At 50.8% G+C, this 57,671-nt stretch carries 51 protein-coding genes, 1 tRNA gene, 1 pseudogene and 2 riboswitches (2 of these 55 only partly in view); of the genes and pseudogenes, 24 read left to right on the plus strand and 29 right to left on the minus strand.

The window, feature by feature from the left end; all coding sequences use genetic code 11:
- Window positions 1-876: the 5' portion of an efflux RND transporter permease subunit gene (locus tag FN808_RS03265; protein WP_142713122.1), read on the minus strand. The gene continues 1,635 nt to the left of window position 1, outside the view; only the first 876 of its 2,511 coding nucleotides appear in the window; its start codon is at window positions 874-876; its stop codon lies off the left edge, out of view.
- A 58-nt stretch (window positions 877-934) separates the two neighbouring features.
- Window positions 935-1,729, minus strand: a complete 795-nt coding sequence (locus tag FN808_RS03270; RefSeq protein WP_142713123.1) for a DUF3047 domain-containing protein — start codon at window positions 1,727-1,729, stop codon at window positions 935-937.
- A 395-nt stretch (window positions 1,730-2,124) separates the two neighbouring features.
- Between FN808_RS03270 and FN808_RS03275 the strand changes: the two genes are divergently transcribed.
- From FN808_RS03275 to FN808_RS03290, 4 genes are all read left to right on the plus strand, one after another.
- Window positions 2,125-2,595 (plus strand): hypothetical protein, encoded by a 471-nt coding sequence (locus FN808_RS03275; RefSeq protein ID WP_142713124.1) that lies wholly within the window; start codon window positions 2,125-2,127, stop codon window positions 2,593-2,595.
- A gap of 5 nt (window positions 2,596-2,600) precedes the next feature.
- Window positions 2,601-3,494, plus strand: coding sequence for a hypothetical protein (locus FN808_RS03280; RefSeq protein ID WP_142713125.1), 894 nt, complete (start codon window positions 2,601-2,603; stop codon window positions 3,492-3,494).
- Window positions 3,495-3,620: 126 nt separating this feature from the next.
- Window positions 3,621-4,430: a glycosyltransferase family 2 protein gene (locus FN808_RS03285; protein WP_221929890.1), complete on the plus strand. Its 810-nt coding sequence runs from the start codon at window positions 3,621-3,623 to the stop codon at window positions 4,428-4,430.
- 4 nt (window positions 4,431-4,434) lie between these two features.
- Complete coding sequence (locus tag FN808_RS03290; RefSeq protein ID WP_142713126.1) at window positions 4,435-5,292, plus strand: sulfotransferase family protein; 858 nt, start codon at window positions 4,435-4,437, stop codon at window positions 5,290-5,292.
- 27 nt (window positions 5,293-5,319) lie between these two features.
- On the opposite strand, the gene FN808_RS03295 is transcribed toward FN808_RS03290, so the two are convergent.
- The 17 genes and pseudogenes from FN808_RS03295 to FN808_RS03375 all read right to left on the minus strand — a co-directional run.
- The gene (locus FN808_RS03295; protein WP_142713127.1) at window positions 5,320-6,282 is read right to left on the minus strand and encodes a hypothetical protein; all 963 of its coding nucleotides are present in this window, start codon (window positions 6,280-6,282) and stop codon (window positions 5,320-5,322) included.
- 109 nt (window positions 6,283-6,391) lie between these two features.
- The gene (locus tag FN808_RS03300; protein ID WP_185958229.1) at window positions 6,392-7,831 is read right to left on the minus strand and encodes a capsule assembly Wzi family protein; all 1,440 of its coding nucleotides are present in this window, start codon (window positions 7,829-7,831) and stop codon (window positions 6,392-6,394) included.
- 11 nt (window positions 7,832-7,842) lie between these two features.
- Entirely contained in the window at window positions 7,843-8,865 is a 1,023-nt protein-coding gene (locus FN808_RS03305; RefSeq protein ID WP_142713129.1) for a glycosyltransferase family protein, read from the minus strand.
- Window positions 8,866-8,927: 62 nt separating this feature from the next.
- Window positions 8,928-9,536 carry an MlaC/ttg2D family ABC transporter substrate-binding protein gene (locus FN808_RS03310; protein ID WP_142713130.1) on the minus strand — a complete coding sequence of 203 codons (609 nt, stop codon included), beginning with the start codon at window positions 9,534-9,536 and terminating at the stop codon, window positions 8,928-8,930.
- A gap of 1 nt (window position 9,537) precedes the next feature.
- Window positions 9,538-10,926, minus strand: coding sequence for a TolC family protein (locus FN808_RS03315; RefSeq protein WP_142713131.1), 1,389 nt, complete (start codon window positions 10,924-10,926; stop codon window positions 9,538-9,540).
- A 104-nt stretch (window positions 10,927-11,030) separates the two neighbouring features.
- Window positions 11,031-11,117 (minus strand) — tRNA-Ser (locus FN808_RS03320).
- 25 nt (window positions 11,118-11,142) lie between these two features.
- Window positions 11,143-12,033 (minus strand): ATP synthase F1 subunit gamma, encoded by an 891-nt coding sequence (gene atpG, locus FN808_RS03325; protein ID WP_142713132.1) that lies wholly within the window; start codon window positions 12,031-12,033, stop codon window positions 11,143-11,145.
- Window positions 12,034-12,036: 3 nt separating this feature from the next.
- Entirely contained in the window at window positions 12,037-13,653 is a 1,617-nt protein-coding gene (atpA, locus tag FN808_RS03330; RefSeq protein ID WP_142713133.1) for a F0F1 ATP synthase subunit alpha, read from the minus strand.
- Window positions 13,654-13,687: 34 nt separating this feature from the next.
- Complete coding sequence (atpH, locus tag FN808_RS03335) at window positions 13,688-14,236, minus strand: ATP synthase F1 subunit delta (protein ID WP_142713134.1); 549 nt, start codon at window positions 14,234-14,236, stop codon at window positions 13,688-13,690.
- Window positions 14,237-14,241: 5 nt separating this feature from the next.
- The gene (gene atpF, locus FN808_RS03340) at window positions 14,242-14,757 is read right to left on the minus strand and encodes a F0F1 ATP synthase subunit B (RefSeq protein WP_142713135.1); all 516 of its coding nucleotides are present in this window, start codon (window positions 14,755-14,757) and stop codon (window positions 14,242-14,244) included.
- A 25-nt stretch (window positions 14,758-14,782) separates the two neighbouring features.
- Window positions 14,783-14,998 carry an ATP synthase F0 subunit C gene (gene atpE / locus FN808_RS03345; RefSeq protein WP_142713136.1) on the minus strand — a complete coding sequence of 72 codons (216 nt, stop codon included), beginning with the start codon at window positions 14,996-14,998 and terminating at the stop codon, window positions 14,783-14,785.
- 63 nt (window positions 14,999-15,061) lie between these two features.
- On the minus strand, window positions 15,062-16,096 hold the full coding sequence (gene atpB, locus FN808_RS03350) for a F0F1 ATP synthase subunit A (protein ID WP_142713137.1): 1,035 nt from the start codon (window positions 16,094-16,096) through the stop codon (window positions 15,062-15,064).
- A 398-nt stretch (window positions 16,097-16,494) separates the two neighbouring features.
- Window positions 16,495-16,668: an AtpZ/AtpI family protein gene (locus tag FN808_RS03355; RefSeq protein WP_142713138.1), complete on the minus strand. Its 174-nt coding sequence runs from the start codon at window positions 16,666-16,668 to the stop codon at window positions 16,495-16,497.
- A gap of 35 nt (window positions 16,669-16,703) precedes the next feature.
- Window positions 16,704-17,156, minus strand: coding sequence for a bactofilin family protein (locus FN808_RS03360; protein WP_142713139.1), 453 nt, complete (start codon window positions 17,154-17,156; stop codon window positions 16,704-16,706).
- A gap of 54 nt (window positions 17,157-17,210) precedes the next feature.
- Window positions 17,211-18,074: a M23 family metallopeptidase gene (locus tag FN808_RS03365; protein ID WP_185958230.1), complete on the minus strand. Its 864-nt coding sequence runs from the start codon at window positions 18,072-18,074 to the stop codon at window positions 17,211-17,213.
- Window positions 18,075-18,089: 15 nt separating this feature from the next.
- Window positions 18,090-18,410: a DUF3467 domain-containing protein gene (locus FN808_RS03370; RefSeq protein ID WP_142713141.1), complete on the minus strand. Its 321-nt coding sequence runs from the start codon at window positions 18,408-18,410 to the stop codon at window positions 18,090-18,092.
- 48 nt (window positions 18,411-18,458) lie between these two features.
- Window positions 18,459-19,439: pseudogene (locus tag FN808_RS03375) on the minus strand (PLP-dependent cysteine synthase family protein); the annotation flags it as partial.
- A 225-nt stretch (window positions 19,440-19,664) separates the two neighbouring features.
- Between FN808_RS03375 and FN808_RS03380 the strand changes: the two are divergent.
- The 5 genes from FN808_RS03380 to FN808_RS03400 all read left to right on the plus strand — a co-directional run bounded on the left by FN808_RS03380 (window position 19,665) and on the right by FN808_RS03400 (window position 24,934).
- Window positions 19,665-19,940: a DUF4290 domain-containing protein gene (locus tag FN808_RS03380; protein ID WP_142713143.1), complete on the plus strand. Its 276-nt coding sequence runs from the start codon at window positions 19,665-19,667 to the stop codon at window positions 19,938-19,940.
- A gap of 186 nt (window positions 19,941-20,126) precedes the next feature.
- The gene (locus FN808_RS03385; RefSeq protein ID WP_142713144.1) at window positions 20,127-21,587 is read left to right on the plus strand and encodes an isochorismate synthase; all 1,461 of its coding nucleotides are present in this window, start codon (window positions 20,127-20,129) and stop codon (window positions 21,585-21,587) included.
- Entirely contained in the window at window positions 21,580-23,283 is a 1,704-nt protein-coding gene (gene menD, locus FN808_RS03390) for a 2-succinyl-5-enolpyruvyl-6-hydroxy-3-cyclohexene-1-carboxylic-acid synthase (RefSeq protein WP_142713145.1), read from the plus strand. Before FN808_RS03385 ends, menD begins: the two co-directional genes overlap by 8 nt.
- A complete protein-coding gene (locus tag FN808_RS03395) occupies window positions 23,280-24,104 on the plus strand; it encodes an alpha/beta fold hydrolase (protein WP_185958232.1) in 825 nt (274 codons plus the stop codon). Before menD ends, FN808_RS03395 begins: the two co-directional genes overlap by 4 nt.
- Entirely contained in the window at window positions 24,101-24,934 is an 834-nt protein-coding gene (locus tag FN808_RS03400) for a 1,4-dihydroxy-2-naphthoyl-CoA synthase (RefSeq protein WP_142713147.1), read from the plus strand. The genes FN808_RS03395 and FN808_RS03400 overlap by 4 nt, the downstream gene beginning before the upstream one ends.
- Window positions 24,935-25,230: 296 nt before the next feature.
- Here FN808_RS03400 and FN808_RS03405 read toward each other — a convergent pair whose 3' ends face one another.
- The 4 genes from FN808_RS03405 to FN808_RS03420 all read right to left on the minus strand — a co-directional run bounded on the left by FN808_RS03405 (window position 25,231) and on the right by FN808_RS03420 (window position 32,491).
- On the minus strand, window positions 25,231-25,419 hold the full coding sequence (locus FN808_RS03405) for a hypothetical protein (protein ID WP_142713148.1): 189 nt from the start codon (window positions 25,417-25,419) through the stop codon (window positions 25,231-25,233).
- A gap of 102 nt (window positions 25,420-25,521) precedes the next feature.
- Entirely contained in the window at window positions 25,522-29,136 is a 3,615-nt protein-coding gene (locus tag FN808_RS03410) for a vitamin B12-dependent ribonucleotide reductase (protein ID WP_142713149.1), read from the minus strand.
- A 364-nt stretch (window positions 29,137-29,500) separates the two neighbouring features.
- Window positions 29,501-30,556, minus strand: a complete 1,056-nt coding sequence (locus FN808_RS03415) for a YncE family protein (RefSeq protein ID WP_142713150.1) — start codon at window positions 30,554-30,556, stop codon at window positions 29,501-29,503.
- A 9-nt stretch (window positions 30,557-30,565) separates the two neighbouring features.
- A complete protein-coding gene (locus tag FN808_RS03420; protein WP_142713151.1) occupies window positions 30,566-32,491 on the minus strand; it encodes a TonB-dependent receptor plug domain-containing protein in 1,926 nt (641 codons plus the stop codon).
- Window positions 32,492-32,532: 41 nt separating this feature from the next.
- Window positions 32,533-32,768, minus strand: a riboswitch (cobalamin riboswitch).
- A gap of 261 nt (window positions 32,769-33,029) precedes the next feature.
- Here FN808_RS03420 and FN808_RS03425 point away from each other — a divergent pair.
- The 4 genes from FN808_RS03425 (at window position 33,030) to FN808_RS03440 (ending at window position 36,334) form a co-directional block, all read left to right on the plus strand.
- Window positions 33,030-33,407: a hypothetical protein gene (locus tag FN808_RS03425; protein WP_142713152.1), complete on the plus strand. Its 378-nt coding sequence runs from the start codon at window positions 33,030-33,032 to the stop codon at window positions 33,405-33,407.
- A 217-nt stretch (window positions 33,408-33,624) separates the two neighbouring features.
- Window positions 33,625-33,849 (plus strand): hypothetical protein, encoded by a 225-nt coding sequence (locus tag FN808_RS03430; protein WP_142713153.1) that lies wholly within the window; start codon window positions 33,625-33,627, stop codon window positions 33,847-33,849.
- Window positions 33,850-33,933: 84 nt separating this feature from the next.
- On the plus strand, window positions 33,934-34,485 hold the full coding sequence (locus FN808_RS03435; protein WP_142713154.1) for a peroxiredoxin family protein: 552 nt from the start codon (window positions 33,934-33,936) through the stop codon (window positions 34,483-34,485).
- Between the two features lie 25 nt (window positions 34,486-34,510).
- Window positions 34,511-36,334 carry a protein-disulfide reductase DsbD family protein gene (locus tag FN808_RS03440; RefSeq protein WP_142713155.1) on the plus strand — a complete coding sequence of 608 codons (1,824 nt, stop codon included), beginning with the start codon at window positions 34,511-34,513 and terminating at the stop codon, window positions 36,332-36,334.
- 303 nt (window positions 36,335-36,637) lie between these two features.
- Here the strand turns inward: FN808_RS03440 and FN808_RS03445 are convergent, their stop codons facing one another.
- From FN808_RS03445 to FN808_RS03455, 3 genes are read right to left on the minus strand one after another with little or no spacing between them, the layout of a single operon-like run.
- Window positions 36,638-37,684, minus strand: a complete 1,047-nt coding sequence (locus FN808_RS03445) for an ABC transporter ATP-binding protein (RefSeq protein WP_221929891.1) — start codon at window positions 37,682-37,684, stop codon at window positions 36,638-36,640.
- Window positions 37,684-38,760 carry an iron ABC transporter permease gene (locus tag FN808_RS03450; RefSeq protein WP_350354183.1) on the minus strand — a complete coding sequence of 359 codons (1,077 nt, stop codon included), beginning with the start codon at window positions 38,758-38,760 and terminating at the stop codon, window positions 37,684-37,686. The genes FN808_RS03445 and FN808_RS03450 overlap by 1 nt, the downstream gene beginning before the upstream one ends.
- Window positions 38,760-39,950, minus strand: a complete 1,191-nt coding sequence (locus FN808_RS03455) for an ABC transporter substrate-binding protein (protein ID WP_142713158.1) — start codon at window positions 39,948-39,950, stop codon at window positions 38,760-38,762. The genes FN808_RS03450 and FN808_RS03455 overlap by 1 nt, the downstream gene beginning before the upstream one ends.
- A gap of 25 nt (window positions 39,951-39,975) precedes the next feature.
- Window positions 39,976-40,200, minus strand: a riboswitch (cobalamin riboswitch).
- Window positions 40,201-40,457: 257 nt separating this feature from the next.
- Between FN808_RS03455 and FN808_RS03460 the strand changes: the two genes are divergently transcribed.
- From FN808_RS03460 to FN808_RS03480, 5 genes are all read left to right on the plus strand, one after another.
- Window positions 40,458-42,341, plus strand: coding sequence for an ABC-F family ATP-binding cassette domain-containing protein (locus FN808_RS03460; protein ID WP_142713159.1), 1,884 nt, complete (start codon window positions 40,458-40,460; stop codon window positions 42,339-42,341).
- Entirely contained in the window at window positions 42,319-42,600 is a 282-nt protein-coding gene (locus FN808_RS03465; protein ID WP_142713160.1) for a Smr/MutS family protein, read from the plus strand. Before FN808_RS03460 ends, FN808_RS03465 begins: the two co-directional genes overlap by 23 nt.
- 154 nt (window positions 42,601-42,754) lie before the next feature.
- Complete coding sequence (locus tag FN808_RS03470) at window positions 42,755-44,587, plus strand: MutS family DNA mismatch repair protein (protein WP_142713161.1); 1,833 nt, start codon at window positions 42,755-42,757, stop codon at window positions 44,585-44,587.
- A gap of 293 nt (window positions 44,588-44,880) precedes the next feature.
- Complete coding sequence (locus FN808_RS03475) at window positions 44,881-45,837, plus strand: threonine/serine dehydratase (RefSeq protein WP_142713162.1); 957 nt, start codon at window positions 44,881-44,883, stop codon at window positions 45,835-45,837.
- A 39-nt stretch (window positions 45,838-45,876) separates the two neighbouring features.
- On the plus strand, window positions 45,877-46,557 hold the full coding sequence (locus tag FN808_RS03480) for an SIMPL domain-containing protein (protein WP_142713163.1): 681 nt from the start codon (window positions 45,877-45,879) through the stop codon (window positions 46,555-46,557).
- Between the two features lie 105 nt (window positions 46,558-46,662).
- On the opposite strand, the gene FN808_RS03485 is transcribed toward FN808_RS03480, so the two are convergent.
- The gene (locus FN808_RS03485) at window positions 46,663-47,298 is read right to left on the minus strand and encodes an arylesterase (RefSeq protein ID WP_142713164.1); all 636 of its coding nucleotides are present in this window, start codon (window positions 47,296-47,298) and stop codon (window positions 46,663-46,665) included.
- A gap of 242 nt (window positions 47,299-47,540) precedes the next feature.
- Here FN808_RS03485 and FN808_RS03490 point away from each other — a divergent pair, with 242 nt between their 5' ends.
- From FN808_RS03490 to FN808_RS03515, 6 genes are all read left to right on the plus strand, one after another.
- Window positions 47,541-48,263, plus strand: coding sequence for an ABC transporter ATP-binding protein (locus tag FN808_RS03490; protein ID WP_142713165.1), 723 nt, complete (start codon window positions 47,541-47,543; stop codon window positions 48,261-48,263).
- Between the two features lie 12 nt (window positions 48,264-48,275).
- Entirely contained in the window at window positions 48,276-50,825 is a 2,550-nt protein-coding gene (locus FN808_RS03495; protein ID WP_142713166.1) for an ABC transporter permease, read from the plus strand.
- Between the two features lie 619 nt (window positions 50,826-51,444).
- Entirely contained in the window at window positions 51,445-52,131 is a 687-nt protein-coding gene (locus FN808_RS03500) for a YiaD family glycine zipper/OmpA-like lipoprotein (RefSeq protein ID WP_142713167.1), read from the plus strand.
- A 133-nt stretch (window positions 52,132-52,264) separates the two neighbouring features.
- Complete coding sequence (gene corA / locus FN808_RS03505; protein ID WP_142713168.1) at window positions 52,265-53,371, plus strand: magnesium/cobalt transporter CorA; 1,107 nt, start codon at window positions 52,265-52,267, stop codon at window positions 53,369-53,371.
- Window positions 53,372-53,417: 46 nt separating this feature from the next.
- On the plus strand, window positions 53,418-54,302 hold the full coding sequence (locus FN808_RS03510; protein WP_142713169.1) for a universal stress protein: 885 nt from the start codon (window positions 53,418-53,420) through the stop codon (window positions 54,300-54,302).
- Window positions 54,303-54,313: 11 nt separating this feature from the next.
- On the plus strand, window positions 54,314-55,309 hold the full coding sequence (locus tag FN808_RS03515; protein WP_185958233.1) for an endonuclease/exonuclease/phosphatase family protein: 996 nt from the start codon (window positions 54,314-54,316) through the stop codon (window positions 55,307-55,309).
- 91 nt (window positions 55,310-55,400) lie between these two features.
- Here FN808_RS03515 and FN808_RS03520 read toward each other — a convergent pair whose 3' ends face one another.
- On the minus strand, window positions 55,401-56,879 hold the full coding sequence (locus tag FN808_RS03520; RefSeq protein WP_142713171.1) for an OmpP1/FadL family transporter: 1,479 nt from the start codon (window positions 56,877-56,879) through the stop codon (window positions 55,401-55,403).
- A gap of 60 nt (window positions 56,880-56,939) precedes the next feature.
- Window positions 56,940-57,671, minus strand: partial view of a DUF3300 domain-containing protein gene (locus tag FN808_RS03525; protein WP_142713172.1) — the 3' portion only. Its footprint extends 540 nt past the window's final position; only the last 732 of its 1,272 coding nucleotides appear in the window; its start codon lies off the right edge, out of view — the gene reads right to left on this strand; its stop codon occupies window positions 56,940-56,942.

The following is a 57,671-nucleotide window of genomic DNA, read 5'->3' on the forward strand; positions in this document are numbered from 1 at the left end:
CTTCTCTTCCTCACTGCCACGCCGATAGTTGAGATATTTCTTTGTAAAAAAATACAGCATCACCAATATAATAACACTGGATATGCCCGAAGCGAAGCTGCTGAATACATCATTCATGATCGATTCGATCTCCGACAAGTGACGCTTCAGCCGCCCTCCGTATCGCACTTCCATTTCACTGTTGTACGACTGTGGGTTGACGGAGGCCAGCAGTTCGTCGTAGGAGTCAAACATGCGGCGCAGATAATCCAGGTCACTTTTTGAACCGGTCGGGAACAGCTTTAATACCATGACCGTACTATCCGGACTTACCGGGTACTCCGAGGGAATTAACGCTTCATAACTTTTTTCAAAAGCCTCCAGCTCTTCATCGGACTCCTCCTCTTCCTCTTCTTCCCCAAAATCGATCAAAAAAGGATTCGCCCCTTCCTTGGCAGACTGTATTTCATCCTGCAGATAGGTTTTTATGTCTTCCAGTTCTCCGGGGGTGGCAAAATACAGGGCGTTATTCCTGAGAAAAGAGGTCTCTTTACGAAACTCAAACCGCTCAAAAAACGGCCGGTCACTCTGTTCATCATAGAGCTCCAGGCTTTCATCGATCAAGTCCCTGGCCAGTCGCCTGTTGTCTTCAAAACTGGGCGATTTGATTGCTACTTCCATCGCACTCTCCCCGCCTACTGTTTCCTGCAGCTCATTCAAGGCCAGCACATGGGGATTCTTTTTGGGCAACAGATTAGCCAGGTCGGTATCTATTTTGAGCTGTACTGCAAAGTTACCCAATATAATCGCCAGCAAAATTGTAATACCCAACACCCAGTACGGATGATGATAGTTGTATTTGATTAACGGGCGAAAGAAACGTAGAATTTTTTTCATTACCTCCAGATCAAAGTGGCGGTTAAATCAGCGCAGAAGTTAACCATTTTAGCAGAACTTATTTAACTTCTATTGCTTTTTGCTCTTTTTGGGGCTTCAGCATAATGTCGTCGTAGTCAGCCTTCACCCAGGAACCGGTGCTGTTGCCATCACTCATTACCAGAATAGCCATGGGCGTCCTCGGCGGATCATCCCCGAACAAACGGCGGTAGTCCTGTACCAGATTGCGCTCAAAAGTGATCCACTTCCCGGTATCCTCATTTCCAGACTTGACCACCTTGATCTGCTGGTTGCCAAATAGCTTTGATGCGGTACTCCCCTCCTCAAGGGTAGAACTCCATGTATAGCGTATGGTCTTGGGCACTTTCTTGAAAAAAGCCACGCGTCCCATATCAAACACCACATAGACACTTGCTACTGAATCGTTGTAGTCGTCATCATCTTCCCGGGCATTATGCGGAAGTTTATGGGCACGCACTTTCCACGAGAGGATCGGTGTTTCAAAGATATTTATGTTATAAATATTATCTTTGTCCTTATTAATCAGAGGCAGGTTGATATGCTTGGCCCGGGAACCCTTGTACCGCAGGAATTTGTTATCTCCTTCTTCATCCACCTTATACAGGTAATTTTTAGAAAAGGACTCATCATGATTGATGAGCTTCTTGTTGCCATCCCGGTCGTACCACTTGTGCGGCAATTTGCCGGTGGTATCATGCTCAAAATTCTCAAGCAGCACCGTACCACTATCCATATGCACCGGCTGCTGGGCACCGGCTGATTCGGTGTTCCCGGCACTTATCAAAGCAATCAATAATAAATAATGAAGGACTCTTGTATCTAATCGTTTCATATAAAATTATGCTGTTGATTCGATAACGTTAGGGAGATCACGGCGCTGCAGTCTCCTTTCTGAAATAGCTTCTAAAATAATAATACAAAATCTGTTCTGGTAACGTTTGGCACTTCTTTTTATTGGAATACAGCTGATTGAGATGCCATTTCAAAAGGAAAAACGCTTTTACATAGCTTAAATGCAAGATATAGTCTGTTGAAATGAAAATTCATAATTAATTGTTAAGCAAATAATAACACGGATCATTTCAAATACTATTGAAGCAATGCCGGTACTACGGCCCCGGGGGATCTAATAAATTATAAAGCATCTACTATTTGTGATAGAAAACAGCTAACTTTCTTTGATTATTTGTTTGGATATTTTCGAAGAGCATTTCTACCGGTGACCTGATGGATACGTATAAACGAATCATAGCAGTTGTTCTACTCCTCAATATACTTTTGGTAGCCACCCATGAAGGTGAGTTCTGGCCGTTCAGCATCTTCCCCATGTTTTCGCAGGCCGGCCAGCCATGGTCGCGCGGGGTTGTTGAAAACGTACAGGATACAACACGGGCCGACCTGTGGCAGACCAAGCCCATCGAAGAAATAAGTAACCGGATTCTTCCGCTGGAGGACTACGGGATCCACGAGATCGATTTCGCAAACTACATTTCGAAAACCCGGAACTGGGACCGGCCCAAGATCAACGGACTTCGCAGCACCTTCCAAATTGATGAGTATCCGGGTGAGCAGTGGATGCCAACACGCGTTGTCGGTGCTATCAACGATGAAGGAAGCGTCGTCATCAGGGCCATTCCCATGTTCCTGTTTACTGCCGACACCACCTATAAAAATCCCAACTTATTCTCCAGTCAATAGCCAACATGGACCGCTTGTTCGACAACCTGTTCAATTTAGAGGTACCCGAATCGACCGGCACGAAAATACAACTTCGTGCTTTCGAGTTATTTACGGTAGTCTATACCCTTATATACACCTGGGAATGGGCTTTTTATGTCCCTCGTCTCAGTGATATTGTGCTTCCGCTGGGATTGGCCAATTATATAGATGTCAAGATCTTTTTCGGGGAACTCGCCACTATTAATGCCATCGTCATCACTCTTGCCTGTCTGATTCCCTTCTTTTTCAAGCGCCAGCGCTGGTTGTACTTCCTCGCTTTTATCCTTTTTCACATACAGTATGTCAGCCGTTTCTCACAGGGAGAAATTCCCCACAGTGCCAATTTTGTGGGCTTCAGCCTGATGGGACTGGGAATTGCGGCCCTCTTTATCCGGGATATAAAAAAATCTCTGCCTTTTGCCTTTGGCTTTACCCTGTTTTTTATCGGGCTCGGCTATACCTCAGCGGCCATAAGCAAGCTGGTTGCCACGGGTATCACCTGGGTCGACGGCCAGCACTTATGGCTGTGGATCGGTGAAAAAAGTATCGATATTCTTTCCAAAACCGGGGAATTTCAACTCAACTGGCTCCAGGAGCTGGCCATCAGCAGCCGGATGATTGCCACGCTGATCCTAACATTTGGACTCGTTACCGAGTTCATGGGATTCTGCATCTGGTACAGACGCTGGCGACCCTATATCACGTTGGCACTTATCGGCATGCATATCGGCATTGACCTGACCATGAATATCTTTTTCAAGACATTCACCATCCAGCTGATCATCATGGGCTTTCCGTGGAACCGATACATCAATGCACTCATCCACAGGCGGATCTCCTTTTCCGGCAAGCCCCTGAGGCGATATCTACTGTACTGATCTGAAGGACGTTACTATTATCCAATGCGAGCAAAATCCTTTTTAACACCATCCGCAATCGTTGGGAGGTTCTCCAATATTTCCTTAATATTAGCCTCCTTTTAAACAATCATATATCTACCGTTTATGTCTGAATCGCCCGAACCAATGCCCACTGATGGTCTTCCCAAAGTCAGTTGTCTAACGGTTACCGCTGATCGAAAGCACCTCATGCAACGGGCCATCCGATGTTTCCGGAACCAGACCTATCCCAATAAAGAACTGATTATCGTAGATGACGGAAAAGAAAATCTGGATGATATTCTTGCCGACCTGCCTTCAGATCAGGTAACTTATCTGAAACTGGAGAAGAAGCCCGGTAATACGCTGGGGAAACTGCGGAACCGCTCGCTCGAAGAAGCCAATGGAGACTTTCTTGTTCAATGGGATGATGATGACTGGTACCACCCCGAACGCATTGCCATCCAGGCACAGACACTTATCGACGGTCATGATGCCTGCTGTCTCTCCGGAGCACTCATGCATCTTGATGAAGAACCCTACATGCAGTATCCCTATGTGGGCTATCTGCCCGACGGCATTCCCGGAAGCATCATGCATCGTTCCGACCCATCTATCCAATATCCTCATACGAGGCGAGCCGAAGACACCGTCTACCTGAAAGAGTGGATGAAAAAAAGATATCTTCAACTGCCGGATAACTATTCCCACCTTTTTATACGCTGTTACCACGGCGATAATACCTGGGAGAAAGAGCATTTCCTGCGGCGCATACGAAACAACCCCAAAGACGCAGTCTTTTATTTTTGGCATAAAATCATAAAAGGGAAGCTTTTTGATCACCCGAAGTTTCAGCTCACGGAAGCCCAGCGCCAAGCATTCCGGATGTATCTAAGCGACTCCCGGGAGTTAAACCTGCTTCCCGAAGAACAGTAAAACAGTGAATACCCAACGCACTTTTTTGGTCGGATGTCCGCGATCGGGCACCACCCTGCTCCAAAGTATGGTGGCCAGCCATCCGAAGGTCCTCTCTTTCCCGGAGACCCACTTTTTTTCGGATACCCTGCCTATCAACCCCCTCCTCCGTCGACTTATGCTACACGGCCGCCGAAGCCGCCGTGTAGTCTTGCGGTTCTTAGAGGAAAATGGGTATGGCGAACTCCAGCCGTTCAGAGGCCGCTCCCCCTTCAAGTTCTACACCTACCGGGGCTGGTGCCGCACCCTAATCGATATTATCGACCGGATGATTGTCCGGGAAGCCCGGAAAAATAGGATGAATGGAACCATCTGGGGATTGGAAAAGACGCCCCGGCATCTGCATTATATTTCTTCTATTGAAGAAACCGGCCCCGCCAGCAAGTTCCTGCACATACTCCGCAGCGGCCCCGATGTAGTGGCAAGCCTCTACCTGGCAACCAACCAATACCCGGAGCAGTGGGGAGGCAAACGTTCCATTAAAAAATGCATCCGCTGGTGGAACGACAGTCTACGCGAGTCGCTTAAATACCGCCGGAAATCCAATCATATCCTTGTTACCTATGAACAGCTTATTGAAGATCCTGAAACGGTTTTAAGAGCGATCTGCGGCTTCCTGGAACTCGACTTCAGCAAAGAAATGCTTCAGCGCTATCACACCACCGCAGACGCATTAACACGGGAAGAAGAGAAGTGGAAAGACCAGAACCGGTCGAAGTCGCTGAACAAGAGCCAAAAACTGAATGCTCATTTCGACCCGGATACCGTCCGCTATATCAGGGAGCAGGTCCTGCCTGTCAACCTGAAGGATTTCTATCACTAGCGAGACCAGGTGCCCGGCCTGTCAGCCTCACTCCTCCTCTGCTGATTCCATGGTATCAAGGTCGTCCATCTTTACCGCTTCCGGATTGACGGGTAGCTGGGTCTGCGTAAAGGAAGTTACAATAAAAGAGATGGCCCCTATCATTTTCTTCAGTATCAGGTTGGCCGTCAGGACCCCCACCAGCTGTGTCTCGGGGACATTCAACATCACCGACATTTCAATAGCCACACTCACATACAGTACACTTCGACTTGGCAGAAACGGGATGCGCGTAGACATGATCTGTACCGCCATCAGGCTAAACCACACGGCCCAGGGAACGGTCGGCTCGGCAATTTTATACTGAATGATCTGTATCAGGTTGGTCAGAATGAGACGGCCGGTATAAATGCCAGATATTTTTAGGCCTTCATCCAGGCTGACACTGAGAATGTAATTCCGGAACTGATATCCTATGACCGCCACAACCCCCAGGCCGAGGGCAATCCAGAGATACACGAGGTTATTCTCAACTTGGGGGATATACTCCCCAATATCAATGTACCCCTGCGTCAGGAAAAAAATAAGCAATACCACTGAGATAAAAGTGGAGGAAAGAGAAGAGAGAATATTGTTATCCTTAATAAATTTCATCGCCTCAACCGCCGGAATCCCGATTTTTTCCCGGGCCCAGTAAAACAGGTAAAACTCCCCGGAGTATCCCAGCACGTCGGTATTGAGTACTTTTTTCTGTACAAAAATCAGGAAGGCCCGGTACCCCCTGAAGTTCCACTTGACCCCGTAAATAAAAATTTCAGAGACAGGAAGTGAAAAATAGATCAGGAAGAACAGGAGATAAAACAGCGGATTCAGTGGCAGTGAATCAATAACACGGTCGAGACCGATATCATAGAGCTTATAGGCCAGATATCCTATAATGCCGGCCTGCAGCAGATACCGTATTCCCTTTTTGAGATTCGTCTTCCATTTTTTTTCCTGTTGCTGCTTCATTATCTGTCTGTATAAAGACCTTTCTATTCCGTGGCATTGTATGCGCGATCCCCGAGCCTGATACTCCGAGCAAGGCCGGGACACTCACCGGTGACTATAATAAAGAATTTCACTGCGTCTTTCCCTCCCAGGCTACCCCTACCTGGAATCCCAGCCGGCGGCCCTCATAAAGCGCCCCCAGATCCAAAGCCAGGGAGCCAATAAGACTCACCCCATAGCCGCGGCTTGCCCGGTACTTCAACCTCAAAAGCGAGGAATATTCATCCACGCGGAGCTCATCCAGGGGCGTATAGGGCCGTTCCCCCTGGTCCACATTCGTGCCGTAATTCCGGGAATAGGTCAGCAAGGCTTTATAGAACAGGCGATCCCCGGGCCGCCCCTGGATGCCGACGTGATGGGCGATAATGATATTGTTGGAAATAGGATACGTCCCGCCGTCAAAATCGGACACGGGGCCGTTTATGATCAATGGGTTGCCCAGTACGCGACCTTCATGCGACCACCCGGAGCGATAGACGCCGTTATTGTAATAATTCGTCCGGCCCCAGGGGGTATTGATCCATGCGTTCTGTCGCTTCGTATTCAGATGCTCCCATAATACCTTGGTAACCCACCCTTCTGAATCATCAAAGGTAACACCTGCCCCCCACATGCCATCCCAGGGACTTCGAAAACTGAGTGCCACCTTATCCTCCAGATAGAACAGGCGGTAGGCCTGCAGTCGAAAATGATTAAAATTAACGCCCACTTTGGCCTCATAGGCCGCCACGGAGTTACCCACCGAGTTGCTGATCTCATTCCAGGGAACATTATTCCCCGAAGCCGACTGTCCCAATACCACGTCTAAATAATCAGAAAAAGAGGAAGGCAGTTCATACGGTGCTTGATTCCCCACCCCGGGATGTATGCCGCCCCACACCGTATTGTGAGCAGCCCCCGCTGTCAGATCAAAGCGCCTGTGCTTATATCGCAGATAGAAAAACTTCTGGTGCAGATAGGGATTTTCAATATAGCGTTCGTCGGTAAACCAGCCATGGGATATCATGGCTTTGAACTGAAGATGGTCACCGCTCCGTGGCACACTCACAAAGTTGCTGGTACCAACCCGTATTTTGGGAACCGGAATAGCGTTCCGACTAACCAGCATGGATCCCATCGACAAATCGCGGTCATGCAGGCCCATCGGATCATAAAACCGTCCCCCCCTGATGGTTAATCCGCCATAACGCAGATCGGCAAAAAGCTCCGTAAACACCAGCGTATCATAGTCAGAAAGGCGGGCAAAAGCATCAAATCCTCCGGCAAAATCCAGTCCGTCCGAGGAATCCTGTTCCGAGAAATAGGTGTAAAAGCGATTAATGAAGTTACTGCCGGAGGGCTCAACCATTCCGTCGGTATTGGCATAGAGCCAGAATGGCAGCTGATCCTCTTCTGCGGCATAAACCGAGGAGGAGACTCCGTAACGAAGCTGAGCCATCGACTCAGCTGGAGGCAGCAGAAGAAAAGTAACGATGCCTATCCCCAATATAAGGTAATATCGCTCAGGCATATCGGGGATCATTATATATTCTCAGCTAATCGGTTTTTGCTGTCCAGCAGCTGATTGAATTTTTCTTTTTTCAGGGCATTCCAGGTGCGCTCTGAGAACTCGTAAAATGGTTGTTTTTGATGATACCATCCAAAATGAAGGCAATAGGGCGTTGTTTTAAGGTAGTCTCCCTTTCCCGGTATCAGTGACAACAGCTTGATGAGTACCTTCCGCAGCCATTTACTTTTCAAACCGCGCAGGTTGTACACAAACTGGTCGCAGTAGTATTTGCATACCACATATTCAAAATCAGCATCGTGGGAAGTCAACGCTGCAATATAGTCCAGCTGTGGACTGGTATGCCCCTGCAGCCAGGGATAAACCGGCAGGTCCAGTTTGGACATCGCCATCGCCATGCTCCACTCGCACGATTCTTCACTGCGCCCGTGTTCCAGCGTACGACTTCGGAAGTGTGTTTTATCCTTCCGTTCAAGCATCTTCTGTGAAAATTCACAAACTTTTTTCGTCAGACTGTAATCCTGAGCATACATCATACCCGTCTGCACCCGGCTCAGGTAGGAAAGTCCAAAATGATTCAGCGTTTGCTGCCGGCGCCGCAAAAGGATATCGCTGACGATACCGATGTTCTTCGGTCCCCCAAAAAAATTATCCGATACCTGGGTGCCGGTAATCGTAAAGGGGTAGGGTTCAAAAGATTTCCATAGATTATCCGGATCTTTGCACCAGATGATATCACTGTCAAGAAAAATGTTTTTCTCAAAAAAAAGATATTCATGAATATTGTGCTTGAAACCCACAATAGAGGCCCGGTCCGGGGCCATCACATGAATAACATCAAAGATGTTGCTTAAATTGAATTCCTCGAGAATCTGTTTATGCTTCTCCTCGCATACCAGGGCCACCGGGCGATCTTTGTCATATCTTCGCAATGACACCACCGAGGCCACAGCATGTTTCAGGTACTTCGGATGGCCGTAGGTGGTGTAAATATATCCCTCTGGTGCTAATTTCTTCTGTTGAACAGATCGCAGCATATACAGTATATAAGATTAATTTGATGCCAATATACAGCTATTAAAACAGTTTAATAAACCCTTTATCGGGCCGCTCTTTTGCGAAGTGTTTCCAGCAGAGAATCGTATCCCTTTTGACGAATGATCTTTTGGAACTGACGCTGGTAGGAATCAGCTGTAGAGACATCATCAATAATCATATCCGTAACGACCCACTCGCTGTCATCGGTATATTTCATCTTGTATCCCACCGGGGTGCGAACGTTCTCAAGCTGCGCGATGGTCCGTACCTCTGCTTCACTGCCATCCACACTGATTTCTTCATATTTCACTTTGGCGCGATAGATATCCAATTTATTCAGCGACTGGTCACGGATGATCGTTGAAAACAAATCAACAAACTCATCACGTTCATCCTCCGAAAGTTCATTGTAGGTATCCTCCAGAGCATACCGGGCCATCGCACGATAATCTATAATACCGTTAATGATATTTTTGAGCTTCTCGCGCTGTTCTTGTGTGTACTCCGTACCCTTGGAGCCCATCAGCTCTTTGATTTCATCATCCCGCTGTTCCAGAAGCTCCCGGATCGCTTCTTCATCATTCTGCGCCCACGCCTGAGCCGACTGGAAAAAAAGGAGTCCGGACAAGCTGAATAATAATACTAAAAAGGTTTTTTTAAAGCGTATCATCTTATTCTTCGTTGTTGAAAATTGGTGTTATCGGCAATCCTGATTTACGATGGAGCTGGATCATATTCTTGTTGAATTCAAAAATTTCTCGATTTTTACGCACGCGCAACTCCAACTCTTTTTGCATGGCATCAATTAAATCTTTGGTTTCTCCTATACCAAAATCATAATCCAATTGTTCCTGTCTAAGCCATTTCTTGCTTGTAACAAGGGCCTCGTCAGTATTATCGACTTTTTCCTTTGATACAGCCGTGTTCTTATAGATTTCATTGACTTCCAGTACGATACCGTCAACGGCCGTTTCCTTCAAATATTTTGCCTGCCGGTATTGCAGTTTTCTCCGTTCCACATTGGCATTAATACTCAGAAAGTCCAAATTCTGCCGCACCACCAATCCAAAAGAGGCCGACAGATAATTGGAATTATTGATTATGAAGGGGTTGCTTTGCCGCGGCCGATTGGGGGTGTTGGCAAAACTGCTTCTGAGTCCCAGCACCAGCGCAGGGAGGTTCCGGCTTTTTTCAGCCTTGAGCCCGTATTCGGCAGCATCAATGCCGGCCTCTATAGCTTCGACCTCCGACCTGTTTTTAATAGCATTCATCCGGTAAAAATTTATTTCCTTCAATTCTTCCGAAACCGGGTCTAAAAACGAGGATTCGGGCAGGAATACCGTCCCCTCATCCGCCTGCAGCACGTAGTCCCATATACGACGCGTCATGGCAGCACTTTCCTTGACCTCAGTGGCACGCGTTGCAAATTCGGATTTGAAAATCTTGAATTTGAAGAAGTCAGACTCATCAAAATCCTCTGCCCCCTCCTCGCGGTTTTCCTCCAGCTTGTCTTCAATATCCCTGATGGTACCCGAGGCTTCATCCAGCAGACGCATGATCTCTCTTGTCAGCAAGTAGCTCTGGTATAACTCCGCCAGCCGGACTTTGAGATCAGCCTCTTGTTGTTCAAATTGTTCTTTGGCTGCAATCGATGCCGATTCTGCTGCTTTTACGGCATTGCTCAAAGCGCCCCAGGTAAAAAGAGGCTGAACGGCATTGATTTCTGCACGCGTGAAGATGGCCCAGTTTTCCCAGTCATTCTCCAGATTCGGATCCAGGTAGTATTCATCCTTGTCGAGCGTGGGATTATGGCTGATCACCCCGGGCACAACCCCGTGCTGGGTACTCAGACTAAATTCAGGAAGGTAGCGCTTGGCATTAAGCTGTGATACCTGATTCTCAGCCAGGTTCACTTTCTCCCGTTCATATTTGAGCTGTCCCGCATTTTCAACACCGCGGTTAATAAACTCCTGCAGCGACACGCGCACCGTATCCTGGGCCCGCAGCTGGGATAGCGAAAATATACTTATAACAGTAAGTGTCAGGAGAGTTTTAATCATAATTTCACCACGGAAGCTCCATTTATTTGTAAAGCTAACGATAAAGTTGATGATTTATTTAAAAAAATAGCCCCTTCCATCGGGAAGGGGCTATTTCATGGATGCGGAGGGAGAGGGATTCGAACCCCCGGAGACCATAAGGCCTCAACGGTTTTCAAGACCGCCGCATTCGACCACTCTGCCATCCCTCCAGTACGTCAAATAGAACGATAATAATTAAGCATTTTCAAGTGCCTGTGCACCCGAGATAATTTCAGAAATCTCTGTAGTAATCGCACTTTGACGAGCCCGGTTATATTCAAGTTCGAGATCTTCCTGCAGCTCGTTGGCATTCTCTGTTGCGTTGTCCATGGCTGTCATCCGGGCGCCCTGTTCTGCAGCATTTGACTCAAGGATAGCCTTCCACAGCTGCAAATTCAAATGGGAAGGTAATAAATCTTCAAGAATTTTATCTATCCCCGGCTCATAAATATATTCTTTCTGCTCGTTGTCTGATACGGCATCTTCAAGAAGGGCTGACGGCTCGATGGGCAGGACGGATTCTACAATACGCTCCTGGGCGATCACTGACTTGAACTCGTTATAGGCCAGCTTGACTTCATCAAATTCTCCGGCATTAAACCGCTTGATCACGCCTTTCATAATTCCGGATGCTTTCGCAAAATTGATCTCATCAAAGAAGTCCGGATATTCTGCAATAACATTGTAGTTTCGTTTGCCGAAGTGTTTGATTGCTTTTCGTCCCACACAGACAAGCGACAGTGTTTCCGCCTGTCGATATTCGGCATACTCCTGTTCAATGGTCTTCTCTACCATCTTAAATAAGTTATTATTGAAAGCCCCGCATAACCCCCGATCGGAGCCGATAATGATAAAGAGAACCTCGTCGGTACTCTCCGGTTCACGCAGCAACTGGTGCTTATCGGTTGCATTGCCAACCAGCCGGGCCACCACTTCCTTCATCTTAGAAGCATAGGGACGGGTTGCGATGATACGGTTTTGAGCCTTTCGCAACTTCGCGGCCGCAACCATTTTCATGGCCTTGGTAATCTGCCGCGTATTTTTAATGGATTCAATCCGATTTCGTATGTCTCGAAGATTCGCCATAAGTTAGGAGTCGTCAGCAGATGTAATTTGATCGATTACGGTCTTGGCCGTGTTAAGCAATTTCTCTCCAAACGCTTCATCCAGCTTTCCGGATTCGGCCAGTGCAGCCATCTCCTCGTCGAATTTTACGTTTACTGTTTCCAGATAAGTAGCTTCAAACTCCTGGATCTGGTTTACATCGAGAGCCTCAAGCAAGCCTTCACTGTTTACCTTGAGCAGTGCAATTTGCTCCTGGACCGCAAGCGGCTGATAGATATCCTGCTTGAGAAGTTCCACGGTTCGCTCACCACGCTTCAACTGGCGCTGGGTGGCCGGATCCAAATCCGAGCCAAACTTGGCAAAGGCTTCAAGCTCGCGGTACTGGGCCAGGTCAAGCTTCATGGTACCGGCCAGCTTTTTCATCGATTTAACCTGTGCGGATCCACCTACACGGGAAACGGAGGTACCCACGTCAATGGCAGGTCGAACGCCCGAGTTAAACAAGTCCGTGTCGAGGAAGATCTGCCCGTCCGTAATGGAAATTACGTTTGTTGGGATATAGGCAGAAACGTCACCTGCCTGGGTCTCAATAATCGGCAGGGCAGTCAGCGAGCCCCCTCCTTTCATGAGCGGCCGCAGTTGCTCGGGCACATTGTTCATCTGTTTTGCGATCTTATCATCCTCAATAATCTTGGCCGCACGTTCCAGCAGGCGACTGTGCAGATAGAAGACGTCCCCGGGGTAGGCTTCCCGTCCGGGAGGACGCTTCAGGAGAAGGGAAAGCTCACGGTAAGCCACCGCCTGCTTGGAGAGGTCATCATAAATAACCAGTGCATGACGGCCTGTATCGCGGAAATATTCACCGATGGCCGCGCCGGCGAAGGGAGCAATAAAACGCATTGGAGCACTTGAGCTGGCAGGTGCCGAAACAATGGTGGAATAGTCAATAGCATCATTGTCTTCCAGGGCTTTTGCGATCCCTGCCACTGTTGATCCCTTCTGTCCGACGGCTACATAAATACAGTGTACCGGCTTGTCGGTATCCTGTGTTTCACGCTGGTTGATAATCGTGTCAATGGCCACAGATGTCTTACCTGTCTGACGGTCACCGATAATAAGCTCACGCTGACCGCGTCCGATTGGAATCAACGCATCAATAGCCTTGATGCCCGTCTGTACAGGCTCCGTCACCGGCTCCCGATAAATGACCCCGGGCGCCTTCCGTTCCAGCGGGATACGAATGGTATCACCGGAGATCGGTCCTTTGCCGTCAAGCGGCTTCCCCAATGGGTCGATAACGCGTCCAAGCAGGCCGTCGCCGACGTTAATGGACGCAATATCTTTGGTACGTCGTACTGTATCACCCTCCTGCACAGCGCTGGTAGAACCAAACAGAACGACCCCCACATTATCTTCTTCCAGGTTCAGCACCATTCCACTGACGGAATTTCCGTCCTTGTCTTTAGAATCCGGAAGGTCTACAAGTTCTCCGGCCTGTACTTTGGACAAACCGTATACGCGGGCAATTCCATCCCCTACTTCAAGGACAGTTCCCACATCATAGACATCCGCTTCGCTGTCGAAGCCGGACAGTTGTTTTCGTAGTATTGCTGAAACTTCGTCTGGTCTAACTTGACTCATTGGTTCTAATGTGTTTTAAAAACGTAATTAATTTCTATTCTACCACTGTTGAAAGCAGGGACTCTTCAAGCTTGGCAAGCTGATGCTTGACCGTTCCGTCGATGACCGTATCGTCAATACGAACCGCCATGCCTCCCTTGAGCGATGCATCGACAGTAACGTTGAGCTCTACTTTTTTCTGTGTTTTATCCTCCAGCTTCTGATGCAGCAATTGCCGCTGCTCATCGCTTATCTCCTCGGCCACAAATACATCAACAGTAATGATACCAACATGCTTTTTATACAGCTGAATAAAAGCATCCGTAATCTGGTCTAAGAGGTTGATGCGATCCTTGCGGGCCACCAGTTTTACGAAAAGCCGGGTAGGTTCCTGAAACTTATCAAAAAAGAGCTTCTCCAGTACCGCTGCCTTGTCATCAAATTTGATGACGGGACTCCGTAAAAAAGTTACAAGCTCTTTTGAGTCCTTCAGCGTATTTTGGACAAGTTTGATGTCCTCAAGAATTTCCTCAAGCTCATCCCGCTCTTTCGCCAGCTCCAACAGAGCAGTCGCATATCTTCTGGCCGCTTTGGTTGTATGCATCTACCTTAGTTTTTAGAGACGTCTTTGATAAAATTATCTACCAATTTACTGTTTTTCTGCGTATCCAACTCAGAATCGATAATCTTCGAAGCAGACTGTACTGCCAATTGAGCAACTTCATCGCGAAGTTCCATGAGCGCACGCTTTTTTTCCTGCTCAATGGTTTCCTTGGCCTGGCTGATCATCTGGGCCGCCTCTTCTTTCGATTTCTCGATACGTTCGGCACGAAGCATCTCAGCTTCCTTAATGGCTTCCTTGCGGATCTGTTGCGCCTTACGCTCGGCTTCCCTGAGGGCTTTCTCATTGTCCTCGGAGATTTTTTCTGCCCGGCTGAGCGCCTTTTCTGCAGACTCCAGAGAATCCTTGATCCGGCTCTCCCGCTCCTGAAGGGCATCCATAATAAGAGGCACGGCATATTTGCCCATGACCATCAAAAAAAGGACCATCGTAATGAGCACCCATATGGCAAACCCCCCGTTAAACGAAAGTATTCCGCCTCCACCTGCTAACAATAGCATCATGACTCGGTGATTGTAAGATTATTATTTACACTCCAAGCGCGAGAAGAATACAGACAATAGCACCAATCAGTGCAACACCCTCAATAAGAGCTGCTGTCAAAATCATGGCACCACGAATATCGCCGGAAGCTTCAGGTTGACGAGCAATACTTTCGGTAGCACTTTTACCGATCATACCAATTCCGATACCGGCTCCTACTGCTACAATTCCTGCTCCGATTCCTGCTGCTAATAAACCCATAGTAATTTACCTGTTATGTTTAGTTGTTATTTGGATTAGTAAGTATGAGTAAAAGAGTATGTATTAAGCATGAGCTTCGATTCCTTCTTCATGATGCTCGTGCTCTTCGACCGCCATCCCGATGAATACCGCAGACAGCAGCGTAAAAATGTATGCTTGCAAAATTCCGACAAACGCTTTCAGGATATAGAGCGCAGCGGTCAGCGGTACCGAGAACAGGCTAACGCCAACCCCTGCAACGGCACCAAAAAGATCAGCAAAGATAAAGATGAGTCCTAAAATACAAATTATCATAACCTTCCCCGAAAGCATGTTGGCAAACAAACGAACAGCCAGTGCGAAAGGCTTGGTAAAGAGACCGATAATTTCAATAGGCGTCAGGATCACACGCATCAGCGGAGGAACGCCCGGGAACCAGAACACGTGCTCCCAATGATCCCTGGAACCGTTCCACTGGGTAATAATAAATGTAATAAAAGCCAGTATGGCGGTCACTGTGATGTCAGCTGTAGCTGTAACCCCCCAGGGTAGCAGGCCAAACAGATTCATAAAGGTGATGGCCACAAAAACAGCAAACAGATAGGGAACAAACTTTCGATATTTGTCTTCAGATATATTCTGCTTTGCAATTTCGTCCTGGACAAACACAAAAACAATCTCAAAAAGATTTTGAAACCAGCCCCTGGGCTCTGTTTCCCGGCCGGTCCCCCTCCTGTAGCGTCGGGCCATGGCAATGGTCAGCCACAAAGTTAGCAGCACCCCAAACCACACATACATCAAATGCGCAGTAATAGACATGTCCAGCGTAATATCACTTCCATCAGCCGGTACCAGTACATGATCCTGCTCCACAAACTCACCCGACTCCACCGCCGCATGCGTACTGGCATAAAAATGCCATTCCCCGTCTACCAGCATGATCCGCGGCAGCTGCAACTCATAGCCCGGCAGTGCCAGGTAGTGATGATCCACCACTTTCCCCATGACATCAATAGGAGAATCCGAATTCTCTTCGCCGGTTTCTGCAGCTTTAACAAGAGGTGCAACACACAAAAATACCATTAAAGTGACGAGGACGCGCCGAAAGGCCTGTAACATTTATTTTTTAGTTGTCAGTTTGCAGAATTTTGTTGATTAAAATAATCTCGATTATAGAGTGGAGAATATACGAAATTATGAAACTAACTGTAAAATAAATTTGATGGAATTTTATCATCCTGAGAATCAACACCAGAGCAAGGAGCACAAACACAAAGCGGACAGCCAAAACAATTAAAAATCGACGATAAAATATTTTATGCGTTTGTTTTTTAAAATTACGGAGGCTCAAAAAGTTAGAGGCCACAAACAAGAAACTGAGCATATTTGCCATCAGAGCCTTTACCATGTGTGCCGGGGACCAGATATAGGCCACCAGTATTGTGCCCGCCAATACCAGCAGGGCCGACCGAAGGAAGCTATATACTACAAACCGAAACCGCTCGTCCACTACCGGTTCATTTTTTATTGAGCCGCTCGTTAAGCTTGAAAATAAGAATGAAAATATTGATGATTCCCACCAGACAACCAGTGAGCAGGAGCCAGGGCTGAATACCGAAATAGCCGTCCAGCCAGTATCCCAGCAGGATCGGTACCGCCAGGGCCGCAGCAATCTCAATCCCGAGCGACATATATTCTATATAAGACGAAAGCTTATCCCGGTCGTTCAATCAGATTTCTTCTCAGCCTTTTTTTTGCTCTTGTCCTTTGAACCAGACTTGCTGAAAGAACCGGACAGTCCGTTTGAGGACTTCTTCTTGCTGGATACCGATTTGTCTTCGGTCATGTGGAAGCCGCCATTAATCTGCGCCCCTTCTTCAACAAGGAGTGTTTTGGTATAGATATCACCCTCAACCAAAGCCGACTCTCGCAGGATAAGCTTGTTGTTGACTCTGATCTCTCCGTCAACCTTTCCGGCAATATCGGCGTCGGTGGCCTTGATGTTACCTTTGACCTCTCCGCTGGAAGATATAATGACCTTGCCTTCGGCATTGGCCTCCCCATCTATAACGCCAGCCACCCGGATATCACTCGTTGTTTTAATGGTCCCTTCTAATGTTGTGCCTTCGCTAATCATATTAACTGAGGGTTGGTTTTTATCGGTGTTGTTTGAACTCATAGGTTTTCTGTTGTTGTCCTTCTTGTCCTTATTGTTGTTAAACATAGAGCTGATTTACGATTTAATAAGATATGAATTAGGATTCTGTGGGATACCGTTTTGCCAAATTTCCAAATGCAAATGAGGTCCCGAACTCATAATCCCGGTATTCCCGGCTGTTCCCAGAATGTCACCTTTTGTTACGATATCACCGACAGATTTCGATAATGATTCCGCATGTTTATATACGGTAATCATGTTATCACTGTGCTGAACATACAGGACCCAGCCAAAATTCAGTGTCCAGTTCTGATCAACAACCGCCCCATCAGCAATTGCTTTGAAAGGCGTACCATTTTCTGTGGCAATATCCACACCAAAATGCCCTTTCCCGGGATTGAACCCCCGTGTCAATGTACCGTCCAACGGGTAGCCGGTTGGAAACACAGGCTTACCTTTGAATATATCGGAAAGTACGACCTCATTTTTCAATCGCAAACTATCCGTAGTACTTTTTACTACAGAAAAGGGTTCAGGTTCCCGTTTTTTTTTCATCGCCCCATTCACGGTTTCACGGCGCGACCTGTCGACCTGGAATACCGTATCCTCGCCGGCGCCAATCACTCGTTTCATTTGGGCAAGCTGGAGATCCCGTGCGTGCAGGGAGTCCTGCAGGGCCCTCACCTGTTCAGAGATGGCGATTGCCTGTTCGCGCAGATCTTTTTCCGTATGCGAGAAAAAGAGTCCCGACACCGGGGTGAACTTGAGAAGCACAAACACAAGTATCGCTACTGCAGCCAGCGAACCGTACAAAAGATACAGCAGGTTCGCCGGTTTGAAGCGATAGCTGTTCGAGGGCTCCGGTTCGCGGTCGTCAAAAATAACGAACGTAAGTCCCCGGTCGCGCTTATGAAAAAGTTGTCTTAGGAAATCGAACATATTCGTCATCCACTGCTATGCTTCCGGCGTGGGCCCCCGGTAGTTGAACGGCACATCGATCTCGTCATCGTGATCAATGGGTCCATTTTCACTTTCATACCGTTTGATGTTCTCCGACAGTGCATCGACCAGCCGCTTGGCATGGTCGGGCGTGAGCACCATCCGTTTCACCACTTTTGCTTTGGGCCGGCCGGGCATGACCGAAATAAAATCCAGAATGAACTCCGATGCAGAGTGGGAAATCATGACCAGGTTCGAGTACGTACCGCTGGCCTCCTCATCCGGGAGCTCAATTTCCATCTGTCCCTGTTTTTTGTGCTGCGATTGATCTGCCATAAATATGCATTGATTAGATTAGAATTAACGCCTGGAATGCTAGTCCGCATCCAAAAAATCATGTTCTCTCATCCAGTCGTCATTAAAAATTTTGGAGACATACCGGGCACCGCTGTCGGGAAGGATGATAACCATCAGGTCGTCTTTTCCAAAATCACTGGTGCGGGCATACTCCAGTGCACCGTGAACCGCCGCTCCGCATGAGCCGCCGACAAACAGCCCCTCCTTTTTCGCCAGGGCCCGGGTCATCAGAAAGGCCTCCTTGTCGTTTACCTGCATCACCGCATCCAGCAAATCAAAGTCCATGTTTTCCGGGATGATATCCTCCCCAATCCCCTCCGTTAGATAGGGATGAATCTCATTTTTATCAAATTCACCGGTTTCAAAATACTTTTTGTAGACGGAGCCGACGCTGTCTACCCCGATGGTCTGAACATGCTTATTTTGTTCCTTCAGGTATTTCGAAGTGCCGGATATCGTACCTCCGGTCCCCATACCCGCCACATAGTGTGTTATTTTCCCCTCGGTCTGCTCCCAGATCTCAGGGCCGGTCGTCTCATAGTGGGCCTGGGTATTGCTGGGATTGTCGTACTGGTTGGGATAATAGGAGTTGGGGATTTCCTCGCTCAGCCGTTTTGCAACCGAGTAATAGCTTCGGGGGTCGTCAGGCTCCACGTTTGTCGGACATACCTTCACTTTGGCTCCCATGGCCCGGAGAATATCGATCTTGGACTTGCTTTGCTTGTCGGTGGTCGTGAAGATGCAGTCATACCCCTTGATGGCTGCAGCCAGGGCCAGGCCCATGCCCGTATTGCCGGACGTTCCCTCGATAATCGTACCACCGGGTTTAATCAGTCCCTTTTCTTCGGCATCCTCGATCATCTTCAAGCCGATGCGATCTTTTACGCTCTGCCCGGGATTAAAGTATTCCACCTTGACAAGGACCGTACCCTCGATATCATCCCCGACAGTGTTCAATTTCACCAGGGGGGTATTTCCAATTGTTTCTAAAATTGAATTGTAATACATCAAAAATCTATCAATCGTTATAATTAACATTTCAGATCAGATTCACCCTTTAATATAGGCATTTTGAATTAGCCCGCCGAATAAAGAGCAAAAACCGGTCCGGCAGTACCGCCTTGAGGAAGCCCCCGGCTACCGTCATCCGATAAAAAAAGCCGGGAGGCCTTTATTCCAACCTCAAAGGCTGTTATCTTTCCCTGCAAAAGAACTTTATTATCGTTGACCACTATGTTTGTAGAACAGAAGAAACCCAAGGATTTTGATTGCGGCTATAATCTGGACCGCATGATTGCCTCCCTCCCACGCATTGAAGATGAAGAGGAACGTGTTGAATATGCCGAGCGTGCGGTCGGACTCATCAAACAGAGCCACCCCAACTGGGTGAATGACGACGGCGAGAGCGAGGAGGCCTGGAAACATTTTTTCGACCTGGCCGAATACGACCCCACCGAATACGGGATCTACAACCCGTTTGAATCAGGCAAAAAGGATAACGCTCAATAGGCTCGGCTGTCACCGGGTGTCCGGCCCGCGCTCCGGTTTCCCTGTCTCGTGGATCGACAGCCAGGGGAAACTTCCTGCCAGAGATATCTCGCCCCGCTCAAATGGGCCGTGAAATTGATTATGGAATAACTTATTTTCAATTTATATTGAAAGTTCTGAAAGTTATTTCCTATTTCTACCTGACTCATGGATACCGATTTGCTATCAGATACGCAGGAACTACCGCTGCAGGTTGATCGTGCTACCGATCAGCGGCTTCAACTATTTATTGAAGGGCTGGTCCGGCAGCAGGATAAATCGTATGCGACCTTTACCTTTCCGGTTCAGGAAATAGAGCCGCTGATGTTGCTGCAGGAAAGCTGGAATGAGCAGCAGTTTCGTTACTACTGGGAGAAACCGTCTGATAACTTTGCCATTGCCGCCGGCGATACGCTGGTGCAGCTGTCAGCCTCCGGTCCCTCCCGTTTTGCGGATATTATCAGCCAGCAGCAAGCCTTGCAGAATGCTACCGCCTCCTTTTCTTCCGTCTACCATTCCCGGGCAGGATTGATGTTCCTGGGAGGATTTTCCTTTTTCAGCAGGCTTGAAACGGCCGACTGGGATTCTTTTGAAGCGGCCTCGCTCACCGTCCCCCGCTGGTTCATTCTGAAAGACGGGGACCATTATTCAGCTACCCTCTCACTGCAGCTTCCCGACTTTCAAAGCCGGAATGAAATCTATGAGGAAGTAACAGGGAGGCTCCGGTCGCTCAACCGGCAGATGACTTCTGCTTCCGATTCCCCGTCATCCCCGGTCATTGCCAGAAAAAATACCGATCCGTTTCCGGCCATACCGCTGAAATTGGGATTTGAAGCCTGGATCTCATCTGTAAAGCAAGCCAAAAAGCAGATCCGGCAGGAAACATTTGACAAGATCGTGCTGGCCCGCCGGCTGTCGGTGGCCCGCAAGAACACCGCTCCTGTCACCAAACTGCTCGATCATCTGCGCCGCCGGTATGAAAACTGCAGCTGTTTTCTGGTTCATCCTCCCGGGGGTCAAAGTTTCGTGGGAGCCACACCGGAGCAGTTAATTGCTTTTGAAGACAACCTGCTGCAGACCGAAGCACTGGCGGGCAGCATTGAGCGCGGTAAAACGGCCATGGAGGATCTCACACTTGCCAAGGACCTGTCAATCAGTACCAAAAACAGGAATGAACATCAGTTTGTCGTGCAGGATATCGAACAGCGGCTGCGCCCTTTTGCCCGCTCCATCCGGCACAGCAGTCAGCCCCAGGTAAAGAAACTTTCCAATGTTCAACACCTCTACACCCCTATCCAGGCAGACCTGAAACCGGAAGCAACGGTGCTCTCCGTCCTTGAGAAGCTGCACCCCACCCCCGCGGTGGGTGGCTATCCGTGGCACAAAGCGGCTCCCTACATCCGGGAATTGGAAGATTTTGAACGCGGCTGGTATGCCGGTCCGGTCGGGTGGGTCGATGCCTCTGGCAGCGGAGAATTCGCCGTAGCCATCAGGAGTGGCCTTATTGGCGAAGAACAAGTGCATTTTTTTGCGGGCTGCGGCATTGTTGAAGACTCTGACCCTCAGACGGAGTGGGAAGAAACGAATCTTAAACTAAAGCCGATGCTTTCCGCCCTTCAGTATGACTGATTTAGATGCCCGGGACATCCCTTACTACTGGTCGACAACCTTTTTCCGTCAGCTGCTGAAAAAAGGCGTACGTCATGTGGTCATTTCCCCGGGTTCGCGGTCCACACCCCTGACCATGGCCGCAGCCGCCCATCCTAATCTCGAAAAGCATGTCATCCTGGATGAACGATCTGCCGCCTTCACCGCCCTGGGTATTGGCAAGGCGACCGGCTACCCGGCTGTACTCATCTGCACATCGGGGACCGCGGCAGCCAACTACTACCCGGCCGTCATTGAAGCCCGCCAGTCGGGGGTCCCCATGATACTGGCTACGGCGGACCGTCCGCCCCATCTCCGGGCCACCGGGGCCAACCAGGCCATCGACCAGCTGAAACTCTTCGGCAGCTATCCCGTTTTTTTTCATGAGGCCGGCGAACCCCGGCTTGACAAGGAAGATCTGGATCGACTGGTGCTTCTCGCCCGACAGGCTGTAGGGATGGCACAACAAAAGCGGGGTCCGGTACACATCAATTTTCCATTCCGGAAACCCCTCGAACCCCGTCCTTCCTTTGTGGCGAAGATCCGCGGGGAAAACAGCAGCGAACCGCTTACCGATCAGGAAGAGCGGTACAGCAAGTCTTCCTTTACCCTTCCGGAAACAGTCCGGCGGGCGATGTCATCTGCCGACCGGCCCCTGATCGTGGTGGGCCCCGCTGCCCCCGGCGATCATCTCGAATCCGTTGCTCATCTGGCAGAACAGCTCCGGGCGCCGGTCCTTTCCGAATCAACCATCGCCAGCCCCAACACCGTCGGCGGCTTTGCCTCTTTTCTGCGCAACGAACAGCTTGTTCATCAGCTGGAGCCGGACTTGATCCTTCGGTTTGGTTTTCAGCCTACCGCCAAAAGCATCGAACAGGCATTGCAAAGCTGGCGTCCCTCCCACCACATACATTTTGCCAGCACTGCGGACTGGCAGGATGCCACCTGCACTCAAAGCACCCACCTGCCCTGGCTGGGACAGCCCCTGGCACTGCCCGACAGACTCAAAGGCGCCCCTTCGTCCTGGCTGAAGACCTGGAAAAGACAGGAACGGCTATTCCGCAGCCATTATCAAAAGGTCATGAGCCGACCATCGGTCTTGACCGACGGCCACCTTTACCAGCACCTTATTACCCAGTGCCCGGAGGACCTTTTTATCGCCGTCTCCAATTCCTTCCCGGCCCGTGACATTCAGCTGACGGGATATGATATCACTCGCTATCCCCTGTATCTGAACCGCGGGGCGAGCGGCATCGACGGGGTCTCGTCAACCGCACTGGGGATCAGCATCGGGCTCCGGAAGCCCGGCATGCTCTTGACCGGGGATCTGGCTTTTCTTCACGATACCAACGCCCTGCTGAATCATAACCGGGCGGGTGCCGACCTTGCCGTTGTCATTGCCAACAATTCGGGGGGCTCCATCTTCCGGATGCTGCCCATCGAGCAGCACGATGCCTATTTCGACACCTATTTTGAAACGCCACAGGCGGCCAGTATCCGGCAGCTGGCAAACGCCTATTCCATTCCATACCACCGGGTATCTTCTGTGGACGAGCTCCGGCAGTTTGACCTGGAGCAGTGGCAGCAAGAACAGCCCGGGCTATCCGTGGTCGAATGCCTGACCGATGCCGAAGCTTCCATGAAGCTTCGCCGGCAACTCTGGGATTTCCAGCCATGAATATCACCCCCATCCATAGCCTCGACTATGCCGTGAAGATTCACCAGCGTAATGAACAGCTCCCCTGGCTGCTGATGCTGCACGGTTTTATGGGCGATCACCGCGCTTTTGATCACCTGGTCGGCAGGTTGTGCCAATTCTGCAACCCCGTCACAGTTGACCTGCTCGGCCACGGTGGTTCCTCTGCGCCCGGCGACCCCGGGCGGTACCGGGAAAACTGCCAGCTCCGTGATCTGCACGAGCTGATCCGTATCCTCAATATTTCGCCCCTTTTCCTTCACGGCTACAGCATGGGCGGACGACTGGCGTTAAAATTGGCCCATGCGCATCCCGAATACTTCAGTGGACTCATTCTAGAAAGTACCACCAACGGCATTGTGGATAAGCCCCGGAAAAGGGAGCGGCGCCAAACGGATCGTCAGCGGGCGGCACAGATTGAAGACGATTATCAGGGTTTTCTCTCCCGCTGGGAAGAGGCCCTGCTCTTTCAATCGCCCGCACCGGTTGATGAATCCCGGGCCCGGAAGTATGAGCAAATCCATCGCGAGCAGAAACCCCGCGCCATGGCGGCCTCGCTACGGGGTTTCGGTACAGGATTCATGACCGCCATCCCCGCAGAGCAGATGTCCCCGAACCTCCCGACCCTGCTGATCGCGGGATCGGCCGATCAGAAATACCAGCAGATTAACAGCCGCCTGGCTGCATATCTCCCACATGGACGGCTGGCTGTCGTTGAAGCCGGCCACCGCGTACACCTCGACAACCCTGCAGATTTTGTTCACGAATTAAAACTTCACATTGATCAACATTCAACATTATGAACTGGAAAACCGTCAAAGAATACGAAGATATTACCTTTAAAAAATCCAGCGGTGTAGCCCGTATTGCCATTGACCGTCCGGCAATTCGCAACGCTTTTCGTCCCAAGACCCTCTTTGAGCTGCAGGAGGCTTTTTTGAATGTGCGGGAGGACCAGGAGATCGGGGTCGTGCTGCTGACAGGTGAAGGTCCCTCGCCCAAAGACGGCAAGTGGGCCTTCTGCTCCGGAGGCGATCAGAACGTGCGCGGCAAGGCCGGATACAGGGATGATGCGGGGACCCCGCGTCTTAACGTGCTTGACCTGCAGCGCATGATTCGCTTTATGGGCAAGGTGGTCATTGCCGTAGTACCCGGCTGGGCAGTCGGAGGCGGACACAGCCTGCACGTGGTCTGTGATCTGACCCTCGCCAGCAGAGAACATGCTATTTTCAAACAGACCGATGCGGATGTGGCCAGTTTTGACGGCGGCTTTGGCTCAGCCCTGCTTGCCCGGCAGGTGGGACAGAAAAAAGCACGCGAAATCTTTTTCCTGGGCCGCAACTATTCCGCACAGGAGGCCTTCGACATGGGGATGGTCAACAAGGTGGTGCCGCACGATGAACTGGAAGAGACCGCTTACCGATGGGCGCAGGAAATCCTAGAAAAAAGCCCTACTGCCATTCGCATGATCAAGTACGCCTTCAACCTGGTGGATGACGGCATGGTGGGCCAGCAGGTCTTCTCGGGGGAAGCTACGCGCCTGGCTTATATGACGGACGAAGCCACCGAGGGACGGGATGCCTTCCTGGAAAAACGCAAACCCAACTGGGACGACTACCCGTGGATTGGATAGCGGGAGCGGCCCGGGCCGTCTCACCCGGGGGCGGCAAACTTCAATGGCCGGCCTCACCTTGCCGGTTCATTATTTTACCTCTGGCGGGTGTTGCGAACTGATGTTACTATGGCATTATCTGCCCTCCTTCCTGAAGTGGACTCATGTACTATCTCAAAATAGCCTACTTTACTAGACTAAGATACCCTGCCTCAGGGTAGTAATAAAGACTATCTCACTACAGTGGGGGCAAACCCTTTCAAATAGCGACATAATAACATTTACCGGCCGGCTACCGCGGTCCGGCAAAACAAGCGCTACTCACCGCCACCCGTCTCGCTAAGCAAGGTAATAATCTTTTCCAGATACCTGCTGTGCTCTTCCTGGGCTTTTGCTATCCGGCTTATCTTGGTCCCCAGCCAGAGGAAGTAGCCAACGATAATCAGCCATGGTGAAAGGATAATGAGCAGCATGGTTATGATTTCCATTCCGCCAAAAGGTGTCATAATCTCTGTCCCTGTGTTACGCTGTTGTTATAATTAAAAACCCCGGCACGGGTCAATCCCTGCCGGGGTTTGAATTTTATCGCCTTTGTCGTTTGCTGCGCCTTATGAGCAGCCCGTGGTAGATCCACAGGTAATACACTTCTGGCACGTACCGTTACGCACCATCGTCATGCTTCCGCATTCGGGGCAGGAGTCGCCGGTGTAGCCCAGCTCCTTGGCCTTCTCGTAATCGCTCTGGTAGCTGTCGTCATCGGCAGCGGCCTGGCCCTGCTTCACCGGCTGTGATTCGGTGACCGGTTCAGCCTGGCTCGCATCGGGACTCTGACTGGGATCTACCCGTTTTGCCCGTTCGCGCGCCTGTTCGGCCTCTTCAGAAGGACGCAGTTTGCGCGACATGATATCATCTGCAGGCACATGCGCCAGGTCATCCCGGCCGAGGTAGGTTACCGCCAGCTCTCGGAAGATATAGTCAATGACGGAAGTCGTCATCTTGATATGCGGGCTTCCGTTAACCATGCCGCTCGGCTCAAACTTGGTAAAGGTAAACGCATCGACGAACTCTTCCAGCGGCACGCCGTGCTGCAGGCCAAGCGAAATAGCGATGGCAAAGCAGTTGGTCAGGCTGCGGAAAGCGGCTCCCTCGCGATGCATGTCGATGAAGATCTCGCCCAGCTGGCCATTTTCATATTCACCCGTACGCAGGTAAACGCTCTGCCCTCCGATCTTCACTTTCTGCGTATAACCGTTTCGGCGGTTGGGCAGCCGCTGACGGTTAGCCACATACTTGTGAATAATTTTTTCAGCCGATTCAACCACCTTGTCCTGAGCAGCAGCCGTCTCTTCATCCAGCTCACCGTCATCTTCGAGCTCTTCAAAGACATCGCTGAGGCTGTTCAGCGGCTGACTCAGCTTGGAGCCGTCACGGTAGAGGGCGTTGGCCTTCAGCATCAGCTCCCAGGAATCCATGTAGGCTTCCTTGAAGTCTTCCACCGTCGCCTCGTTGGGCAGGTTAATGGTCTTGGATATAGCTCCTGAAATGAACGGCTGCGCTGCGGCCATCATCCGGATATGCCCACCGGGCTTGATGTATCGCGTTCCAATACGCCCGCATCGATTGGCGCAGTCGAAGACCGGCAAGTGCTCGTCCTTCAGGTTCGGTGCACCTTCCACGGTCATGGTACCGCAGACATAGTCATTGGCCTCCTGGATTTCGCGCTGCGAGAAGCCGAGATATTTCAGCATGTTAAACTGCGGATCGGCCAGCTGATCTTCTTCCAGCCCCAGCTCCTCCTCACAGAAGTCCTCGCCCAGCGTAAACTGGTTGAAAGCAAACTTGATGTCAAAACTGCTTGGCAGGCTTTCTTCAATAGCCTCGAGCTGGTCGTCTTCGAAGCCTTTTTCGCGCAGGCTCTCCTCGTTAATATGCGGACAGCCGTCCAGCGTACCATAGCCCTTGGCGTATTTTATTATCTCTTCCCGCTCCTTGGGACTGTATCCCAGGTTCTCGAGTGCTTTGGGCACCGCCTGGTTGATAATTTTGAAATAACCCCCGCCGGCAAGCTTCTTGAATTTCACAAGGGCAAAGTCAGGCTCAATACCTGTAGTATCGCAGTCCATGACAAGCCCGATGGTACCGGTAGGTGCAATAACGGTTACCTGGGCGTTGCGGTAGCCGTGCTTCTCACCCATCTTGACGGCCTTCTCGGAATCCTCGCGTGCCGCCTTGAGCAGGTTGTCCGGGCATTCATTTGCATCAATACCCATGGGCTTGACCGTCAGCTCTTCATATTCATCCGGGTCTACATTGAAGGCCGCCCGCTTGTGATTGCGCAGTACGCGAAGCATATGCTCCTTGTTGGCCTCATACCGTTCAAAGGTTCCCAGCTCGCTGGCCATTTCTGCACTGGTTGTATAGGCATTCATGTGGATAATGCTGGTGAGTCCGCCGGCAATAGCACAGCCTTCGGGACTATCATAGGGAACGCCCTGAACCATCAGGGCCGCCCCGATATTTGCATATCCCAAGCCCAGCGTGCGGTATTTATACGAAAGGTCTGCAATTTCCTTGGACGGAAACTGGGCCATCAGTACCGAAATCTCCAGTACGACAGTCCACAGCCGTGAGGCATTGCGCAGGGCCTCAACATCAAATTCCTTGCACTCATCGGTCTTGAAATACTTCATCAGGTTGAGGGAAGCCAGGTTACAGGCCGTGTTGTCCAGGAACATATATTCCGAACACGGGTTACTGCCGTTGATGGGCCCGTCTTCCGGACAGGTGTGCCACTCGTTGATGGTATCGTGGTACTGCGCTCCCGGGTCGGCGCAGGCCCAGGCTGCGTTGGAGATCTCATCCCACAGTTCGCGGGCGCGGAGGGTTTCACAGGGCTCCGGCTCGCGTCCTTCTTCCCTGGCCTTGCGCTTCTCTGTACGCCAGTAGAGATTCCACGGGCCGTCCTCCTTGACCGCCTGCATAAATTTATTGGGGATGCGGACCGAGTTATTGGAATTCTGTCCGCTCACAGTACGGTAGGCTTCGGAGTCCCAGTCCGTATCATAGGTATCGAATTTCAGGTCGGTGAAGCCCTGGGCTGCCAGCTGCACCACCCGTTCAATATAATTCAGCGGCACCTGGTCCTGCTTGGCTTCCCGGATTGCCCGGCCCAGCTCTTCATTTTTCAGCGGGTCGCGGCTGACGGCCCCGTTGAAGGTACGGCCGTCAATTTCCACCGGTTTGTTACACAGTTTGATAATCTTCTTGAGGTGTCTCTCCAATATCTTGGAACCGGTAACGATTGAAGCCACCTTCTGCTCTTCCCGAACCTTCCAGTTGACATACTCTTCGATGTCGGGGTGGTCGAGGTCCAGGGTTACCATTTTTGCAGCTCGCCGGGTCGTTCCACCCGATTTGATTGCGCCGGCCGCTTTATCCCCAATCTTGAGAAAGCTCATCAGTCCGGATGATCTACCGCCTCCGCTCAGGGGCTCTCCTTCTCCCCGAATCTTGGAGAAATTGCTTCCTGTTCCGGAGCCGTACTTAAAGAGTCGGGCTTCACGAACCCATAGATCCATAATACCGCCCTCATTCACGAGGTTGTCGTCAATGCTCTGGATAAAACAGGCATGCGGCTGGGGATGGCTGTAGGCGTCCTCCGACTTGGTCAGTTCCCCTGTTTTGCCATCCACGTAATAATGTCCCTGCGATGGTCCGTTAATGCCGTAGGCCCAATGCAGTCCGGTATTGAACCACTGCGGACTGTTTGGAGCCGCCATCTGGTTCGCCAGCATATAGCAGAGCTCATCATAAAACACTTGTGCATCTTTCTCGGAATCAAAGTAATCATGCTTCCAGCCCCAGTAGGTCCAGCAACCAGCCAGCCGGTGAAACACCTGTTTGCTGTCGTTTTCACTGCCGTAGCGATCGTCCTTGTCCATATTCTTCATCGCCTCTTCATCGGCTTCTGACCGCTGCAGCCATTCCGGCACTCCCTCTTCTTTCACTTTTTTAGTCTTCTTTGGAACCCCCGCCTTTCGGAAATATTTCTGTGCAATGACATCTGTCGATACCTGCGACCAGGATTTGGGCACAGTCACACTATCCATCGAGAAAACCAGTGATCCATCCGGATTTTTGATCTCTGATTTCCGGCTCTCAAACTTCATATCTCCAAAGGGGGTCTTCCACTCTTCCTGAGTATAAAAACGTGTAAATTTCATATAATTACCGATTCCTTGACTAATGTTTTTACTTGGTAGGACTTTTTCGAAAAAGCGTAAATTTTCACTCTTTTAAGTACTATGAAATATAAGGGTCATATTTTCTGCTACAAGCAAAAACTCAAATACTTTTCCACAAAAACGGGTAGTTATCCACAATCTATTTGCCTGAGGAGCCTGATTTTAAGGAATTCTGCTTCCTCGTAGAATTGAATGTGGATAACTGTTGATCTCTCTCCAGCCGTTACCTCAGATTATCTGCTGTCATAAGAAAGCCCCGGACTGATCTCCAAGCCGGGGCCGTAATACCATCTTGTAATTTACTCATTCGCACACTAGCATTATAACGAAGCGGCCGGGGGCTTTAGTTTACGATAAAGTGAAATATTCTGGGTGCAATCCCCACCGTAAACGAATCCACGGCCGTACCGCTGAGCTCATATATCAATGCCTGCCCGTTCTGGCTGTATCCCCTGCTGTCTCCCACATAGATCCGCCCCTCGGTAGGCATGTATTCTATGCTGCTAAAAGTGCGGTCAATGAAGCGGGCTTCCTTCACCTCGTAGGTATTCATATCAACAACCGAAACAGCCTCGTCAATCAAGTAGGCCTCTGCCCCCTCATTATTAAGCGCAATATCCGAGGGGTGTCCCCCTGTCTGGATGGAATCGATGACCGTTGCCGAGCCCCCGTCCAGAATATAAACGCTGCCCGGAACATCGTTGGCGGGATCCCGTTCCCAGTTCTCATCATAAGCGATCTTTCCGCTGCATACCACCCAGAGGCGGTTGGACACATCCAGGGCTATTTCTGCTGGCCCCGCCCCCACCTCAATGGTATCCATGACGGTATCAGATGAGGCGTTGACCACGGTGATGGTATTGGCACTGCCCGATCCGCTGTTTGCCACATAGACCATATTTCCCAGGCGAACCATGCTTCGCGGCTGCGAGCCCACCGCAATCGCTGTATCTGTTTCCTCAAAATCCTGAACATTAACCACCGTGACGGATCCGTCGTACAGGTTGCTTACATACCCCACCTCCTCATTGATAAGCTCAAAATCGGTTGGAGTGGTCGACATTTCAATGGTACCGATACTTTCCAGGGTACCGACCTCGGTCACTTCTATTTTGTTAGCCTCATTCAATACGATATAGAGCCGTTCACCGCGAATCTTGACCGATTGAATGATCCCCGCCAGCGGCCGGCCGTTGGCTTCCTCGAAAGCAGACTGCAGGCTGCTGCCCGATTCGGGATCATAGCTGGTGATGCTGCCGCTGGCATCACTGAAATTGCCCTCATTGCTAACATATACGGTAGCCAGTTCCAGTGGATCGGGGTTGTTCCCCGTGTCTCCCAGGCAGGAAGTGAAGATTGAGGCACTTAATAAAAAAAACAGGACGTATCTTACGTTCATAATGGAGTTTTATAGATGATAGGTTGCTGTTAAGGAAAAAGAAAAATTCCGTTGGGGCATGGCATACCACTGAATGATCTCGTAGTTGGTATTGAACAGGTTGTTGATTCCGCCCTGCACCGAAATGTTGAACGACCAGATCTCCCTTTCGGCCTGTAACCGGAGATCCAGAAGCTGGTATGGATCCAGTGAATCGCGCCGGTCTTCGGTATCCGTGGTAAAACGGCGTCCCACAGCCCGGTACTGCAAAAGAGCCGATCCCATCCCCTTCTGAAGGCTGACCGATGCCTGGTATTTCCACTTGGGGGTATATCGCGCCTGGTGCCCCACCGCGGCATCACCGGGAAAGCGGGGCTTCGTAATTTCTGTACGATTCAGGCTGCCCGACTGTTCGGCCCGGACCTGCCAATCAGCTGGCAGGGGCAGGCTGCTCTCGGTATGGATTTCTACGCCGCGGGTCCTCAGCTGCTCAACATTGGATGGAGAATACACCCCGTCAGGCCCCGGATACCATCGTATTCCGTTGTCCACTTCGCTATAATAGCCCGTCAGTTCGACCGATGAAAAAACCGGGAGATACCGGGGAGTAAGGATGAATCCCACTTCCGCGGTATTGCTTCGCTCTGCTTTTAAATTCGGATCGCCCCCCTGCCCCCAGTAAAGGGCATTAAAGGTGGGGGGATTAAAGTCGCGGCTCAGCTGTCCCCGCACAAACAAGCTGTTGGCCCGCAGTTCATAATTTACTCCCAGCGAAGGACTCAAAACCGCACCGAAGTCGCTATAGGCATCCATCCGCAGGGCCGGGTAGATCCGCATGCGATGATCCAGGAAGGTCATTTCGGGGTTCGTAAGTATGCTGAGCTGCCGGCGCCCCCTGGAGGACACATAATTGCCATTGTCAACCCCTGTTAAAGCGGTGCTGACTTCCCCTTTCATCAGCAGATGCTGGCCCACGGAAGACCGGATATTAGAGCTTACCAGCCAGCGCCGATGCGTGCTCAGGCTTCGCGTATTCAGCTGTGAATCAAAATAATCAAGCTCCACCCGTTCCAGGAAATTACGGATCGACACTTCGGCCGTCCCCCAGTGCGTCCGGTACGTGCTCAGCCAGCGGAGCGACTGATCCTCCTGCCGGGCCTTGCTGTCATCTTGCAAGACATTGCCTGGAATTTGATTTTTGCTGTCCGCAATCCAAACCACGGATTTCCATGGGGAGGAACCATCACCGCCTCCCAGGCTGGCCATGACATGCATCCGCTCAGTGCGATTGTGCCTCCTTTTCTCCAGTTGGTCATAGGCCCGGTTGTAATACTGAAAATCATTTTCGGAATATTCGTACAGCCCGCGTACGGAAAACCGGAGGTTGTCGGTGGTATAGCCAGATTGCACCGAGGTCTGCCATTGTCCAAATGAGCCAGTGCCCTGCCGTGCTGAAAAATAATCCCGCTGCTCCCAGTCCGATCCCAAATACAGGGCCCCCGAAAGGCTGCCTCCCCCAAAGGCACTGCTGGGGGTTCCGGAGCTAACCTGTACCTCCGAGAAGAAACTGGCCGGCAGCAGGGAGAGGTCTGTTTGTCCCAGCAGCGGACTGTTGATCGGGATACCTTCCCAGAGTACCTGAATCTGCTCGGAGGAAAGCCCCCGCTGTGATGCCGTAGCCATACTTCCGGGGCCCTGTGATTTGATGAACAGTGAGGAATGTGAGGCCAACAGCCGGTCAATCGAAACATCCTGCATAAGACGAAGCTGCATGGAATCAATCACTCCCACGCGGGTGGGCTGGTACTCCAGCGGCTGCTCGATACGAGTGGCTACCACCTCGACCTCCTTCAGTAGAAGGGTATCGGCAATCGTCTGGCTGAAGGCAGCCTGATTAAAAAGCATGACAACACACAACCCAAGGGCTGCGCTGAACGGTCTGTATATTAGGGTCATAAAAATGTCCTCGCAGAAACTTTAACTCCCGAAAGTTCCTCAAGAAATAGGATCGTTTGGCAGGTCTTCTGGCTCATCCTGCTGTCCGGCCTTCCCATCCGCCGGTTGGCAGACAGTGGCAAAAGGTTGGAGACAGCTTTGCAATGGATTCACAGTTGCGGGTACAGCTTCCGAATTTCCGTCACAAAAAAGTGACCGATCACGGAATTCCCTTTTCAGCTTCCCCCTGCTCCATTGACGGGAGCGAGGGCAGGCAACCAATACACTATTTCAAAGAGCGTAAACAAGGTAGGAGGTTTTCGATTAAAATGAAACTCCGTTCCTGTTCTTTGGTCCCGCCTGATAATAATCAGTGATGCCTGGGCTTAGCGGGAAGTCAAGATAATATTAGCCAATGTGCGCTTCCCCCACAGGCATGTGATGGAAAAACATTGGCCAAATTACATACTCTCAATTAATATTTATATCTTAGCATCAGATTTTCATGCGACGTCCCCGGTCAACAGACCGTGGGTGCTTTATTAAAAACGTTTCCCGATTGACTTATTTCGCCAAACATAGTGCTTTCCTATTGCTGGTCATTTTTGCCGCTCATGCTGTAGCCGGCAATACCACAAAGGCTTTTTCACCTTCCTCGCCCCTCTCCGGTGCAGACACATTGCAGTCCCGGACCCTGTGCGTGGACTATGAAAACCATTTTACACCGGAAAATGACCAGCCCTCCGGCAAAAAACAGCCGGTTGGGTCGACTTCGTGCAATACCCTCTCACAGATTTTACCAGCAAATTATATCTTCCTTCTTTTTCCAGACAGCGAGAGTGATGTTTTCAAAAACAGCCTGCTCTTGCCTGCATCACAGTCTTTTGTACTTCAGGAGCCTGACCCACCCCGCCTGCCCTCTCTATATGCCGGCTGATATCTGGTTTCCTTTCACCAGCCAGCATTTCTTAATCCGCCGCTTCCGAGAGCAGAAAAATAATGCACCGGCACTAACCGGTCATTAGCGCGCGGATTACAAGTCCCCTTTTTAACAGGTTACAGCTTTTCCAACAGCCAGAGGCGTGCAACATCCACTGTTCCTCCGGTCTGTGGGATAGCATGGCCGTGCAATACAAAAACCGTAGGATTTTTCCATGCATTACTTTAATAATCACAAGGAAACAGGTCTCATACTGGCTGTGTTTATCATCCTCCTGATTGCGGGATTTGATATACTCAGACAGCAACATGAGGCTTCCAGGTTTACCAAGGCCGGGGCTTCCCTGCTCCCCTCCCATAAATCCGGCGGGGCGGGACGGTGCAATATTCCAACTTATGAAGAGTACTATGGCACCCCCCTGTCAAAGACGAAGCAGTAGCTCCTTTGCGGGAACCAGCTACCAACAGTTCCCGCTGCCTTCATTACAAACACTTTCTCAAAACCCATTAGAACTCTATTAACCATGTTTTATCCAAAACAAAGAACATTCTTCATGCTCATCATGATAACTGCGGCCGCGCTCCTCGGCGGGTGTACGACCGACCAGTCACCTGAAAAGCAGCAGGCGGCGGCTGTCGGCACGGGCGAATCCAGCGAGCTTAAGGACGCCCCGAATTTTACCCTCAAGACGATGGACAATAGTCCTTTCACCCTGTCCGACCACAAGGGCAAGGTTGTCGTACTCAACGTATGGGCTACCTGGTGCCCGCCCTGCCGCAAAGAAATTCCCGACTTCATTGAGATACAGAAAAAGATGCGGGATGAGGGCGTACTGTTCGTAGGGGTCTCCGTCGACAAGGAGGGCTGGGAGGTTGTCCGCCCTTTTGCAAAAGAATACGGCATCAACTATCCGCTGGTCGTCGATGACGGCACCGTCCGTCAAAAGTACGGCCCCCTGCGAGGGATTCCAACCACCTTCATCATCAACAAGAAGGGCAAAGTGGAATATGTGGCACCCGGTATGATAAACCGTGAAGCGCTGCAGCCCGCCCTGGAAGAGATAGCCCGCCGATAACTGAATAAAAAAGAACTTACCTGTTATGATTCTATCCAAGCTCAATTCTCCTGTTTTATTATTTTTATTCCTGCTGGCAAGCGCTTATTCGGCTCATGGCCAAGCTGCCGGCACCGGTACTGGGTCCACGCTGGACAAGGTCAAAATCAAGTCGGCTGTCAGATACGACACCCTCGCTTCCGGTGAAGAGGCACAGTTTGCCGTCATCATGGACATCAAGGAAGGCTGGCACTTGAACGCCCACAACCCTACGCTGGACTACCTTATCGGCGTTGACCTGAGCATCGATGCCAGCAGCCATGCGATCGTGTCAGACATCCAATACCCCAGGCCGAAGCAGATGAAATTTGCTTTCGCCCAAGATGTTCTTGACGTGTACGAGGGCACAGCGGTGATACTGGCCAAGCTGAAAACTCCCGGCGACCTTCCCTCCGGTGCCTATAGCTTGACCGGCACATTGCAGGTGCAGGCATGCAGCGACAACGTATGTCTGCCTCCCTCGAATGTAAATCTGGAGTTTCCCCTCACCATCGGAGAACAGACGGCAGCCTCAGTCCGAACTGAATTGTTCGAGGAGCTGGCAAACCGTAAGTCGGCGACCCTCTCTTCCGGCAACAACCAAATTGCCTCTGTATTTAACCAGCAGGGCACTTTCTGGGCCTTTTTCAGTATCTTCCTCATTGGTCTGGCCCTGAACCTTACGCCCTGCGTATACCCGATGATGTCTGTGACCGTCTCCCTCTTTGGAGGCCAGACAACCCGTAAGTCTCCCTCTGCGGTTGCTGCCTTCAGCAAGGCGCTGGTCTACGTACTGGGCATCGTGTTCATGTACAGTACCCTTGGGGTCATGGCTGCCTATACCGGCGAACTTTTCGGAAACTGGCTTCAGAGTCCATGGGTGCTGGCCGGCATTGGGTTGTTAATCTTTCTGCTGTCGCTGAGCATGTTTGGCCTCTTTGAGCTGCAGCCTCCGTCATGGATGATGCAGAAGCTTGGCAAAACCCAGCAGGCCTCCGGCTATATCGGACATTTTCTTTCCGGGCTCCTGGTCGGGATTTTTGCGGCCCCCTGCATCGGTCCGCCCGTCATTGCCCTGCTGGCCTTTGTAGGCGCCCAGGGAAGCCCCCTGTTTGGATTCATCACTTTCCTCGTAATGGCTCTGGGCCTCGGCCTGCCCTATCTTATTCTCGGCACCTTCAGCGGTCTGCTTACCAAGATGCCCAAGTCGGGCGTCTGGATGGTCTGGGTGAAGAAGGTTTTCGGAGTCATGCTTGTAGGCATTGCCCTCTTCTACCTGTCACTGGCCTTTACCCCTGGCTACTCCATGTATGCCATACTGGTTGCCCTTGTTTTCGGCGGGGTCTACCTGGGTTTTATAGAACGATCGGGCCATCAACGACAAGTATTTCGATGGATCAAATACGCCGCCGGTACCGGGGCCCTGATCAGTGCCTTCCTGCTCTTTCAAAACCTCCAGAAAGAGAACGTTAAATGGCAAGCCTATGACAGCGAGCTGATCGAAAAGACCGATAAACCCATCATGCTCGACTTCTATGCCGACTGGTGTATCCCCTGTATTGAACTGGACCGCAAAACATTTACCGATGGCCGGGTCATTGACGAAACGGAATCTTTTCTGCGCATGAAGGTGGACCTCACCCATTTTGATTCCAGGCGGGCCGGGGAACTGCGCCGTAAATATGACATTGCCGGCGTTCCCACCATTCTGTTTCTGGACGCTGAAGGTCAGGAAATAGAATCCGCGCGCGTAACAGGCTTCCTCGAGGCCGATCGCTTCCTCAAACGGGTAGAAGAAGCCAAACAAACCGGGGGGGACCATAGTGAATAAGCTCCAGCCGGAGAATGGATAGAGCTTTAAAAACATAGATCGGCAACAGGTGCGGGATACGTCCTGCCAAATCGTATCCCGTCCCCCTATCCGGGAGCCGGTAGTAAAGGCGACCGTGATCCCTTCCCATATAATTCCCGGGACACTTATTCCGCCAAGGTGTCACTGGTATCGCAAGCCGGTACCCTGCCTATCGCACCGGGGTACTAAGTGAATGGCTTGGTACCCTCATTCTATATGACAGCCTTTTATTTTATTGTATTCCCATCATCCAGGCCAGCGTCTCCAGGTCGGTGTATAAACTCATGGCGCATCTTTGGCTTCATCGAGGCGTGACAGCTCCACGAGCAATTCCCTGACCGACGAATGACTATACGCATCTCCTCGGCATTGTATAATCCAGCTGAAGCCGCATATACGCTGGTTAACTGCGATCTCTATCCGGATATCACCTTTCTCAGATTCATTAACACGGTAGCCGGAACGTTCCAGGGCGCGCCGGGTCCAGAACGTGCCTGTGGGGTCACCACTGAGAAACACGGGGCCCCGGGAGGGCTCATGGAGCCTGACAGATCCTGTTGAGCGGTCAAAGTCAAAACCCGCCTGCTCAAATACCGCTTCGAAAGTGCCATCCAGGACCAGGTCTTCCGGCGTTCCGGCCGTTATCCTTCCCTTCTGATTGAGCAGCCACAATGTATCGGCCGCCTTCAGAGCCAGGTCCAGCTCATGGGTCGACAACAGCACAGCTTTCCCCGTCTCATGGGCCAGCGCTCGCAGCAGCCGAATGGTGGCCACCCGGTTGGGAAGATCAAGGTGAGCAGTCGGCTCATCCAACAGAATGGCCGATGTATCCTGGGCAAGGGAACGAGCGATCATGACCTTCTGCCGCTCCCCGTCACTCAAGTGAAGCACATCACGCTCCCTGAGATGGGCAATACCCGCCGACTCAATGGCCCACGCAACCCTTTCTTCATCCTCCGGGCTCAGCGAACCGAACCATCCCGTATAGGGCGAGCGGCCGAATGCCACCAAGTCGTAGACGCTGATATTGCCGATCGTCAGACGGTCGGTGAGCACCGTGCTAACCCTGCGAGAAATTTCCTTGACTGAAAGATCGGTTATATGCTCTCCCGACAGGTATATGTTCCCGTCCAGCGGAGCATGCAATCCGGCAAGCGTACGAATAAGGGTCGACTTCCCCGATCCATTGGGACCCAGCAGGCAGACTACCTCACCCCGCCGCAAGTTTATATCAATATGGTCGGCAACAGTCAGTGAGGCCCGCCTGCGCCCCGCAGAGCGGAATCCGATCGCCAGATCCCGGGATGATATGGCGCTTTGCTCCTCCATCAAAATGCGGCCTTGAGGTTTTTTCGCCTGATGATCACCCAGATGACTACCGGCGAACCGATCATGGAGGTGACCGCGCTGATAGGCAGGGTAATCGTCGAACCCGGCATCTGGGCTATGATGTCACAGGCCAGCAAAAGCAGTGCACCCATCAGCAGCGTACCCGGGATAAGTACGCGATGTTCATTGGTCCCCAGCAGCGACCGCGTCAAATGAGGAACAGCGATGCCCACAAAACCGATAGGCCCACAAAAAGCCGTGATGCCCCCTGCCAGCAGGCTTGTACTGATGATAATCCAGAGGCGGGCCCGGGAAACGGGAATCCCCATGCTCCGTGCATAGTTTTTCCCCAGAAGCAGTCCATTCAACGGCTTTGAGAGCACCATGGCAATACCTCCTCCGGCCACGGTCACAACCCCCAGCACCCAGAGCTGTCCAAGAGAAACCCCTCCCAGACTTCCAAATGTCCAGATCAGGTAATCCTGTATCTGCTCGGGTCGACTGAAATACTGCCAGATGCTGACCAGGGCAATGGTCATATTTCCAACCATCAGACCGATGATAAGAAGCGTGATGTTGTCCCGCACCTTCAGGGAAATCAGGAGTATAAGCAGCAAGACAACTGCTGACCCCACGCTGGCCGCCAAAATAATGACTCCGCTTCCCAAAACCGATAGCTGCCGAATTGCAAAGACCGTGGTAATGCTCCCGGCCGCAAGCATCACCACAGCCACCCCGAGGCTTGCTCCTGCCGTAATACCCAGCACGGAGGGACCTGCCAGCGGATTGCGGAAAAGCGTTTGCATTAGAAGTCCGCTTACAGCAAGTGCACTGCCAGCCATTACGGCCGTTGCAGCCCGCGGAAGGCGAATATTGATCACAATCTTTTCCCAGGCGGTATTCCCCGCCTCCCCGCCCATCAGGATATCCAGGAGTTCAGGAAACGGGATGGAAACGGAGCCGAGGGAAAGGTTCAGTACAAAGAGAATCGCCACCGCTGACGTCAGTCCCAGAAAATAGAGCGGGTGCACCTTCCCCTGAGACCTGATCCCATTATTTGACAGCTGATCGCCCATCATTTCACCTGCTGATAAAAATAAAGCTCATGATCGGGCAGTGTCCCCGGATGAAAAATCTTAATGAGATCAGCCAGTACGACATCCGGCCGGACGACGCCTTTCTCCCAGTAGTCATTGGCCCCGGATTCACTGGACCGGCGATAGTTGTGATAGATCTCCCCCCTCCTGAACGGTTTAAAATCGCGGAAGCGTTCGTCCCTGGCTGTAATCGCTTCCCGGGTTTTTGCACTGCCGGGATTCAACCATATGTCTGCCTTCAGCCCCTGTTCGTATACCGCCTCAAATGCCTTGCGAAGCCCTCCGCTCTCGGCAGAATCCGACCAGGGATAAGCAGCCCCGGCGTCTTTGAGATACCGGGCCGTAAAACTACCACCTCCCGGGACAAACCAGGTCCCCTTGTACGGCATGTTATTGATAACCAGCGGCTTGTTACCACCCGCATTAACCGTATCCTTCAATGAGTGATATCGCCGTGCCACCTCTTCAAACTTCCGGTTAGCGAGCTCCTCTTTATTCAGCAAGGCAGCCAATACCTTGACCCACTCCGCCTTGCCAAGCGGCGTTGTCTCCAGCCACTCGGCATTGACCACCAGGTCAATACCCGCATCCATCAGCACACGGTATTTGTCAAGCTCCGATGACTGTCCTCCTGAAATCATCAGCAGATCAGGATTGAGCTCCAGCACCTTTTCCATATTAAGCTCCCCCCCCGGCAAGTCAGCTGTTGCGCCCCTTCTAATCCTCTGCCGTACCTTCCGGTTATATACATACTCTCCTCCGGTTACCCCGGCGAGTATGTCATTCGCCTTCAGCATATCGGTAAGGGCGATGTGGGTTACCGAAGTCGCAATCATGCTCTGCACCGGGATGGCTATTTCATATGTATTATTTACATTAATATTTTCTTCTAATTCTTTTTGTACCAAGGAATAGCGTATGGTATCAACCTTGTCTTGAAACGGCTTCAGTATTTCAAGCAGCTTATAGTTTTGATGGTAACTTATTCGAAAACCCTCGGCATACTCCGCCTGGACCTTGTGGGGAAAGGCAGCCGCGTCTCCGGCTGTTTTATAATTATTTGGCTTGTCATCAGAAGACGAAGGGGCACAGGCTGTTACACCTATAAATGAAATAAGTATGATCGAACGAAAATGAAGGTATATTTCAAGGAGGCGTCGTGGCGACATAGGTACAGCTTTTCTCCCGAAAGCTTTTCCATCATCATCAGCGGCAGGTCTTCTGGCTTACTCCGCTCTTGACAACCTTCCCGCCCCGAAGCCGCGGCAGTGGTATTGAAGGATCAAAAGTTTAAGGAGATTACAGCAGCGGGGACTGCTCCGGATTCTCTGCCTGCCATCAATACAGGCGGACTGATCACCGGATTCCCTTTTAACGCCCCAATAGCATTTTGGGACGACCGTCCATGAATCAGTATGTTAAAAATGGCATTTTAAAGTAACAGTATTCTTCCACAGAAACCAATGTGAAAATCAGATCCTATAAAATTTTTATATAAATGCCATATCCCTTTATCATTCATCTAATTTAACTATTATAAATATCGATAATTCACTTCTCTTCCTTTTTTCCCCTCCTAAAACCGAAGGCATTCTGCCCGGTATGTGACTCACCATTTCTTTTCTTATCTTCCCACACAGAAAGAAATTCATTTTAAATCTCGCTGCACTCCATTCATGACCTACCTGTCCACAGAAAACCTAGCTAAAAACTACGGCATCAAGGTACTCTTTGAAGACCTGTCTTTTGGAATTTCCAGGGGAGACAAAACAGCCCTTGTTGCTGAAAACGGTACGGGAAAATCCACCCTCCTAAAAATACTGGCGGGCCGTGAAACCCCCGACGCGGGAAAGGTAATGGTTCAAAACGATGTGAGCATCGGTTTTCTGGAACAGGATCCGGATCTTGACGAAACCAAAACCATCCGTTCCTTCATTGCCCAAAGCGACAACAAAATGGTGCAGCTCATCCAGCAGTATGAGCAAGCAGCCCACGAGCAGGCCGAAAATTACAACGATGACACCCGTCGGGCCTTCGAAAAGGCGGCAACAGCCATGGATGCCGCCGATGCGTGGGACTACGAGCAGCGAATGGAGCAGATCCTGGGCAAACTTAATATTCATGATCTTGACCAGTCGATCGCCACGCTGTCAGGCGGCCAGCGCAAACGGGTTGCCCTTGCCTTCGTGTTGCTGAATGACCCCGATTTCCTCATTCTTGACGAACCCACCAACCACCTGGATGTGGATATGATTGAGTGGCTCGAAGAATATCTGCAGAACAGCAGCAAAACGCTGTTGATGGTAACCCACGATCGCTATTTCCTGGACCGCGTATGCAACCATATCATTGAGTTGGAGGACGGGAAACTCTATCATCACGACGGCAACTATCAATACTTCCTGGAAAAGCGGGCCGAACGGCAGGAAATAGAGCGCAAGAAACTGCACAAGGCCAACCAGCTTTATAAGAAGGAACTCGAATGGATGCGACGCTCGCCCAAAGCACGCACCAGCAAGTCCAAGTCGCGCATTGACGACTTCAAGGAACTTGAAGACCAGACCGATACCGGCCCGGAAGGTCCTGAACTCCGGCTCCGGATGGACATGCAGCGGATGGGAGGCAAGATCCTGGAACTGATCAACGTATCCAAGAGCTTCGGACAGGAAACCATCCTCGACAGTTTCTATTACGATTTTGAAAAAGGAGAACGGATCGGAATCATCGGTAAAAACGGGGCCGGCAAAAGCACCTTTCTGAAAATGCTCACCGGTGAAGAGCCGATCGATTCCGGTAAGATACGCACAGGCGAAACCATCGCTTTCGGCCACTATCGACAGGAAGGCCTTCAGTTTGATGAAGATCAGCGAGCCATCGATGTCATCGAAAGTGTTGCCAAAGTCATCAAGCTTGCCAGCGGCAAAAAGATTTCTGCCTCCCAGTTTTTAGAACATTTTATGTTCAGCCGGGAAATGCAGTACACGCCCGTGAAGAAACTTAGCGGGGGCGAAAAAAAGAGGCTCAGCCTGATGATGGTACTCATCCAGAACCCGAACTTCCTCATCCTCGACGAGCCGACCAATGACCTGGACCTGCTTACACTCAACAAGCTCGAAGAGTTTCTCCTGGCTTTTGAAGGATGCCTTATCCTTGTCTCCCACGACCGCTTCTTTATGGACAAGCTTGTTGAACACTACTTCGTGTTCGAGGGGGACGGGGAGATCCGCGACCACCATGGAACCTACGAGGAGTATCGCCGGCAAAAGAAAGCCCGCGAAGCCAAAACACGCAGCAGCCAGACGAAGCAAAGCGCCTCGAAGCCGAGCAAACCCAGCCAATCCAGCAGTGAGGGCCTGAGCTACAATGAGCGCCGGGAATACCGAAAACTGGAAGAGCGCATCGAGAAGCTGGAATCCAAGAAAGAAGCCCTGGAAACCCAGATTAGCAGCGGCGAGCTGGATCACGGTGAGCTACGTGAAAAATCAAATCGATACGCCGAACTGGAAAAAGAAATCGAAACCCATACGGAACGCTGGTTTGAACTTGCCGAACGAGCCTAAAGAACTGCCCATTGACGGCACGCTTGACCTTCATGCCTTCCGCCCGGAGGAACTGGGCTCTCTGATCCCCGCTTATATCGAAGAATGCCTCCGTAATGAAATTTTTGAAATTCGGATTATTCACGGCAAAGGAACAGGCAGCCTCCGGCGATCGGTCCACGCCCTGCTGGAACGCAACCCGCATGTGGAAAGCTATTCGCTGGCCGGTGACCGCAGCGGATGGGGCGCTACACTGGCATCCCTGAAAAAACCGGTATAATCATCTGCATTTTTATGCTGCTTTCTCTATTCTTCGTCTGGAATCAGACTATTCCCGGATATTCCAGAAAACATTCTGCTCGAAACAGCTGGCCGGCAGCCGGCAACAACCATTATCAGACGACGCAAACCATCGCCAGTAACTATTATTTCATATGCATGATTATACCCGCGACTCTTTACGACAAGCACTGAAGAACCAGGTTCGACGCCTGCAGCACAAAACCTCTTTACTGGATCGGCTCAGTGGCCGGCTGTCCATGATCCGCCTCGGCAGTTTTATAGGCGGACTGGCTCTTGTGTACCTGGCAGGGCGCCTGGGGCCCGAATGGCTTTTTTGGCTTGCCATCGCTTTATTTGTAGCCGGCTTCTGGCGACTGATAAAAATCCATAATCGCATTGATCAGGCCATTCAAAAATTTCGTACCTGGCAATCCATCCGCACTTCCCACCTCGCGCGGCAGGACCTCCACTGGGAGGAGCTCCCCTACCGGACTCCCTCCGATGACTACGCAGAACACCCCTATGCCAGCGATCTGGACATTATCGGAAAGCACTCGCTGCTACAGCTTATGGATACCACCACCTACCAGGGCAGCACCGACAGACTTGCTGCGTATCTGCTCGAAAGGGAACCCCAGCCCCAAGAGGTCGAATCGCGACAGGCCATCGTGAAAGAACTGACCGGCATGCCCACGTTCCGAGACTTTCTCCACCTCCAAGCCGAACTGAACCGCCGACAGGAGCTCGACAGCGACTGGACGCTGGAAGACCTTCTGCACCACTTGCAAGACTCCAGGGAAGTCAAATATACCTTCCCCCTGCTGCTTCTGGGCGGTCTCTCGGCCCTGAACATTATACTGGGTATCCTGTATCTGCTGGGCGTGATCGGACCCTACGTGGTTTTCAGCTGGGTGGCCTACCTGATCATCTACAACTTTAACAGTGAGAAAATACAGGGACTATATGATGAATCCTCGCAGATAGAGAAACTGCTCAGCCGGTTTAATGCGGTCCTTCACTTCCTGGAAACCTATGATTATCCCTCCAAATCGAGGATCAAAGAATTTTGTCGTCCGTTCTGGTCCGCCGGCTTCTCTCCTTCAAAATATATCAAACGCATTGTCCGTATTGCCGGGGCCGCATCATCCCAGCAGAGCGAAGTCGTCTGGGTACTGCTGAATTTTCTTGTTCCCTGGGACCTCTACTTCTCGCAGAAACTGAGTTCCTACAAGCAGGAGCTCGCTCCCAGGCTGGAGGAATGGATTTACCATTTTTATGAACTCGAAGCCTTCTCATCCATGGCGACCTTTGCTTGGCTTCACCCCGACTATACCTTTGCCCTGCCAAGCCCCCGTAACAAACAACCCCTGCACGCCTCTGCACTCGGCCACCCCCTCATTCCGCGCCAGCAGAAAGTAACCAACGATGTGACGATCGACAACAAGGGTGACATTCTGCTTATCACCGGATCCAACATGGCCGGAAAGAGCACCTTCCTGCGAACCATCGGGATTAACCTGGCCCTCTGCTTCAGCGGCGCACCGGCAAATGCAGCCTCCTTCTCAGCCCGGCCCTTTCGCCTGTTTACGAGTATCAACATCTCCGATTCGCTGGATGACGGCCTTTCCCATTTTTATGCAGAAGTAAAACGGCTCCGGACCTTGCTCGATCTTCTTGAGGATAATCACGACACGCCTGTCTTCTTTATGGTTGACGAAATATACCGGGGTACCAACAACCGGGAGCGTCTGCGCGGGAGCGAAGCCTTCCTGAAACGAGTGGCTGGAAAAAATGGGGTGGGACTTGTCTCCACTCACGACCTTGAGCTGGCACAGCTGGAAGACACCATTCCACAGTTAAGCAACTGGCATTTTGCCGAAACCATTGAAGAAGGCAAAATGAGTTTCGAATACAAGCTGAAACCCGGTCCCTGCCCCACAACAAACGCCCTTAAGATCATGGAGATGGAAGGACTTCCAGTATAAAGTAACCCATTGCTATTCAATATGCTACACTTATTATATAAGTTATTTTAAAACCATACTAAACCTACTTCAGGGGCCTGTCCCCTTACTCCCAAAAAGCAACATCTCTCCCCGGGTGATTCTGGTTTCCCGTGGAGCACCGGCAACTCATCCCGCATTAATAATACTGTTCCAGCTGAATATATTTTTCTTCCGTTTTTGAAGCATTCCATATCTTTTAGTAGCGTTGAGTAACTTTCAATCATTTCCGGGCTGCATTAACAAATGCCCGAATAACAGGACTGTTCATTCTTATGAATTTGCTTGAAGAAATAGCGAGTGCATACAATCGCATCCACAACGATATTTTCAACACCCCCCTGATCTATTCGCATTGGCTGAGTGACGCCTGCGACGGTGATGTCTATCTGAAACTTGAAAACGAACAGATAACCGGTTCATTCAAGGCACGTGGCAGCCTCAACAAACTTCGCTGGATGCAGGAACAACAGCAGGATAGCCTTCCAGTTACGGCCTCGACCGGAAATCACGGCCTTGGTTTTGCCAGGGCCTGCGATCTGCTGGGAATTGAAGGCAAGGTTTTCCTACCCCACAATGCTGCAGATTCCAAAATCAAGGCCATTCAAAATTACGGCATAGAAATCGTCTTTCATGGCGACGACCCTTTTGAAACGGAGACCCATGCCCGCGAGACTGCCCGCAAGCATCAGTGGACATATATTTCACCCTACAATGACATCCAGGTTATAGCAGGACAGGGAACCATTGGCCTGGAACTTATAAAACAGCTGCCCAAACCGGACAACATACTGGCAACCGTCGGTGGCGGCGGGCTCATCTCCGGCATAGGCTGCTATATGAAACATACATCTCCGGAGATCCGCATAACAGGCTGCCAGCCCGCCCGCTCTCCCGAGATGAGCAGATCCGTACAAGCCGGCGAATACCAGGCCGTGGAATCAAGGAAAACGCTGTCGGATGGATCGGCAGGCGGCTTTGAACGTGATTCCATCACCTTTGATTTGTGCAAACAGCTGGTGGATGATTTTATTCTGGTTTCAGAAGACGAAATCGCTGATGCCATTCGTTCTATGATCAGGTATCATCACAAGATCATAGAAGGTGCTGCCGGCGTGGCCATTGCGAGCCTGCTCAAAGAACCTGAACGCTATTCAGGACAGACCAATGTCATTATTGTATGCGGGTCAAATATATCTTATCAAACATTACAATCAATCATATCTTGTTGATATACAGTTAGTTAAAATTTTAACTTAAATTATTCTACTATGCGTTTATTAACGACAAGCCTTACCCTTCTGCTTTGTGTTGGATCTGCATTTGCTCAGGAAAACGCCCTCTCTGTCAATGCCAGCTCATCGGTCGAGGTACCAGCTGACGGAATAAACTTCAATATCAACATCAATGCCGAGGCCGGTTCACCGCAGGAAGCCTACGACCTGCACCAGCAGCGAGAAAAGGTACTGATTGACCTTCTCAGACAACACGATATTCCAGAAGAGGACATCCAGTTCGAACCGGTGGCTATCAACCGCGTGAGCACCCGCCGCGAGGACCCGGAAACCCGCGTTCGCACCCGACAGCAGGTCAGTCTCGGACTTTCGGATTTCACGGAATATGAAGCGATTCAGATCGCTTTGATAGAAAATGGCTATGATGAGTTCAGCGGCAATTTTACTTCTTCCGAATCCGATACTGGGCGAGATCAGGCACTCAAAGAAGCGTTAGGTATCGCCAGAAATAAAGCGGAATTGATTGCGCAGGAGAGTGATATAGTAATTACCTCAGTAAAATCTATTAATTATTCTCATCACGATGCCCCGCCTCGCCCCCTGCTGGAAGCAGCAGCATTCAGTGACAAATCCGCCGGCAGCCTGGTAACCGAATACGATCAGATGGTGACCGTGTCTGCCACGGTATCAATACAATACGATTTCAAACAGAAATGAATCTATAAAATACTTTAAGTGAACTATGTTATAAGTTGATACAAGATAAATATAAGGTACAGGAAATCCTCATACTATTGGGATGCTGCAGTTTGCCATACAAAATTATAGCTGTCTTTTTTTCTCCAGGATGGGTTTCAGAATCTCCCAGACATTTTCTGCTACCACTTTATGGCCTTCGGCTGTAGGATGTATGCCGTCGGATTGATTGAGGGCCCTGTCTCCTCCCACTCCCTGCAGCAGAAAAGGGATAAGCTGTACCTCATTGGTTTCTGCCAGTGCCGGGTACATCTGTTTAAACTCTTTCGTATACTCCGGGCCCAGGTTCGGCGGAACCTGCATCCCGGCCAGCATGACAGTGGCTTCGGGATTCTGCTTCCGAACCTTATCGATAATTTTCTGGAGATTGCTTTTGGTTACCTCCAGATCAATGCCCCGCAAACCGTCGTTACCGCCCAGCTCGAGCACAAAAACAGAAACGGGCTGACGCAGCATCCAGTCAATGCGGCGAAGCCCCCCCGCCGATGTTTCGCCACTGAGTCCCCCATTTACCACTTCGAAATCCCAGTTCAGGGAATCGATTTTCTGCTGTATGACAGCCGGGTAGGCTTCCTTTTTGTCTATGCCGTAGCCTGCCGTGATACTGTCACCAAAAAAAAGGATCCGGTGAGGCTCATCCTGGCCAACTGCCGTTAGCGTTACAAAAAGAAGCGTAACAAATAATGTAAAAAAACGTTTCATTAGTCTAATTAGTACGGATTAGGGGTTATCTTTGGAAATCAGGAAACGATTTTAGGCGTAGAATGATTCATTCATCTAAAGATATAGTCAACCTCCTGTGATTTTGGAAACCTATAAAAAACCGGTGTCTCCTGTTTGAAAAGTTGTCGCGAAAGTCTTCAGCACTGTCCTCACTGTTAACCGGCGGGTTGCCACTGATTTTCACTGTCTTATTAACCGATTTATAAACACTTTATTACTTTATGGATCCAAATCCAATTTTAGAAGTAACCAATCTCACGCAACAATTCAGCAGTGGAGATCACAAGCTTACCGTTCTGGACCATATCTCTTTTTCAGTAGACGAGGGAACCACCTGTGCCATTGTAGGTCCTTCGGGCAGCGGTAAGACAACCTTACTGGGACTCTGTGCGGGCCTGGACCGTCCAACGGAGGGAGAGGTGATCCTCAATGATATACCGCTGGAGCCACTCAGTGAGGATGAGCGGGCCGAGGTCCGAAACCAATACGTTGGATTTGTTTTTCAGACCTTTCAGCTGGTTCCCACCCTGACCGCCCTGGAGAATGTGATGGTTCCCCTTGAGCTGCGCGGGATGCGAACAGAGAAAGTGAAAGAAGATGCCCGGAAGCTGTTAACCGACGTCGGACTTGAGGATCGCATGCATCATTACGCCACCCAGCTATCCGGCGGTGAACAGCAACGCGTAGCCATTGCCCGTGCTTTTATCAACAAGCCCAGGATCCTTTTCGCGGATGAGCCGACGGGCAATCTGGACACTGAAACCGGACAAACCATAGAAAAGCTGCTTTTTGATCTGAACAAAATAAATGGTACCACGTTGATCCTGGTTACCCATGACCTCTCGCTTGCCGAACAGTGTCAGCGCACCATCCATCTGAAAAACGGGGCCATCTTCAAGGATGAATGGATTGACCGTGCTGAAGTGGAACAACTTAACCGTTAAATTGCCTTTTCTATGTCTTCATTTTTCTCAAGCTGGTCCTGGAAAATGGCCTGGCGCGATGCACGGTCAAACAAAAAACGACTGTTCGTCTATATCTCGGCCATTATCATCGGAGTGGCTGCACAAGTTGCCATCACCTCCTTCCGTGACAGCCTGAACCATACCATCAATAACCAGTCCAAGGAACTGTTGGGGGCCGACCTCGAAATTGAGACTGAACAGCCCTTTCCTGATACTTTGCAGGCCTACGCCAATGCCCTGGGAGGCGAACAGGCGTTTATCACCGAGTTCCCGTCAATGATCCTTTTTCCATCGAACGGCGCCACTCGCCTTTCCAACATTCGGGCGCTGGAAGGGGCTTTTCCTTTTTACGGCACCCTTGAAACCGAACCGGTCAGTGCTGCCGAACAGTTTAAAACAGATCGCTCTGCACTTGTAGACCAAACCCTGCTAACCCAGTTTGACCTCGGAGTTGGCGATTCCGTCAAAGTGGGCGAAGTTACCTTCCCCATAGGCGGGGCCATCACCAAAGTGCCCGGTGAAGCGGCAGCAGCAGCCATGGTCGGCCCGCGTGTATTCATCCCCCGGGCCATGCTCGATTCCACCAAACTGGTTCAGCGCGGAAGCCGGGTGGAATACAAGCGCTACTTCAAATTCCAGCAGGACCGCGACATGGCTCCCATCGAGGCAAAGCTCGACTCACTGGAGGATGAGCTCGGCATTGACATTGATTACGAGACCGTTGAGGAACGAAGGGAGGAAATTGGAGAGGCCGTCGGCAACCTGGGTAAATTTCTGAACCTGGTTGGTTTTATTGCTCTTCTGCTCGGAGGTATCGGGGTTGCCAGCTCAATCCATGTCTACATCAACCAGAAGATCAGCACGGCCTCCGTATTGCGCTGTTTTGGCGCCTCCTCCGATCAGACTATGAGTATCTTTCTGATTCAGGCGGTTGTTCTGGGCTTCCTGGGAGCCCTGACTGGTACGATCCTGGGCCTGGGCATTCAATATCTGCTTCCCAATCTTGTAAGCGATTTTCTACCTGTCCAGGTTGAGTTGACGGTCTCCTGGCTTGCTATTGCTCTGGGCCTTTTCACGGGTACAGGGGTGGCGCTTGTATTCGCCCTCCTGCCCCTTCTGGCCCTCCGCCAAGCATCTCCGCTGTACGCCTTGCGGACAATCGAAGAATCCATCACCTCGCTTCTGTCCCACAAGGTCAAGTTCCTTATTTATGCTGTAGTTGCTTTTACCATCTTTGGCTATGCCACCCTGCTTACTGACAGTTGGAAGGTTGGTGGCTTGTTCACCCTGGGCATGATTGCAGCCTTTGGGCTTCTGCTGATCGTAGCCCGGCTGCTGATGAAAGTGGTAAAGCGGTACTTTCCCGATCACTGGCCCTACGTCTGGCGCCAGGGGCTGGCCAACCTGTACCGGCCCAATAACCAGACGGCCACCCTGATGCTTTCACTGGGTCTGGGCATGCTGCTTGTGAGCACTCTTTACTTCAGCCAGGATATGCTGATGGAGGAACTCGACTTTGCCACGCGTGAGGAGGCTCCCAACCTTATTTTTTTCGACATACAGCCCGACCAGAATGAAGGGCTTAACCAACTTCTTGACGAAGAGGGACTGCCACTCCTCCAGAACGTTCCCATGGTCACCATGCGGCTGGACTCCCTGCGGGGTCGCAGTAGCCGCGCCATTTCCGAGGATACCACCAGCAAGGTCCGCGGATGGGCCTTGCAACGCGAATATCGATCCACCTACCGCGATTCGCTGGTCAGCTCTGAGACGCTTGTTGAAGGTGAGTGGACAGGGAAAGCCGATCCGGCCCGAGGAGCGGTCCCCGTGTCCGCAGCCCGGGAAATTGCTGAAGACCTGAATCTTGAAATCGGAGATTCGCTGACCTTTGATGTGCAAGGAGTCTCTGTCCAGGCCTATGTGGGCAGCATCCGTGAAGTGGATTTCAGGCGGGTTCAGCCCAATTTCTTCATGCTCTTCCCCACTGGCGTACTTGAACAGGCGCCGCAGATTTATGTGACCGTAACCCGGGCCCCCAGCCAGCAGGTGTCGGCTGAAATGCAGAAGGCGGTGGTCCAGGCCTACCCCAATATCTCAGCCATAGATGTAAGCCGTATCCTGGAGACCATCAATCAATTTATTGATAAAATTTCATTCGCCATCCAGTTTATGGCCCTCTTCAGCATTCTGACCGGTCTCATTGTGCTGGCCAGCTCAGTGGCAACCAGCCATTTTCAGCGAGTCAGGGAAAGCGTGCTGCTGCGGACCATGGGGGCCAGCAAAAAACAGATCATACAGATCCTCTCAGTCGAATACCTATTCCTGGGCCTCCTTTCCGCACTGACGGGGCTGACACTTTCTGTCACGGCCAGCTGGCTTCTCGGATATTTCTACTTTGACCTGGTCTTCGTACCCAGTTTCTGGGTAATCATCGTTGGCACGATGCTAATCACAGGACTGACGATACTGATCGGGATGATCAACAGCCGCAGCATCTACAACAAAACACCGCTCGAAGTACTGCGGGCAGAAACAACCTGATGTTCTTCATAGCGTTCTCCCGGCAGCGTTTGAAAAACCTGTACCCCGGCTGAAGAACAGCCAAACGGGGGCCCTGGTTAAAACAGAGGATGAGCTGTTGAGCTTTTTAAATGCTGCAGACCCGCCGGCATACTGGAGTTCCCTGTTCAGGGCATGGGGGCCTGATGTCACTTTAAAGATCCCCTCTCAACAGGGAAACACGCAGATAACCGAAATATGATATCCCCGGCAAAAAGACTATTGAGAATCCGCCCGCCTGCTTTTACGGTTTTTTCAATCATACATAACCCAAAGGGCACGTTTCCAGCTGTGTGCCTGACAGTACCCCATATCCCACCGGCAGATGGTGAGCCGGGGCTACGAATAGGCAACATGCCTGCTGCCTTGCAGATCCCTCTCAGGCCTGAACACGCTGGCGGGGAATATAAATTTACTCTGGACTGCATCATCAATTTTACCGCAGATACAGGCTGTCCGGCGACATTTTCGTTCTTCCCAAATGGGAACGAAATAAAGATATAACTCATTTGTGCCCATGCAGTTAAACCAAACTGGAACATCTGCCAACTAATTAGCTATAATGCATTGTTCCATTTAAATTCAAATTATTCCTACTGTTATGACAACATTTAAAAAAGGTACGGCAATTGTAGTTTGTATTGGCTTAATAGGTATATTATTTCAGGGATGTAAAAGCTGGAGCAAGACTGCCCAGGGCGGTGCCATCGGCGCCGGGGCCGGTGGACTGGCCGGAGCGGTCATTGGTAAAGCTGCCGGCAATACCGTCACCGGTGCCATTATAGGTGCTGCCGTCGGTGGAGCTGCCGGAGCAGCCATAGGGAATTATATGGACCGGCAGGCCGAAGAGATCGAAAGCGAGTTGGAAAATGCCGAGGTCGAACGAGTAGGCGAGGGTATCAAAATTACCTTTGATTCCGGAATACTCTTTGATTTTGACTCCTATGCCCTCCGTTCGGAGTCCAGGGAAAGCATTGAAGAACTCTCGGATATCCTGAAAAAGTATGAGGATACCGAAATCCTGTTTGCCGGACACACCGACAGCGAGGGCTCGGCCGAATACAACCAGGGGCTCTCTGAAGATCGCGCCAAGGCTGTAGCAAGCTACACTTCCGAGCAGGGCGTCTCAAGTGAGCGGATGATTATCACCGGCTACGGCGAAGAAGATCCGGTAGCTGATAACAGCACCGAAGCAGGCCGACAGCAAAACCGCCGCGTTGAGATCGCCATCTATGCTAACGAAGAACTCAAAGAAAAAGCACGGAATGGAGAATTAGGCAACAGCTGATACAATCGATACCTATCATTAGACCGAAAAAGGACCCGTACTGCTCTGGTGCGGGTCCTTTTTTGATGTTTGTAAATACCTTCAGTCTTGCCCATATTAAAGTATTCATCGACAAATTAAGTGAGCAGCTGAAATGGCGAAAAAACGATTCTCTCCCCTGACACGGCGAAAGCAGCTTCCCTCCCAGAAACCGGGTACCGCCCCGGGCACTGTTGAATATGTGGGGCACCAGAAAGTAGAGGAAGTTATCATTTCTCTTTACGATTATGATGAGGATCATATTGATCAGCTGTCGGTTACCGACATCGAGGAATGCCGTCCCTACCTTGAAAATCCTACCAAGACCTGGATTCACGTCAAGGGTCTGCATGATACGGAAAAGCTCAAATCAATCTGGTCCTTTTTTGACCTTCATCCCCTCATACAGGAGGATATTGTCAATACCGGGCAGCATCCTAAAATGGAAACCTACGGGAATTGTATCTTTTTTGTTTTGCGCATGTTCACCTATTCCAATGAACAAAAAGAACTCCATTCCGAGCAAATAAGCATCGTACTGGGCCCCAATTATGTCCTTTCGTTCCAGGAAACCGATCTCGATCATTTCAGACCTATTCTAAACCGACTTTCCGTTCAGGGGGGGCGGCTGCGGATCCATCCGGTTGATTACCTGGCTTATGCCCTCCTGGATACCGTCGTAGATCATTATTTTAGCGCACTGGATAACATCGGGGATACTATTATCCAAATTGAAGATGGCCTGTTTGAAGACGGAAATAAAGATCTGCTGCACCGGATCCACCGCGTGCGGCGTGAAACCGCACTCTTCCGCAAGTCTATCCGTCCACTGCGCGAGGCCATCAATGCTGCAATCCGGGATCCATCTGACCTGATATCCGATAACACCAGGCTATATTTGCGCGATGTCTATGATCACATCATCCAGGTTATTGACACGATGGAAAGTTACCGCGATATGGTGCTCAGCCTGCACGATCTGTACATGTCGAACCTGAGCAACAAGATGAATGAGGTGATGAAGGTACTTACAATCATTGCCACCATCTTTATCCCGCTCACCTTCATTGCAGGTATTTACGGAATGAATTTCAATCCCGAGGCCAGTCCCTATAACATGCCGGAACTCAATACCTACTGGGGCTATCCGGCCTCGCTTATTCTTATGGCTCTCATTGCAGTAGCTATGATCTTTTATTTTAAAGAAAAAGAATGGCTATAACCCGGCAAGGCTGTTATCTTAACCCAATAAACATACCAAACCTATTATGGAAAACATCAAGATCCTTGTACCGCTCGACTTTTCTGAACTCAGCACCAGCGCGCTGCATTCAGCACAGAAAATAGCTGAACTGTTCCAGGGTTCGATCACCCCTTTCCACTCCTACCTGCCACTTAATGAGGTAGACGGCGGGCCCTATATGTTTGGAATGGGTTCCACGGCAATAGATGATTACGACGAAATTGAAGAGGCCTTGAACAGCCGGCTCACCGAGCTGGCCGACGAAAACGTCGAACAATCTCTGCTCACCAAGCCCCGTATTTCCATTGGCAATCCGGCCCAGGCAATCGTGGAGGAGGCAAAGGATTTTGACATGATTGTCATGTCAACCCACGGTCGCACGGGCTTTTCGCGCTTTTTCTTGGGTTCTGTGGCCGAAAAGGTCCTGCGCATGGCCCACCTGCCGGTGCTCATTGTCAATGAAGAGCGTGAAATCACCGGTCTCGACAAGATCCTGTTGACTACCGACTTTTCCGATCACTCCAAGGAGGCCTTCTCCTATGCCAAAGAGATTGCGCTCAAGGCCCGTGCCCGCCTGGAACTGCTCAACATTTTTGCCTACGATCCTGAACATGACAACGACCCCGACAAGTCCAAAATTGACCTGCGCGAGCAGCGGCTGAAGGTACTCGCCAAAGAGGAACTCCACGAACTCGGGGACCTTGTATCCACGCGGGTGATTGTCTCCACAGAGACCCCGCACGAGGCAATACTTAATTATAACCTGAACAATCCGCAGGACCTCATTGTCATGTCTACCGTGGGTCGTACCGGCATTGACTATCTTATGATGGGGAGCACCACAGCGAATGTGGCCCGCCATGTCAAAAGCCCGGTATTGAGCATCAATCCCAAGCAACAAGCCGAATAGCTATCAAGCCTTTGAAGAATCATCCCTTAAGCAGCACCCTGTGGTTCCTCATTATCATCCTAATACTGAACGGCTGCGGCACCCCGGGTTATCAACCCGGGGACGAAGCCCCGTATGAGGAGATCCCGCCAACGCAGGAGGTAGCTCCGGACGGCATCCTGGAAACCGTAACCTGGAATATCGAATGGTATGATGCCGACGATAATTTCCAGCAGACGAAAAATGCCGTTCGCGTTATGGACTCATTGAATGCAGACCTCTATGCCCTCCAGGAAATTAATAGCCAGCAGGCGCTCAACCAACTGCTTAGCCCGCTTACCGGCTACCGCGGAATCACTGCCGAATACATAAGCCAGGGACAGAAGATGGCCTTTGTTTACAATAGCAACACCATCGAGGTCCTCGACAGCGGCGCTATCGAATCTACAGATGTACCCCCGGCCTACCAGGAACAGTGGAGCTATTACTGGGCCAACGGAAGAGAGCCGCTCTATGTCAGCTTCAACTATCGTTTCGAGAATACGAGGATACCTTTTTATGCCATTGTGATTCATGGCAAAGCAAACTATGGCGACAACAGTGAAGAGTATGCCGAGGCCTACCGGCGCCGACAACAGGCTGCCGAGGGACTCTATCACTATTTAATGGACGAGCATGCCGAGGCCAATATTATCCTGCTGGGCGATTACAACGACGATGTGGACGAATCACTCTACTATTACTCACCCGGGGACTTTGCGGAGACGCCGTATGACGAGTTCATCAATCATCCCAGCCATTTTGAAATCATAACCCATCAGTTATCGAAAGAGAAGCGCTCGTCTTCAATCAATTATATGGACGAAGGCAACCTTATTGACCACATCACGATGAGCAATGAGCTCTACCAGATGTATGTAGCCCAGAGCGCGGCCGTCTATGACGCGCCGCTCACCTATATTCCCAACTTCGAACGGACCACTTCCGACCATCTGCCCGTTTGGGCCAAATTCGATGTGACACAGTAGCACCAGTGGCTGCTGTCGGTGAAACACGGCCGTTACTTTCACGTGGGAGGCTCTGACGCCGCCGCAAATTTGCCTGTTGCTTTGCGACTGATTACAGTGCCACCTTGAAGCCCGCCATCACGTTCAAACGACTTACGTCTTCACGGGCATATTCCCCAACAATACTGCCATCGGCCGCTTCATATTCGTACAAGCTGTTTTCGTCATCCCACAGGCTGTACTGCAGGCCAAGGTTAAAGCTCATTCCGCGACTGAAGCGGGCGCTGAATCCACCGCTGAGAACTTGGCGGCTGCGATCAAAGCCTTCCGTAGGACTGGCAAAATAGGCGTAGCCTATGCGCGGGGTAAACTGTTCATTCAGTTCATACTCCAATCCCCCGCGAAGATTCATGACATCACTGAAATTGCTGCTAATACTGTTGTTGACATCTGCTTCATAGTCACTGAGCCCCTCTTCGTCATACTCTGCATTGGAGTAAAATACGCCCTCGGCCAGTGCAGAAACCGTAAGTCCCTCCTCCGTTGCATAGGTAAACCCTGCCTTCAGCCGTGACGGCCGGATGATATCATAGGAAAAGGAGCCCGGGGCGTCATGTTCCTCCAGGTCGCCATTGTCGAAGGTGGTGGAAATGACGGTATTAAATTCCTCGTCGATCTGCAGCCTGCTTGGAAACTCGTAGCTCGCACCAAAATTCCACTGGTCCGAGTATCGGTAGACCACCCCCAGCTGTGCATTGAAGGCTTCGATGGTAGCATCAATGGTATCCAGGCTGAGTATATCGTCGATGTCGGTGTTAAGCACCCTGTTGGAATAGTCATTGTTTCGGTCTGACTCCAGAAAGTCACGCTCATAGGTATAGCTGCCACTCGTATAACCAATGGTCGCCCCGAGATAAATATTCTCCATCACTTCCGAGGCAATGAAGGCTGAATACTCGCCCAGCTGTCCTTTTTCTATCAGCTCCATATGCTGGTGAATGCCCCGGTATCCATTCGCCCGGAATACAGAGGTCGTGTTGTCATAGGAGTCGTCATTGGGATCGGGGTCGTAGATAGCAAATGCATCATAGGCAGCAAAATAAAGATCGTCGCTCACAAAGGAGCTGTTGTAGAAATCCGTCAACGTCGATTTGTTGTTACGAACATTGACTGACAGGGCCCGGTTGAAGTTGCTGCTCTGGCTGTACCCGCCCCCCATGACCAGGCTTCCGCGGGCAGTGGGAAAGGTATAGACAAATCCCAGATTTCCAATTCCCAGCTGGCTGTCCGAAAAGTCAACGGTATTGCCCCTGTAACTACCGGACTCATTGACATAACGGGTACTCAGATCAAAGGAGAGATAGCCCTGCTCTGCCAGGGCCATAGCAGCCGGGTTGTCCTGGTAGGCCCCGAAGCCCGTATGACGGGCAATGCCCGGCATCACCACACTAACCGCATCATAGGAGGGGAATTCCAGGCTGTAGCGGAGTACATCGTCAGTGGTTTGTGCCTGAACAGTGGAAAGACTGCCCAGAAGGGCAAACAGAATCAAAACGCTCCCAATATTTCGTGACATACGTTTGGTATCCATAGCGAAATAATTAAGGTATGAAGATGATACAGGTTGGTCTTTGAGTATTCTCAGCTTCACTTAATTGCCGCGACTGCGCGAGGAACGCCCCGAAGAGCGGGACTTGCCGGAGGAAGACGATGAACGGCTTCTAACCGCAGACCGGCTGTTGCTCCGGCTGCTGCGCTTGATCGTGGGTGTTCTTTTTGAGGAACGCTCAGAACGAACGGTTGATCGGCTTGAGGTCCGGTTCCGACTGTTTGTTATTTTAACATTATTATCAATAACCTTTTTCAATCGGTTAAAAAAACCTCCCCGGCTCCGGTTATTATCTGACCTGCTGTTTCCGTTAGCCGGGCGAAGTTCGCGCTGCTGTGACCGTGTGTCATTGAGAATACGGCGACGATCAAGAACACGGCTGCTTCGATCCCTGGAAGGCTGTAGCCCTACTCGACTGATCTTGTCGGAGGAGGCGTCGCTGTTTCTAGAGACGTCGTTATGAGACTGCAGGTTATTTCCATCTCCCCTGCTTCGACTGCTGCCTCCGCTGCTCCGGCTTCCAGAGCTGCTACTGCCGCTGCTTCGGCTTCGTCCGACGGAGCCCGAGGAACTGCTGGGACGTGAGCGGGTGCGTCCCACCGAACCACTGCTGGTCCGTGAACTTCCAGTTGAGCGTCTGCGAACCGTCGTTGAACGCGATGAAGTATCTGAACTCCGGCTTCGAACCTGGTCGCGGTCATCGGTTGATCTTGAACGACGGCGATCATCGTTAATACGGTTGGTTCCTATACTTCGGCGTCGATACGTTCTATC

Source organism: Fodinibius sediminis (genome assembly GCF_900182555.1).
GTDB lineage: Bacteria > Bacteroidota > Rhodothermia > Balneolales > Balneolaceae > Fodinibius > Fodinibius sediminis.

Excerpts from the sequence above, each read along its gene's own strand:
- FN808_RS03460 (WP_142713159.1), top strand. The coding sequence starts at position 40,458 with ATGACCTACCTGTCCACAGAAAACCTAGCTAAAAACTACGGCATCAAG.
- FN808_RS03360 (WP_142713139.1), bottom strand. The coding sequence starts at position 17,156 with ATGAGTTCAAACAACACCGATAAAAACCAACCCTCAGTTAATATGATT.
- FN808_RS03470 (WP_142713161.1), top strand. The coding sequence starts at position 42,755 with ATGCATGATTATACCCGCGACTCTTTACGACAAGCACTGAAGAACCAG.
- FN808_RS03450 (WP_350354183.1), bottom strand. The coding sequence starts at position 38,760 with ATGGGCGATCAGCTGTCAAATAATGGGATCAGGTCTCAGGGGAAGGTG.
- FN808_RS03370 (WP_142713141.1), bottom strand. The coding sequence starts at position 18,410 with ATGGCAGATCAATCGCAGCACAAAAAACAGGGACAGATGGAAATTGAG.
- FN808_RS03405 (WP_142713148.1), bottom strand. The coding sequence starts at position 25,419 with ATGACACCTTTTGGCGGAATGGAAATCATAACCATGCTGCTCATTATC.
- corA (WP_142713168.1), top strand. The coding sequence starts at position 52,265 with ATGGCGAAAAAACGATTCTCTCCCCTGACACGGCGAAAGCAGCTTCCC.
- FN808_RS03485 (WP_142713164.1), bottom strand. The coding sequence starts at position 47,298 with ATGAAACGTTTTTTTACATTATTTGTTACGCTTCTTTTTGTAACGCTA.
- FN808_RS03300 (WP_185958229.1), bottom strand. The coding sequence starts at position 7,831 with ATGCCTGAGCGATATTACCTTATATTGGGGATAGGCATCGTTACTTTT.
- FN808_RS03455 (WP_142713158.1), bottom strand. The coding sequence starts at position 39,950 with ATGTCGCCACGACGCCTCCTTGAAATATACCTTCATTTTCGTTCGATC.
- FN808_RS03365 (WP_185958230.1), bottom strand. The coding sequence starts at position 18,074 with ATGTTCGATTTCCTAAGACAACTTTTTCATAAGCGCGACCGGGGACTT.
- atpB (WP_142713137.1), bottom strand. The coding sequence starts at position 16,096 with ATGTTACAGGCCTTTCGGCGCGTCCTCGTCACTTTAATGGTATTTTTG.
- FN808_RS03285 (WP_221929890.1), top strand. The coding sequence starts at position 3,621 with ATGTCTGAATCGCCCGAACCAATGCCCACTGATGGTCTTCCCAAAGTC.
- FN808_RS03315 (WP_142713131.1), bottom strand. The coding sequence starts at position 10,926 with ATGATTAAAACTCTCCTGACACTTACTGTTATAAGTATATTTTCGCTA.
- FN808_RS03480 (WP_142713163.1), top strand. The coding sequence starts at position 45,877 with ATGCGTTTATTAACGACAAGCCTTACCCTTCTGCTTTGTGTTGGATCT.
- FN808_RS03305 (WP_142713129.1), bottom strand. The coding sequence starts at position 8,865 with ATGCTGCGATCTGTTCAACAGAAGAAATTAGCACCAGAGGGATATATT.
- atpF (WP_142713135.1), bottom strand. The coding sequence starts at position 14,757 with ATGATGCTATTGTTAGCAGGTGGAGGCGGAATACTTTCGTTTAACGGG.
- FN808_RS03435 (WP_142713154.1), top strand. The coding sequence starts at position 33,934 with ATGTTTTATCCAAAACAAAGAACATTCTTCATGCTCATCATGATAACT.
- FN808_RS03445 (WP_221929891.1), bottom strand. The coding sequence starts at position 37,684 with ATGGAGGAGCAAAGCGCCATATCATCCCGGGATCTGGCGATCGGATTC.
- FN808_RS03490 (WP_142713165.1), top strand. The coding sequence starts at position 47,541 with ATGGATCCAAATCCAATTTTAGAAGTAACCAATCTCACGCAACAATTC.
- FN808_RS03275 (WP_142713124.1), top strand. The coding sequence starts at position 2,125 with ATGGATACGTATAAACGAATCATAGCAGTTGTTCTACTCCTCAATATA.
- atpA (WP_142713133.1), bottom strand. The coding sequence starts at position 13,653 with ATGAGTCAAGTTAGACCAGACGAAGTTTCAGCAATACTACGAAAACAA.
- FN808_RS03280 (WP_142713125.1), top strand. The coding sequence starts at position 2,601 with ATGGACCGCTTGTTCGACAACCTGTTCAATTTAGAGGTACCCGAATCG.
- atpH (WP_142713134.1), bottom strand. The coding sequence starts at position 14,236 with ATGCATACAACCAAAGCGGCCAGAAGATATGCGACTGCTCTGTTGGAG.
- FN808_RS03380 (WP_142713143.1), top strand. The coding sequence starts at position 19,665 with ATGTTTGTAGAACAGAAGAAACCCAAGGATTTTGATTGCGGCTATAAT.
- menD (WP_142713145.1), top strand. The coding sequence starts at position 21,580 with ATGACTGATTTAGATGCCCGGGACATCCCTTACTACTGGTCGACAACC.
- FN808_RS03295 (WP_142713127.1), bottom strand. The coding sequence starts at position 6,282 with ATGAAGCAGCAACAGGAAAAAAAATGGAAGACGAATCTCAAAAAGGGA.
- FN808_RS03395 (WP_185958232.1), top strand. The coding sequence starts at position 23,280 with ATGAATATCACCCCCATCCATAGCCTCGACTATGCCGTGAAGATTCAC.
- FN808_RS03520 (WP_142713171.1), bottom strand. The coding sequence starts at position 56,879 with ATGGATACCAAACGTATGTCACGAAATATTGGGAGCGTTTTGATTCTG.
- FN808_RS03440 (WP_142713155.1), top strand. The coding sequence starts at position 34,511 with ATGATTCTATCCAAGCTCAATTCTCCTGTTTTATTATTTTTATTCCTG.
- FN808_RS03410 (WP_142713149.1), bottom strand. The coding sequence starts at position 29,136 with ATGAAATTTACACGTTTTTATACTCAGGAAGAGTGGAAGACCCCCTTT.
- FN808_RS03355 (WP_142713138.1), bottom strand. The coding sequence starts at position 16,668 with ATGTCGCTCGGGATTGAGATTGCTGCGGCCCTGGCGGTACCGATCCTG.
- FN808_RS03415 (WP_142713150.1), bottom strand. The coding sequence starts at position 30,556 with ATGAACGTAAGATACGTCCTGTTTTTTTTATTAAGTGCCTCAATCTTC.
- FN808_RS03475 (WP_142713162.1), top strand. The coding sequence starts at position 44,881 with ATGAATTTGCTTGAAGAAATAGCGAGTGCATACAATCGCATCCACAAC.
- FN808_RS03500 (WP_142713167.1), top strand. The coding sequence starts at position 51,445 with ATGACAACATTTAAAAAAGGTACGGCAATTGTAGTTTGTATTGGCTTA.
- FN808_RS03400 (WP_142713147.1), top strand. The coding sequence starts at position 24,101 with ATGAACTGGAAAACCGTCAAAGAATACGAAGATATTACCTTTAAAAAA.
- FN808_RS03430 (WP_142713153.1), top strand. The coding sequence starts at position 33,625 with ATGCATTACTTTAATAATCACAAGGAAACAGGTCTCATACTGGCTGTG.
- FN808_RS03270 (WP_142713123.1), bottom strand. The coding sequence starts at position 1,729 with ATGAAACGATTAGATACAAGAGTCCTTCATTATTTATTATTGATTGCT.
- FN808_RS03510 (WP_142713169.1), top strand. The coding sequence starts at position 53,418 with ATGGAAAACATCAAGATCCTTGTACCGCTCGACTTTTCTGAACTCAGC.
- atpG (WP_142713132.1), bottom strand. The coding sequence starts at position 12,033 with ATGGCGAATCTTCGAGACATACGAAATCGGATTGAATCCATTAAAAAT.
- atpE (WP_142713136.1), bottom strand. The coding sequence starts at position 14,998 with ATGGGTTTATTAGCAGCAGGAATCGGAGCAGGAATTGTAGCAGTAGGA.
- FN808_RS03385 (WP_142713144.1), top strand. The coding sequence starts at position 20,127 with ATGGATACCGATTTGCTATCAGATACGCAGGAACTACCGCTGCAGGTT.
- FN808_RS03420 (WP_142713151.1), bottom strand. The coding sequence starts at position 32,491 with ATGACCCTAATATACAGACCGTTCAGCGCAGCCCTTGGGTTGTGTGTT.
- FN808_RS03310 (WP_142713130.1), bottom strand. The coding sequence starts at position 9,536 with ATGATACGCTTTAAAAAAACCTTTTTAGTATTATTATTCAGCTTGTCC.
- FN808_RS03495 (WP_142713166.1), top strand. The coding sequence starts at position 48,276 with ATGTCTTCATTTTTCTCAAGCTGGTCCTGGAAAATGGCCTGGCGCGAT.